Source organism: Croceicoccus estronivorus (assembly GCF_001625325.1).
GTDB classification, from domain to species: domain Bacteria; phylum Pseudomonadota; class Alphaproteobacteria; order Sphingomonadales; family Sphingomonadaceae; genus Caenibius; species Caenibius estronivorus.
Window position 1 is genome coordinate 1 of the sequence record NZ_JRQQ01000009.1, and the last position, 57,274, is coordinate 57,274.

General features: G+C 62.0%; 50 protein-coding genes and 2 tRNA genes. 37 read left to right on the forward strand and 15 right to left on the reverse strand.

The window, feature by feature from the left end; all coding sequences use genetic code 11:
* The first annotated feature begins 66 nt into the window (after positions 1–66).
* The 7 genes from MB02_RS13775 to fdhD are packed head-to-tail and all read left to right on the forward strand — an operon-like array spanning position 67 to position 7,096.
* Positions 67–444 (forward strand): VOC family protein, encoded by a 378-nt coding sequence (locus tag MB02_RS13775; RefSeq protein WP_067538791.1) that lies wholly within the window; start codon positions 67–69, stop codon positions 442–444.
* Positions 444–1,289: an S-formylglutathione hydrolase gene (gene fghA / locus MB02_RS13780; RefSeq protein ID WP_067539265.1), complete on the forward strand. Its 846-nt coding sequence runs from the start codon at positions 444–446 to the stop codon at positions 1,287–1,289. Before MB02_RS13775 ends, fghA begins: the two co-directional genes overlap by 1 nt.
* A 4-nt stretch (positions 1,290–1,293) precedes the next feature.
* Positions 1,294–1,719 carry an NAD(P)H-dependent oxidoreductase subunit E gene (locus MB02_RS13785; protein ID WP_067538793.1) on the forward strand — a complete coding sequence of 142 codons (426 nt, stop codon included), beginning with the start codon at positions 1,294–1,296 and terminating at the stop codon, positions 1,717–1,719.
* On the forward strand, positions 1,716–3,260 hold the full coding sequence (locus tag MB02_RS13790) for an NADH-ubiquinone oxidoreductase-F iron-sulfur binding region domain-containing protein (protein WP_067538796.1): 1,545 nt from the start codon (positions 1,716–1,718) through the stop codon (positions 3,258–3,260). The genes MB02_RS13785 and MB02_RS13790 overlap by 4 nt, the downstream gene beginning before the upstream one ends.
* Positions 3,250–6,105 carry a formate dehydrogenase subunit alpha gene (fdhF, locus tag MB02_RS13795; protein ID WP_067539268.1) on the forward strand — a complete coding sequence of 952 codons (2,856 nt, stop codon included), beginning with the start codon at positions 3,250–3,252 and terminating at the stop codon, positions 6,103–6,105. Before MB02_RS13790 ends, fdhF begins: the two co-directional genes overlap by 11 nt.
* A gap of 13 nt (positions 6,106–6,118) precedes the next feature.
* Positions 6,119–6,319 (forward strand): formate dehydrogenase subunit delta, encoded by a 201-nt coding sequence (locus tag MB02_RS13800; protein WP_235829527.1) that lies wholly within the window; start codon positions 6,119–6,121, stop codon positions 6,317–6,319.
* Between the two features lie 9 nt (positions 6,320–6,328).
* Complete coding sequence (fdhD, locus tag MB02_RS13805) at positions 6,329–7,096, forward strand: formate dehydrogenase accessory sulfurtransferase FdhD (RefSeq protein ID WP_067538798.1); 768 nt, start codon at positions 6,329–6,331, stop codon at positions 7,094–7,096.
* A gap of 10 nt (positions 7,097–7,106) precedes the next feature.
* On the opposite strand, the gene MB02_RS13810 is transcribed toward fdhD, so the two are convergent.
* A complete protein-coding gene (locus tag MB02_RS13810) occupies positions 7,107–7,547 on the reverse strand; it encodes a hypothetical protein (protein ID WP_082826202.1) in 441 nt (146 codons plus the stop codon).
* A gap of 184 nt (positions 7,548–7,731) precedes the next feature.
* Here MB02_RS13810 and MB02_RS13815 point away from each other — a divergent pair, with 184 nt between their 5' ends.
* Both MB02_RS13815 and MB02_RS13820 read left to right on the forward strand, forming a co-directional pair.
* Positions 7,732–9,786 (forward strand): 3-hydroxyacyl-CoA dehydrogenase NAD-binding domain-containing protein, encoded by a 2,055-nt coding sequence (locus MB02_RS13815; RefSeq protein ID WP_067539277.1) that lies wholly within the window; start codon positions 7,732–7,734, stop codon positions 9,784–9,786.
* A 109-nt stretch (positions 9,787–9,895) separates the two neighbouring features.
* A complete protein-coding gene (locus MB02_RS13820) occupies positions 9,896–12,028 on the forward strand; it encodes a TonB-dependent receptor (protein ID WP_067538802.1) in 2,133 nt (710 codons plus the stop codon).
* Between the two features lie 83 nt (positions 12,029–12,111).
* Here MB02_RS13820 and dcd read toward each other — a convergent pair whose 3' ends face one another.
* Both dcd and MB02_RS13830 read right to left on the reverse strand, forming a co-directional pair.
* Positions 12,112–12,666: a dCTP deaminase gene (dcd, locus tag MB02_RS13825; RefSeq protein WP_067538804.1), complete on the reverse strand. Its 555-nt coding sequence runs from the start codon at positions 12,664–12,666 to the stop codon at positions 12,112–12,114.
* A gap of 46 nt (positions 12,667–12,712) precedes the next feature.
* Entirely contained in the window at positions 12,713–13,711 is a 999-nt protein-coding gene (locus MB02_RS13830) for a GDP-mannose 4,6-dehydratase (RefSeq protein WP_067538806.1), read from the reverse strand.
* 154 nt (positions 13,712–13,865) lie between these two features.
* Here MB02_RS13830 and MB02_RS13835 point away from each other — a divergent pair, with 154 nt between their 5' ends.
* From MB02_RS13835 to MB02_RS13875, 9 genes are all read left to right on the forward strand, one after another.
* Positions 13,866–16,232, forward strand: coding sequence for a chemotaxis protein CheA (locus tag MB02_RS13835; RefSeq protein WP_067538809.1), 2,367 nt, complete (start codon positions 13,866–13,868; stop codon positions 16,230–16,232).
* Complete coding sequence (locus MB02_RS13840) at positions 16,229–16,675, forward strand: chemotaxis protein CheW (RefSeq protein ID WP_067538812.1); 447 nt, start codon at positions 16,229–16,231, stop codon at positions 16,673–16,675. The genes MB02_RS13835 and MB02_RS13840 overlap by 4 nt, the downstream gene beginning before the upstream one ends.
* Before the next feature lie 53 nt (positions 16,676–16,728).
* On the forward strand, positions 16,729–17,094 hold the full coding sequence (locus MB02_RS13845; RefSeq protein ID WP_067538820.1) for a response regulator: 366 nt from the start codon (positions 16,729–16,731) through the stop codon (positions 17,092–17,094).
* An 8-nt stretch (positions 17,095–17,102) separates the two neighbouring features.
* Positions 17,103–18,206, forward strand: coding sequence for a chemotaxis-specific protein-glutamate methyltransferase CheB (gene cheB, locus MB02_RS13850; protein WP_235829528.1), 1,104 nt, complete (start codon positions 17,103–17,105; stop codon positions 18,204–18,206).
* Positions 18,197–19,060: a CheR family methyltransferase gene (locus MB02_RS13855; protein ID WP_067538822.1), complete on the forward strand. Its 864-nt coding sequence runs from the start codon at positions 18,197–18,199 to the stop codon at positions 19,058–19,060. Before cheB ends, MB02_RS13855 begins: the two co-directional genes overlap by 10 nt.
* Before the next feature lie 137 nt (positions 19,061–19,197).
* Positions 19,198–20,607 (forward strand): methyl-accepting chemotaxis protein, encoded by a 1,410-nt coding sequence (locus MB02_RS13860; protein WP_067538823.1) that lies wholly within the window; start codon positions 19,198–19,200, stop codon positions 20,605–20,607.
* 132 nt (positions 20,608–20,739) lie between these two features.
* On the forward strand, positions 20,740–24,114 hold the full coding sequence (locus tag MB02_RS13865) for a transglutaminase family protein (protein ID WP_067538825.1): 3,375 nt from the start codon (positions 20,740–20,742) through the stop codon (positions 24,112–24,114).
* Positions 24,111–26,594 carry a circularly permuted type 2 ATP-grasp protein gene (locus MB02_RS13870; RefSeq protein WP_082826203.1) on the forward strand — a complete coding sequence of 828 codons (2,484 nt, stop codon included), beginning with the start codon at positions 24,111–24,113 and terminating at the stop codon, positions 26,592–26,594. Before MB02_RS13865 ends, MB02_RS13870 begins: the two co-directional genes overlap by 4 nt.
* Positions 26,591–27,475: a transglutaminase family protein gene (locus MB02_RS13875; RefSeq protein WP_067538829.1), complete on the forward strand. Its 885-nt coding sequence runs from the start codon at positions 26,591–26,593 to the stop codon at positions 27,473–27,475. Before MB02_RS13870 ends, MB02_RS13875 begins: the two co-directional genes overlap by 4 nt.
* Before the next feature lie 3 nt (positions 27,476–27,478).
* Here MB02_RS13875 and MB02_RS13880 read toward each other — a convergent pair whose 3' ends face one another.
* The 3 genes from MB02_RS13880 to MB02_RS13890 form a co-directional block, all read right to left on the reverse strand.
* Entirely contained in the window at positions 27,479–29,107 is a 1,629-nt protein-coding gene (locus MB02_RS13880) for an alpha-D-glucose phosphate-specific phosphoglucomutase (protein WP_067538831.1), read from the reverse strand.
* Between the two features lie 98 nt (positions 29,108–29,205).
* A tRNA-Leu gene (locus MB02_RS13885) sits at positions 29,206–29,292 on the reverse strand.
* A 153-nt stretch (positions 29,293–29,445) separates the two neighbouring features.
* The gene (locus MB02_RS13890) at positions 29,446–30,309 is read right to left on the reverse strand and encodes a zinc-ribbon domain-containing protein (RefSeq protein WP_067538833.1); all 864 of its coding nucleotides are present in this window, start codon (positions 30,307–30,309) and stop codon (positions 29,446–29,448) included.
* Between the two features lie 135 nt (positions 30,310–30,444).
* On the opposite strand from MB02_RS13890, the gene ftsE reads away from it, so the two are divergent.
* From ftsE to MB02_RS13910, 4 genes are read left to right on the forward strand one after another with little or no spacing between them, the layout of a single operon-like run.
* Entirely contained in the window at positions 30,445–31,170 is a 726-nt protein-coding gene (ftsE, locus tag MB02_RS13895; RefSeq protein ID WP_067538835.1) for a cell division ATP-binding protein FtsE, read from the forward strand.
* Entirely contained in the window at positions 31,167–32,084 is a 918-nt protein-coding gene (locus MB02_RS13900; protein WP_067538837.1) for a cell division protein FtsX, read from the forward strand. Before ftsE ends, MB02_RS13900 begins: the two co-directional genes overlap by 4 nt.
* Entirely contained in the window at positions 32,081–32,617 is a 537-nt protein-coding gene (locus tag MB02_RS13905; RefSeq protein WP_067538840.1) for a YdcF family protein, read from the forward strand. The genes MB02_RS13900 and MB02_RS13905 overlap by 4 nt, the downstream gene beginning before the upstream one ends.
* A complete protein-coding gene (locus MB02_RS13910; RefSeq protein WP_067538843.1) occupies positions 32,617–33,300 on the forward strand; it encodes a lysophospholipid acyltransferase family protein in 684 nt (227 codons plus the stop codon). Before MB02_RS13905 ends, MB02_RS13910 begins: the two co-directional genes overlap by 1 nt.
* 21 nt (positions 33,301–33,321) lie before the next feature.
* Here the strand turns inward: MB02_RS13910 and MB02_RS13915 are convergent, their stop codons facing one another.
* Complete coding sequence (locus tag MB02_RS13915) at positions 33,322–34,230, reverse strand: prephenate/arogenate dehydrogenase family protein (protein WP_067538845.1); 909 nt, start codon at positions 34,228–34,230, stop codon at positions 33,322–33,324.
* A complete protein-coding gene (hisC, locus tag MB02_RS13920) occupies positions 34,227–35,342 on the reverse strand; it encodes a histidinol-phosphate transaminase (RefSeq protein WP_067538847.1) in 1,116 nt (371 codons plus the stop codon). The genes MB02_RS13915 and hisC overlap by 4 nt, the downstream gene beginning before the upstream one ends.
* A 71-nt stretch (positions 35,343–35,413) precedes the next feature.
* Between hisC and metX the strand changes: the two genes are divergently transcribed.
* Positions 35,414–36,520, forward strand: a complete 1,107-nt coding sequence (gene metX, locus MB02_RS13925; protein ID WP_067538849.1) for a homoserine O-acetyltransferase MetX — start codon at positions 35,414–35,416, stop codon at positions 36,518–36,520.
* Positions 36,520–37,122 carry a methionine biosynthesis protein MetW gene (gene metW, locus MB02_RS13930; RefSeq protein ID WP_067538852.1) on the forward strand — a complete coding sequence of 201 codons (603 nt, stop codon included), beginning with the start codon at positions 36,520–36,522 and terminating at the stop codon, positions 37,120–37,122. The genes metX and metW overlap by 1 nt, the downstream gene beginning before the upstream one ends.
* Here the strand turns inward: metW and mobA are convergent.
* Positions 37,119–37,664, reverse strand: a complete 546-nt coding sequence (mobA, locus tag MB02_RS13935) for a molybdenum cofactor guanylyltransferase (RefSeq protein ID WP_067538855.1) — start codon at positions 37,662–37,664, stop codon at positions 37,119–37,121. The two genes, metW and mobA, sit on opposite strands and share 4 nt — an antisense overlap.
* Before the next feature lie 70 nt (positions 37,665–37,734).
* On the opposite strand from mobA, the gene MB02_RS13940 reads away from it, so the two are divergent.
* The 4 genes from MB02_RS13940 to MB02_RS13955 all read left to right on the forward strand — a co-directional run bounded on the left by MB02_RS13940 (position 37,735) and on the right by MB02_RS13955 (position 41,615).
* Positions 37,735–38,109, forward strand: a complete 375-nt coding sequence (locus MB02_RS13940; protein ID WP_067538857.1) for a hypothetical protein — start codon at positions 37,735–37,737, stop codon at positions 38,107–38,109.
* Between the two features lie 99 nt (positions 38,110–38,208).
* Entirely contained in the window at positions 38,209–38,880 is a 672-nt protein-coding gene (locus MB02_RS13945) for a glutathione S-transferase family protein (protein ID WP_067538860.1), read from the forward strand.
* A 67-nt stretch (positions 38,881–38,947) separates the two neighbouring features.
* Positions 38,948–39,346 carry a peptide-methionine (R)-S-oxide reductase MsrB gene (gene msrB, locus MB02_RS13950; RefSeq protein ID WP_067538863.1) on the forward strand — a complete coding sequence of 133 codons (399 nt, stop codon included), beginning with the start codon at positions 38,948–38,950 and terminating at the stop codon, positions 39,344–39,346.
* Between the two features lie 112 nt (positions 39,347–39,458).
* Complete coding sequence (locus MB02_RS13955) at positions 39,459–41,615, forward strand: transglycosylase domain-containing protein (RefSeq protein ID WP_082826204.1); 2,157 nt, start codon at positions 39,459–39,461, stop codon at positions 41,613–41,615.
* An 81-nt stretch (positions 41,616–41,696) separates the two neighbouring features.
* Here MB02_RS13955 and MB02_RS13960 read toward each other — a convergent pair whose 3' ends face one another.
* From MB02_RS13960 to hflK, 3 genes are all read right to left on the reverse strand, one after another.
* The gene (locus MB02_RS13960) at positions 41,697–43,202 is read right to left on the reverse strand and encodes a Do family serine endopeptidase (RefSeq protein ID WP_082826205.1); all 1,506 of its coding nucleotides are present in this window, start codon (positions 43,200–43,202) and stop codon (positions 41,697–41,699) included.
* 176 nt (positions 43,203–43,378) lie between these two features.
* Complete coding sequence (hflC, locus tag MB02_RS13965) at positions 43,379–44,224, reverse strand: protease modulator HflC (protein ID WP_067538866.1); 846 nt, start codon at positions 44,222–44,224, stop codon at positions 43,379–43,381.
* 3 nt (positions 44,225–44,227) lie between these two features.
* Positions 44,228–45,376 carry a protease modulator HflK gene (hflK, locus tag MB02_RS13970; protein WP_235829529.1) on the reverse strand — a complete coding sequence of 383 codons (1,149 nt, stop codon included), beginning with the start codon at positions 45,374–45,376 and terminating at the stop codon, positions 44,228–44,230.
* A 73-nt stretch (positions 45,377–45,449) separates the two neighbouring features.
* Between hflK and MB02_RS13975 the strand changes: the two genes are divergently transcribed.
* The 3 genes from MB02_RS13975 to hemH are packed head-to-tail and all read left to right on the forward strand — an operon-like array spanning position 45,450 to position 49,677.
* The gene (locus tag MB02_RS13975) at positions 45,450–46,415 is read left to right on the forward strand and encodes an Mrp/NBP35 family ATP-binding protein (protein ID WP_067538869.1); all 966 of its coding nucleotides are present in this window, start codon (positions 45,450–45,452) and stop codon (positions 46,413–46,415) included.
* A gap of 2 nt (positions 46,416–46,417) precedes the next feature.
* Positions 46,418–48,673: a xanthine dehydrogenase family protein molybdopterin-binding subunit gene (locus tag MB02_RS13980; protein ID WP_067538873.1), complete on the forward strand. Its 2,256-nt coding sequence runs from the start codon at positions 46,418–46,420 to the stop codon at positions 48,671–48,673.
* Positions 48,673–49,677, forward strand: coding sequence for a ferrochelatase (gene hemH, locus MB02_RS13985; RefSeq protein WP_067538876.1), 1,005 nt, complete (start codon positions 48,673–48,675; stop codon positions 49,675–49,677). The genes MB02_RS13980 and hemH overlap by 1 nt, the downstream gene beginning before the upstream one ends.
* A gap of 23 nt (positions 49,678–49,700) precedes the next feature.
* Here hemH and MB02_RS13990 read toward each other — a convergent pair whose 3' ends face one another.
* Positions 49,701–49,871 carry a DUF1674 domain-containing protein gene (locus MB02_RS13990; protein ID WP_067538879.1) on the reverse strand — a complete coding sequence of 57 codons (171 nt, stop codon included), beginning with the start codon at positions 49,869–49,871 and terminating at the stop codon, positions 49,701–49,703.
* A gap of 55 nt (positions 49,872–49,926) precedes the next feature.
* On the opposite strand from MB02_RS13990, the gene MB02_RS13995 reads away from it, so the two are divergent.
* On the forward strand, positions 49,927–51,159 hold the full coding sequence (locus MB02_RS13995) for an RsmB/NOP family class I SAM-dependent RNA methyltransferase (RefSeq protein WP_067538883.1): 1,233 nt from the start codon (positions 49,927–49,929) through the stop codon (positions 51,157–51,159).
* Positions 51,160–51,185: 26 nt separating this feature from the next.
* On the opposite strand, the gene msrA is transcribed toward MB02_RS13995, so the two are convergent.
* The gene (gene msrA / locus MB02_RS14000; RefSeq protein ID WP_067539291.1) at positions 51,186–51,722 is read right to left on the reverse strand and encodes a peptide-methionine (S)-S-oxide reductase MsrA; all 537 of its coding nucleotides are present in this window, start codon (positions 51,720–51,722) and stop codon (positions 51,186–51,188) included.
* 127 nt (positions 51,723–51,849) lie between these two features.
* On the opposite strand from msrA, the gene MB02_RS14005 reads away from it, so the two are divergent.
* The 4 genes from MB02_RS14005 to MB02_RS14020 all read left to right on the forward strand — a co-directional run bounded on the left by MB02_RS14005 (position 51,850) and on the right by MB02_RS14020 (position 54,128).
* On the forward strand, positions 51,850–52,689 hold the full coding sequence (locus MB02_RS14005) for a class I SAM-dependent methyltransferase (RefSeq protein WP_067538886.1): 840 nt from the start codon (positions 51,850–51,852) through the stop codon (positions 52,687–52,689).
* A gap of 12 nt (positions 52,690–52,701) precedes the next feature.
* Positions 52,702–53,553, forward strand: a complete 852-nt coding sequence (gene aguB, locus MB02_RS14010; protein WP_067538888.1) for an N-carbamoylputrescine amidase — start codon at positions 52,702–52,704, stop codon at positions 53,551–53,553.
* Positions 53,550–54,062 carry a 2-amino-4-hydroxy-6-hydroxymethyldihydropteridine diphosphokinase gene (gene folK / locus MB02_RS14015; protein ID WP_067538890.1) on the forward strand — a complete coding sequence of 171 codons (513 nt, stop codon included), beginning with the start codon at positions 53,550–53,552 and terminating at the stop codon, positions 54,060–54,062. Before aguB ends, folK begins: the two co-directional genes overlap by 4 nt.
* Positions 54,053–54,128 (forward strand) — tRNA-Lys (locus tag MB02_RS14020). The genes folK and MB02_RS14020 overlap by 10 nt, the downstream gene beginning before the upstream one ends.
* 421 nt (positions 54,129–54,549) lie before the next feature.
* Here the strand turns inward: MB02_RS14020 and MB02_RS14025 are convergent.
* On the reverse strand, positions 54,550–54,798 hold the full coding sequence (locus tag MB02_RS14025; RefSeq protein WP_067538892.1) for a hypothetical protein: 249 nt from the start codon (positions 54,796–54,798) through the stop codon (positions 54,550–54,552).
* Between the two features lie 203 nt (positions 54,799–55,001).
* Between MB02_RS14025 and MB02_RS14030 the strand changes: the two genes are divergently transcribed.
* The gene (locus tag MB02_RS14030) at positions 55,002–57,263 is read left to right on the forward strand and encodes a TonB-dependent receptor (protein WP_170304746.1); all 2,262 of its coding nucleotides are present in this window, start codon (positions 55,002–55,004) and stop codon (positions 57,261–57,263) included.
* Positions 57,264–57,274: the final 11 nt, after the last annotated feature.

Here is a 57,274-nt window from a genome sequence, read left to right on the forward strand (position 1 = left end):
AAGGCAAATCTATCCGAACCGTCGTCGTCTTTTAAAAAACAACAAGTTCACACGGAGATACAATTCATGTTCAGTCACGTGATGGTCGGTTCAAACGACATTGATCGTTCGAAGAAATTCTATGATGCGCTGTTTGCGGCGATGGGCGGCAACCCCGCCATTGTCGATCCCAAGGGACGGCTGATCTATATCCACAATGACGGGATGTTCCTGGTCAGCAAACCGATTGACGGGGAAGCGGCCTGTCACGCGAACGGCGGTACGATCGGCTTTAACGTCGACAATCCGGAACAGGCCGATGCCTGGCATGCGGCGGGCGTCGCCAACGGGGGCAAGTCGATCGAAGATCCGCCGGGTGCGCGTGAAGGCGGTCACGGCAAGCTCTACCTTGCCTACTTGCGCGATCCGGATGGCAACAAACTGTGCGCCACGTACCGAATGTGATCGCCTTGGATACCGTTTCCATCAACAAGGCGCACGGTGGCGTCCAGGGGGTGTACAGTCACCCCTCGGACGTTACCGGAACGCCGATGACCTTTTCGGTCTTCGTGCCGGACCATGCACCTGGGGCCAGCCTGCCGGTTCTGTGGTATCTGTCGGGCCTGACCTGCACCCATGCCAATGTCACGGAAAAGGGTGAGTATCGTGCGGCCTGCGCCGAGCACGGCATTATATTCGTTGCGCCTGATACGTCGCCGCGCGGTGATGAAGTGCCTGACGACGAAGCCTACGATTTCGGCAAGGGGGCGGGATTTTATGTCGATGCGACGCAGGAACCGTGGGCGGCGAACTTCCGCATGCGCAGCTATATCGAGCAGGAACTGCCCGCACTGATCGCCGGGAATTTCCCGGTCGATATGGCGAGACAGGGCATTACCGGCCATTCGATGGGCGGCCATGGCGCCCTGACGATTGCCTTGCGCAATCCCGACCGGTTTCGTTCGGTCAGCGCATTTTCGCCTATTGTCAGCCCGTTGAATTGCCCTTGGGGTGAGAAGGCCTTGACCGGCTATATCGGTGCCGACCGGGCGGCGTGGCGTGCATACGATGCCTGTGCGCTGATCGACGACGGCGCGCGTGTGCCCGCCTTGCTGGTGGATCAGGGCACGGCGGACAATTTCCTGCAGGAACAGCTCAAGACCCATCTGCTGCAAGAAGCGGTCGAGCGTGCGGGGATGCAGGCGACCATTCGGATGCAGGAAGGATACGATCATTCGTACTATTTCATCTCGACATTCATGGCAGGTCATGTTGCGTGGCATGCCGAAAGGCTGAACGCCGGAGAATGACGGGATGAACCGAGAGCAGGCCCTTGGAGAGATCATCGCGCGCCATGCGGGGCGCGAAGGCCCGTTGCTGCCGATCCTGCATGACGTGCAGCGCGAACTGGGTTGTGTGGACGATGCGGTGGAAGCGACGATTGCGGCAGAGCTCAATCTCAGCCGGGCGGAAGTGCATGGGGTGGTCAGCTTCTATCACGATTTCCATGCAGAAGCCGATGACCGGCCCGAAGTGCAGGTATGCCGTGCCGAGGCATGCAAGGCTCGTGGTGTGGAGGCCTTGATCGCCGGTGCCGAGGCTGCGGCCGGTACGCGGGTGCGGCTGTCGACAGTCTATTGCCTTGGCCTTTGCAGTGTCGGGCCCAATGCGCGCGTGGGAGATCGCCTTCATGCGCGGTTGGATACCGGTTCGCTCAAGCGGTTGATCGAATCCGTATGAGTGTGGTGCGTATCTCGGACGACGCGCTGGCGCGGGCTTGCGGAGCGGATGAGCTGGCGGCTGCCTTTACGCGCGCGGGTGCGGAAGTGGAGCGGGTATCGAGCTGGGGCATGCATTGGCTTGAACCGCTGGTCGAGGTGAGTGGGGTCGGCTATGGCCCGGCCACTATCGACGACGTTGCTGCCATTCTCGACGGCAGTAGCGACAAGGCAATCGGACGGATCGATCAGCACCCCTTTATCGTGAACCAGCAGCGCCTGACCTTCGCCCGGGCGGGCAGGACGCGTCCGTTGAGTCTGGAAGACTATGCGGCAACCGGGGGCTGGCAGGGGTTGGAACGTGCGAGAGCGATCGGCCCGGAAAAAACGATCGAGGAAGTGATTACTTCCGGCCTGCGGGGCCGGGGCGGGGCGGGCTTTCCCGCTGGTATAAAGTGGCAGACCGTCGCCAAAGCGGCGGCTGCGCGCAAATATGTCGTGTGCAACGCGGACGAGGGCGACAGCGGTACTTTTGCCGACCGGATGCTGATGGAAGGCGATCCGTTCGCCATCATCGAAGGCATGGCGATTGCTGCCCATGCAGTGGGCGCGCATCATGGCTACATCTATGTCCGCAGCGAATATCCCGACGCCATCGGCACGCTGGAAGCGGCCATTGCCCTGTCTGCAAGCAAGGTCGCGCCATTCGAACTGGAAGTGCGCGCGGGGGCGGGAGCTTATGTTTGCGGTGAGGAAACGTCGCTGCTCAACAGCCTTGAGGGCAAGCGGGGCGAGGTGCGTGCGAAACCGCCCCTGCCGGCCTTGAAAGGACTGTTCGGGTGTCCGACTGTCGTCAATAACGTCCTGACGCTGACTGCGATTCCCCATATCGTCGCGGAAGGGGGGGCAGAGGAATACGCGCGCCTGGGCATAGATCGTTCGCGCGGGACGAAGCCGATACAGATCGCCGGCAACGTCAGGCATGGCGGGCTCTATGAGACTGCATTCGGGATCACTCTGCGCGAGCTTGTCTACGACATTGGCGGCGGCACGGCCTCGGGCCGCCCGGTCAAGGCTGTGCAGGTCGGTGGGCCGCTGGGCGCGTATATTCATCCGGACCAGTTTGACCTGCCGTTCGACTATGAAGCCTATGCCGCGGCCGATGCGCTGATTGGGCATGGTGGCGTCGTGGTATTCGATGATACCGCGGACATGGCCGACATGGCGCGCTTCGCTCTCGAATTCTGTGCGGCCGAAAGTTGCGGCAAGTGTACGCCTTGCCGGATTGGCGCAGTCCGCGGGGTGGAGATCGTCGATCGTATTCGTGCCGGTGGGCGCGGCCGTGACCGGGTGGAAAGCCTGCCGCAAATGCACAATGCAGCGAAAGCAGGCCGGGGGCGAAGGGAACAGGTCGCCCTGCTGGAGGATTTGTGCGATACTATGAAATATGGTTCGCTCTGTGCCTTGGGTGGTTTCACACCTTATCCGGTGTTGAGCGCTCTCAGGCACTGGCCCGCTGATTTCGGCCATTCGGGCGAACCGGAGAATGCCGATGGGATATGAACCGCAACCGGATTTCGGAACGCCGGAAGTCCGTTCCGAGAAGACGGTAACACTGACTGTCGACGGGCGCGATGTGGCCGTGCCCGAAGGGACCAGCGTCATGCGCGCCGCGGCGTCATGCGGCGGCTCGATTCCCAAGCTGTGTGCGACCGACAGTCTGGAAAGTTTCGGCTCCTGCCGTCTGTGTCTGGTTGAGATCGACGGGATGCGCGGGACGCCTGCATCCTGCACTACCCCGGTTGCCGAAGGCATGGTGGTTCATACCCAGACGGAACGGCTGGCGAAGCTGCGACGCGGGGTGATGGAACTGTATATTTCCGACCACCCGCTCGATTGCCTGACGTGCAGCGCCAACAACGATTGCGAGTTGCAGGATATGGCCGCCGCTGTCGGCCTGCGTGATGTGCGATATGGCTACGACGGTGAAAACCACCTTGGACAAGCGGTCGATCTGTCCAATCCCTATTTCCTGTTCGCCCCTGTCAAATGCATTACCTGTTCGCGTTGCGTCCGGGCCTGTGACGAGGTGCAGGGGACGCTTGCCCTGACCGTCGAAGGGCGCGGTTTCGGTTCAGCGATCAGCGCAGGGCAGGCGGGTGACGATTTCCTTTCCAGCGAGTGTGTCAGTTGCGGGGCCTGCGTGCAGGCCTGCCCGACCAGCGCACTGATGGAAAAATCGGTCAAGCAACTGGGCAAGCCGGAACGCTCCGTCGTCACCACTTGCGCCTATTGCGGGGTGGGCTGCACTTTCCGTGCGGAAATGAAAGGCGAACAGCTCGTCCGCATGGTGCCGTGGAAGGATGGCAAGGCCAATCGCGGCCATAGCTGCGTCAAGGGCCGCTTTGCCTGGGGTTATGCCAACCATCAGGACCGGATCACCAAGCCGATGATCCGCGAGACGATCGATCAGCCGTGGCGAGAGGTCGATTGGGAAGAGGCGCTGGCGTTCACCGCCGGGCGGTTGAACGCGATCAAGGCGCAGCATGGCGCCCGCGCGCTGGGCGGGATCACTTCCAGCCGGTGTACGAATGAAGAGGCCTATCTCGTTCAGAAGCTGGTGCGTGGCGGGTTCGGTTCCAACAATGTCGATACCTGCGCACGGGTGTGCCACTCGCCAACCGGCTATGGATTGAAAACCACGTTCGGGACGAGCGCGGGCACGCAGGATTTCGATTCGGTGATGGATGCCGATGTGATCCTGGTGATCGGGGCCAATCCCACCGATGCGCATCCGGTCTTCGCGAGCCGGATGAAACGCCGTTTGCGTCAGGGGGCGAAGCTGATCGTGATCGATCCCCGCCGGATCGATCTGGTCCGTTCGCCGCATATCGCAGCGGCGCATCATCTACCGCTGCAGCCCGGCACCAATGTCGCCGTGCTGACTGCAATGGCACATGTCATCGTGACCGAAGGGCTGGCCGACGAAGCGTTCATTCGCGAACGTTGTGATTGGGACGAATACCGGGACTGGGCACAGTTCGTCGCGGACGAACGTCATAGCCCGGAATTTCTTGAACCGGTGACGAAAGTCCCGGCGGACGAATTGCGCGCGGCGGCACGGCTCTATGCCACTGGCGGCAATGGGGCGATCTATTACGGTCTCGGCGTGACGGAACATTCGCAAGGGTCATCCACCGTGATGGCAATTGCCAACCTTGCGATGGCGACCGGCAATATCGGGCGGCCCGGCGTTGGGGTAAATCCCTTGCGCGGGCAGAACAATGTGCAGGGCAGTTGCGACATGGGCAGCTTCCCGCATGAGCTGTCCGGCTATCGCCATATTTCGGATCAGGCGACGCGCGACCTGTTCGAACAGGACTGGGGCGTAACGCTCGATCCTGAACCGGGCTTGCGGATCAACAACATGCTCGATGCCGCGGTCGACGGCAGCTTCAAGGCGATCTACATTCAGGGGGAGGACATTCTGCAGTCCGATCCCAACACCCATCATGTCGCCGCAGGGCTGGCGGCGATGGAATGCGTGATCGTGCACGACCTGTTTCTGAACGAGACGGCCAATTACGCCCATGTCTTCCTGCCGGGCAGTACCTTCCTGGAAAAGGACGGAACATTCACCAATGCGGAACGGCGGATCCAGCCGGTGCGAAAGGTGATGGAACCGGCCAACGGCTATGCCGATTGGGAAGTGACGCAGGAATTGGCCAACGCGATGGGCCTAGGGTGGACTTATTCCCACCCGAAGGAAGTGCTGGCGGAAATAGCGCGCCTGACCCCGACTTTCGCAGGCGTTTCATGGGAAAGGCTGTGCGAGGAAGGTTCCCTGCAGTGGCCGGTGAACGAACAGTATCCCGATGGGGCGCCGGTGATGCATGTGGATGGGTTCGTTCGCGGCAAGGGCAAGTTCGTGGTGACCGAATATGTCCCAACCGATGAGAAAACCGGACCGCGGTTTCCGCTTCTGCTCACGACCGGACGCATTCTCAGCCAGTACAATGTCGGTGCGCAGACCCGGCGCACGGCGAATGTGGCTTGGCATGAGGAAGACCTGCTCGAAATACACCCGGCCGATGCAGATAACCGCGGTCTGGCCGATGGCGACTGGGCGCGTCTGGCCAGTCGGACCGGGGAAACCACTTTGCGTGTGAAAGTGACCGACCGGGTTGCGCCGGGCGTGGTCTATACCACGTTTCATCATCCGGCGACGCAGGCCAATGTCGTCACTACCGACTATTCCGACTGGGCGACAAACTGCCCGGAATACAAGGTAACGGCAGTGCAGGTCATGCCATCCAACGGGCCGAGCGAATGGCAGGAAGACTATGCCGCATTGTCCGCCCGTTCGCGCCGGATCTCGCACGATGGGCAGGTGGAGCCCGCCGAATGACAGGTGGCTGCTAATGGACGGGGCGAAGCTGCGCCGCATGGCGGACCAGATTGCCGCGAATTTCGTTGCCCTGGGCGAAGAGCAGGCGATCGCTCAGACGGCTGAACATATCCGATTGTTCTGGGATCCGCGTATGAAGGCGCAGATTCTGGCTGAGGATCCTGCCGGTTTGTCGCCCGTCGCCTGTGCCGCCGTGCGACAGCTTGCAGGTTGAATTGCAGGGATGGCCAAAGCCATCGAGATCGCCTGTGACGGCTCCCATAGGGAAATCGTACGCACGTGGGTTCCGGAAGCGCCCGTAGCACTGGAATTCAATGGGCTCGCCTATGCCGTGATGATGGCGACCCCTGTCGACCTTGAAGATTTTGCACTCGGCTTTGCCCTGACGGAGGGGTTGGCGCAGACGGTGGCGGATTGCACCGATATTGCCGTGGCGGAAGTCGAGAAGGGCTGGATTGTCCGTGCTTCCCTGCATGGGCTTGGCGTTACGCAATTGACCGATCGGGTGCGTACCAGAGTGGCGGAATCCTCCTGCGGTCTATGCGGCATCGAAAATCTGGAAGCGGTCGCGCGACCGTTGCCCAAGGTTGCAGAGCATGAGCTGATCACGCCCGCTGCCATATTTTGCGCGCGAATGGAATTGCCGGAGCATCAGCCCCTGGGGCGCGAAACGGGTTCCGCCCATGCGGCGGCTTTCGCCAACAGGGAGGGGCGCATCCTCCATGCACGGGAAGATGTCGGTCGGCACAATGCGTTGGACAAGCTGGTCGGTGCGCTGGCGCGTGCCGGGCAGGACCCGGCGGATGGCTTCATCCTTTCGAGTGCGCGCTGTTCCTACGAAATCGTCGAAAAGGCTGTGCGTGCGGGTGCGACATGCCTTGCCACCATCTCCCTGCCCACAACTCTTGCTGTGGAACGCGCGGCAGGCGCGGGGCTGTCGCTTTATTCCCTGGCGAGGGACGATAGCGTGTTGTCAGTCGTCGAGAACTGAAGGGCAACGTTCAGGACAGGGGCGCGGGGACGGAAGGCAACATGCCCGCCCGGTCGAGCGCTTCGCCCAGTTGCAGGACCGCATCGTGTAGCGGTTCACGGCACCCTTCCCCGGCAATGAGGAACAGCGTCGTTTCCAGGGTATCCGCTCGCGGTCCGCGAATTTGGGACAGGATGGCCAGCACCAGTGCTTCTCCTTCCGCCACGTCGGGGCAGCAAAAGGGAGCGAATGGCAGATCCTGCCTGGCATGAGTCGATAGCAGGCCCATCATGCGATGGAACGGCGCAAGAGCGGGGACCAGCCCCCGTTCCGCCAGTGCTCCGCCGAGCGCCGCCACCGGGCACATGCGGGCTTCCACTGCGGCAACCCATCTGCGCATCGCCCAGACAAGCACTTTTCCGCCTTCATCAAGGCTCGCGATCGGACGGTCGAGATAGGCATACATCGGCATCGGGCTCCGCGAATCGTCTTTCTTGCCATGTTAGGCATTAATGATAATTATTCGCAAGAGCGAATTGTGCGTCATGTGTGGATTGCCCTAGGCGGGGGCTTCTCCTCCTGTTCGCGGCGCGTCCCATCTGTTATTCCGCCGGCGTCCGGTCAGGGCATACGAGATGGATGTGGAAGGGATGATGATGAGCGAAGTGCTGACGACGCGCGTGGCGGGCAATATCGGGATTGTGGAGATTGCTTCGCCGCCGGTGAATGCGCTGTCCACTGCCGTTCGCGCGGCGGTGATTGAGGGATTGCGTGTCCATAATGCGGACGATGCCGTGGCCGCGATTGTCATCCTGTGCGCCGGGCGAACCTTTTTTGCCGGGGCCGATATTGCCGAATTCGATCACCTGCCGATCAAACAGCCCGATTTCGACGCCCTGATGACAACAGCGGAATCATCGCCCAAGCCGGTTGTGGCGGCAATTCATGGCACGGCGCTGGGTGGCGGGTTTGAGCTGGCGCTGGCCTGTAATTATCGTGTTGCCGTCCCCTCCGCCAAGGTGGGATTTCCGGAAGTGCATCTCGGTCTGTTGCCCGGTGCCGGGGGCACTCAGCGTTTGCCGCGTCTGATCGGGACGGGTGCTGCGCTCGACCTTATCTTGTCCGGCAAGCCGGTGCCCGCGGCCAAGGCGGCAGAAATGGGTGTGGTCGATCTGTTGGCGGAAGAGGGCAAGCTGGAAGAAACCGCGATTGCTTTCGCGCAGGATGTAGCGGCCAAGGGCGCGCCGTGGCCGAAAGTCCGCGACAGGGCCGTTGCCGGCGGGCTCGACGAGATTGAGGCGATCAAGGCAAAGCACAAACGGCAATTCAAGGGTTTCAAGGCGCCCGGGCATATCGTGCAGGCACTGGAAGCGGCAGTGACCTTGCCGTTCGAAGAGGGCCTGCGCCGCGAACAGGAACTGTTCGGTGAACTGCTCATCTCACGCGAAAGCGCGGCCCAGCGGCATGTCTTCTTCGCCCAGCGGCTTACGGCCAAGGTCCCTGATATCGGGAAGGACGTTCCGATTCTGCCGATCCGCAAGGTCGGCGTGATCGGCGCCGGGACAATGGGCGGCGGTATCACGATGAATTTCCTCCAGGCGGGAGTTCCGGTGACGCTGGTCGAAATGAAGCAGGAAGCGCTCGACCGTGGGATCGCCACGATCCGCAAGAACTACGAACGCACGGCCGCCAAGGGCCGGATGACCATGGAACAGGTCGACAAGCTCATGAGCCTCATCGATCCGGTGCTTTCGCTCGATGCACTGGCCGATGTGGATCTGGTTGTCGAAGCGGTGTTCGAAGAAATCTCGATCAAGAAGGACATTTTCGGGCAGCTCGACGGCATCTGCCGGGAAGGCGCGATTCTTGCCTCGAACACGTCCTTTCTCGATCTCGACGATATCGCATCTGCCACCAGTCGCCCGGAATGGGTTGTGGGAATGCATTTCTTCTCCCCCGCCAACGTGATGCCGCTGCTGGAGGTCGTGCGCGGTGCGAAGACCGGCAAGGAAGTGATCGCCACTGTTATGAAGCTGGCGGGCACGATCCGGAAGACGCCTGTGCTGGCGGGCGTCTGCCACGGCTTCATCGCCAATCGCATCATGGAACACCTGATCGTACAGTCTCAGCAAATGGTCCTTGAAGGCGTACCGCTGCGGACGATCGACAAGGTGATGAATGATTATGGCTTCGCTATGGGGCCGATCGCCATGCTCGATCTGATCGGGCTCGACGTGCTCGTGCATGGTGCGTCCGGACGCACATTGATGGGGGATTTCGTTGCCGCCGGGCGCCGTGGCCAAAAGACCGGCAAGGGCTTTTACGACTATGATGCCGATCGCAAGGCCACCCTCTCGGACGAAGCGGCGAAAATCATTGGCGACTTCGCAACCTATACCGGAATCGCCCCGGACCCGGGCCAGAGCGAAGAAAATATTCGCCAGCGGTTGCTTTATCCGGTGGTGAACGAGGGTGCGAAATGCCTCGAAGAAGGCATTGCCCTACGCGCGTCGGACATCGATGTCGCTGCAATCCTAGGGTACAACTGGCCTGTCTTTACTGGCGGCCCGATGTTCTGGGGCGATACGATAGGCGCTGCCACGCTGCTGCAAGGCCTGAAAGACCTGGAAGGCCGTTATGGTTCGGCATTCACGCCTGCCGCTCTGGTGCAAAAGCTGGCGACGGAGGGAGGGCGTTTCGTCAATCGCTGATCGGCGACACCCCGGTTCATCGCAGTTTCAAGCCTGATCGCCGCAGGACTATCCCTGCGGCGACAGAAAACGCTTGCCAAACCCCCTTCATGTAACGTTATATCATTCCATGATTCACGCCAAGCCGCATCGAGGGGTTCGCGGCCTTACCCTCTCTTCCGCCTGCCTTGCCATTCTTGCCGTTCCGCTTCCCGCGCTTGCGCAGGAGGCCTCCGACGGGAAATATCATGACAAGGCTTCTGACGAGATCATTGTGACGGCGGCGCTTCCGTCCCGCCGGGAAGACATGCTGTCCAGTGTCGCGGTGGTGCAGGGGCCGGAATTGACTCAGGCCCTGCGCGCCTCAATCGGGGAAACTCTGGACCGGACACCGGGTGTTTCGGCCACATCGTTCGGCCCCACCGCTTCGCGCCCGGTGTTGCGCGGCTTGCAGGGGGAGCGGGTGCGTCTGTTGACCGATGGGATCGGGTCGATCGACGTCTCCAATACGTCAGCCGATCACGCAGCCGCCGTGAACCCCCTGCTGGCCGAACGGATCGAGGTGCTGCGCGGGCCGCAGTCGCTTCTCTACGGATCGTCTGCAATCGGCGGGGTGGTCAATGTAATCGACAGCCGTATTCCCGTGGCGGTGCCGGACGAGCCGATTCATATCGGAGGCTTGGCCTCCTATGGCTCGGCCGCCAATGAGCGCTCGGTTGCCGGCACGGTCGATGTGCCGATCGGTGGGAACTGGGTCGCTCATGCCGATGGCAGCTATCTCAAGAGCGATAATATGCGCATCGGCGGCCATGCGCTGACGCCCGCGCTTCGCCAACAGGCGTTGGACTCTGCCGGGTTGCCGCCGGACTCTGATGAAGCGGAGCCTATCGATTTCGCAGCAAACGCCGCAGTGAAGGGCAAGCTGCCCAACTCCGCCAGCGAGACGTGGGCGGCCGGTGCCGGTCTTGCCTACATTGGCGATCAGGGCAATTTCGGCGTTTCCTATAGCCACTATGACAGCCTCTATGGAATACCGGTCCGCTTCGCGACGGAACCGGGGCAGGAGCAGGAAGCGCCGCGGCTCGACCTCGTCCAGAACCGCTTCGATGCGCGGGCCGAACTGGAGACGGGCGGAAACATACTCGACAAGATCAGCTTCCGTGGGGGGTATGCGAAATATCGCCACTATGAGCTGGAGGAAGACGGCGGCATCGGGACAGCATTCTACAACCGCGGGTTCGAAGGGCGTCTCGAGCTGACTCAGGCCGCGCATGGCGCGTGGCATGGCGTAACGGGGGCGCAGTATTCCCAGCGGCGGTTCAACGTCGTGGGCGACGAAGCCTTCCTGCCGCGCAATCAGAGCGACGAGCTTGGATTGTTCACCTTCCAGCAGCTCGATTACGGCGCGCTCAAGCTGGAAGGCGGGTTGCGTTACGAACGGAGTGTTCACGAAGGGAAACCCACTGCCGATCAGCCGCAGTTCTTTGCCGGAAAGCGCAGCTTCGACACTTTGTCGGGGTCATTGGGCGGCAGCTACGCTTTTGCTCAGGGGTGGCGGTTCGGGCTCAATCTATCGCGTACGTCACGTGCCCCTGCCGCTGAAGAACTGTTCGCCAATGGCCCCCATGCGGGAACCGAGGCCTACGAGATCGGTGATCCGGGCCTTTCCCCCGAACGCTCCTGGGGCGTGGAAGCGATCCTGCGTGGCAGTGGCGAGGGATACAGCTTCGAGGCATCGGCCTACCACAGCTGGTTTACAGGCTTCATCTATCAGACCCGCAATGGCGAATACGAGGATGGGCTCCCGGTCTACGAAACCAATCAGAGCGATGCCCGCTATTATGGATTCGAAGTGCAGGGCAGCCTGACGCTCGCCCATTTCGGTGAAACCACGCTGGTGGTCGACGCGCTGGCCGATTACGTACACGCCACGATCAAGAGCGAGGGCCCCGCCCCACGCATTCCTCCCTTGCGTATGCTCGGCGGGCTGGCCCTGAAGGCGAAAAGTATCGACGGCCGTCTGGAAGTCGAACGGGTCACGGGACAGGATCGCGTGGCACAGTTCGAAACATCCACTCCCGGCTTTACCTTGGTCAATGCGGAGCTGAATTGGCGGCCATGGGGTGATGAGCGCCCGCTAAGCTTCGCGCTTTCGGCCAATAATATCTTCGACGTGGTGGCGCGCCGCCATGCCTCGTTCCTGAAGGACTACGCCCCGCTTACCGGGCGCGATATCCGGATTACCGCGCGAGTGAGCCTCTAATCACAGGATGCAAATGCGGCGTGGAGGGATGCTGGGCGTCTCTCCACGTCGTTGGCGCAAAACATGTCGCATGTTCCGGCACGTCAAAGCTTGGGCAGAGTCACTCCGCGCTGGCCCATGTATTTGCCGGACCGTTCGGCATAGCTGGTCTCGCAAGGCTCGTTGCCTTTGAGGAACAGGAACTGGCATGCACCTTCGTTGGCGTAGATCTTGGCAGGCAATGGCGTCGTATTGGAAAATTCCAGTGTGACGTGGCCTTCCCATTCCGGTTCCAGCGGTGTGACGTTCACGATGATCCCACACCGCGCATACGTCGATTTGCCCAGGCAGATCACCAGCACGTCGCGCGGAATGCGGAAATATTCCACGGTGCGTGCGAGAACGAAACTGTTGGGCGGAATAACGCAGACGTCGGTCTTGCGATCGACGAAGCTGTTGGACGAAAAGTCCTTGGGATCGACCAGCGCATTGTCGACATTGGTGAAGATCTTGAACTCGTCCGCAACGCGCGCGTCGTAACCGTAGGACGACAGGCCGTAACTGATACAGCCTTCCCGTTTCTGCCCTTCCACGAAAGGCTCGATCATTCCACTGTGCCGGACTTCGTTCCGGATCCATCTGTCGCTGAGAATCGCCATATGCCTGTGATTCACCACTGACGCGCGCGGGGCAAGGCGGACTGGATCAAAGCCGGTGATATTCGCGGTACCAATCCACAAATTTCGGCACGCCCTGCTCGATGGAAGTGGTGGGCTCGTAACCGAGATCGCGCTGGATCGCCGCGATGTCGGCATATGTCTTGTGCACGTCGCCCGGCTGCATGGGCAACATTTCGAGCTGCGCCTTTGCGCCGCACGCCTCCTCCAGCAATCCGATGACTTTCATCAGCGGTTCGGAGCGATGATTGCCGATGTTGTAAAGAGCGTGGGGCTTCACGCTGCCGCCCGCTTTCTCCTGCCCGTCGTCGGCGGGCGGGTGATCGAGGCAGGCGATCACACCGGCGATGATGTCGTCGATGTAAGTGAAGTCGCGATACATATCGCCGTGGTTGAACACGGGGATCGGCTTCCCCGCGAGGATGTTGGCCGTGAACTTCCACATCATCATGTCCGGCCGCCCCCATGGCCCGTAGACGGTGAAGAAGCGTAGCCCGGTCAATGGGATGCGATAGAGATGGGCGTAGGTCTCGCTCATCAGCTCATCCGCTTTCTTGGTTGCGGCATACAGCGAAACGGGATGGTCCGCGCGATCTTCGACTGCGAACGGCAGCTTTGCGTTGCCGCCATAGACGGAACTGGAACTGGCATAGACCATGTGTTCCACCTCGCGATGGCGGGCAATTTCCATCAGGTTGACATGGCCGACGAGGTTGGAATGGACGTAGGCGTGGGGGTTTTCGATCGAATAGCGCACACCTGCCTGTGCCCCGAGATGGACGATCCTGTCGAAATCGAGCCCTTCCAATGCATGCCGGAGCGCCGCCATGTCTGCAAAGTCGAGCGGGAGGGAAGCGAACCGGTTGCCACCCGATTTCACCAACCGGTCACAGCGGGCCCGCTTCAGGGCAACATCGTAATAGGGATCGAGGCAGTCGATGCCGATCACCCGATCGCCGCGTGCAAGCAATGCCTCGCACAAGGCGGCGCCGATGAACCCGGCCGCTCCGGTTACGAGTACGCGCATGCCAATTTCTCCACTGCCCTGCCGGGTAGCGGGCTTATAGGCGGCCAACCCGAAAAAGCCATTCCCGCTGAGTGGCACCGGCGAACAGCCATGAGGCGTAACGGTCGATTAACCATCAGGGAGGGATAAGGCCCCCGATAAGGGGACCGGCCGGATGGAAGACCTGCTCGCCGAATTCGTGGCCGAGACACGGGAAATGCTGGACGCGCTTGCCGGTGAGATTGTCGCCTGGGAAGCCGATCCGGCCGATCGCGCGCGGCTGGATGCCATATTCCGCTTCGTCCATACGGTGAAAGGCAATTGCGGTTTCTTTGACTTTCCCCGGCTCGCGGCTCTGAGCCACGCTGCGGAAGATGCCTTGTCCGATGTTCGCGCCGGACGACGGGAAGCGGAGCCGGAACTGGTCAGCGCAGTGCTGGCGATTCTCGATCGCATTGGAGAGATTGCCATTGCTGCCGAAGCGGGTGAGGAATTGCCCGAGAGCGGAGATGAAGCGCTGATCGCGGCGCTGGCGCCGGATGCGACCGATGCACGGGAAAGGCGTCGTGAACCTGTGGCCGCAGTGGGTGGGATTGGCGGAGGCCGTCCTCGCCAGGCGGCTAATGGGACACGCACGATCCGCCTGTCAGTGGATCTGCTCGACCGTGTGATGGGCGGTGTGTCCGACATGGCCGTAGTCCGCAACCTTCTGGCGCGTCGTCTGCAGGAAACAGGAGACGCGGATCTCGAAGCGCAGTTCCGCCGCCTGTCGGCCTTGCTGGACGATGTGCGCGATGCCATTGCCCGGACGCGTATGCAGCGCATCGATACACTGTTTTCGGCCTTTCCCCGTCTGGTGCGGGATCTGTCGGCGGAGCTGGGCAAGCAGGTCGCGGTCGAAATCGAAAATGGCGCGGTGGAGATCGACCGCGAAATGATTGATCTGATCCGCGATCCGCTGGTCCATATTATCCGGAATGCGGTCGACCACGGGATCGAAAGCCCTGCGGAACGGCTGGCCGCAGGAAAGCCGGAGACGGGCATTCTGACTATTTCGGCACGTCAGACGGGCAATGTCATCCGTATCGCAATTGCCGACGATGGGCGGGGGATCGATGCGGACAAACTCACGCAGAAAGCTGTCGCGGCTGGTTTCATTGACGCTGAGGAAGTGGAAACCCTCTCACGCCAACAGCGTTTCGGCCTGATTTGCGAGCCGGGCCTGTCGACACGGGACAAGGCGACCGGGGTTTCCGGCCGTGGCGTCGGGATGGATGTCGTGCGGGCCAATATCGAACAGTTCGGTGGTTCGCTATTCATATTCAGCACGCCCGGCTCGGGAACGCATTTCGTTATCGACGTTCCGCTCACGCTCAGCATCGTTCCATCGCTTACTGTCGGTATCGCCGGGCAGACTTTTGCGATCACGCGTTCTTACGTGGAAGAAATCGTACGTGTGGATCAGGATGGTGTAGAACTGGCCGACCTGGGTGGGAAAAGCCATGTCACTGTGCGCAACCGGCGCGTGCCGTGCTTTTCCCTGCGCAAGGTCATGGGCCTCGATGAACGCGCAATAGGGCCGGGCCAGCTTCTGGTCGTGATGGCTCTGGTGGGGGGTGATCGCCTCGCACTCGCCGTCGACGATGTGTTGGATCATGTCGAACTGGTCGTCAAACCGATGGCGCCGCAAGTGATGGCCACCGGGCTGTATGCAGGGATGGCGCAGAGGGATGACGGCAGTCCGGTGCTGATGCTGGACGCGGCCGGCATCGCTCGCGCCGTCGGGGTGCTGAGCGGGATAGCAGACCGGACATCGGGCAACTGGCCGACTGTTGCTGCGGAACCGGAGCGGCCGCGTGCGCAAGTGCTCCTGTTCATTGGGCTCGATGGCCGCCGCCGTGCCGTGCCGATAGGTATCGTGCGGCGGGTGGAGGACGTGGCCGCCTCCGCCGCGCGGCTGGCAGATGGCATGGCCCAGATTGCAATAGAGGAAACGCTCTATCCGTTAGCTGGTGTGGACGACGCGGAGCTGCGGGATGATCGCATTTGCCTGTTTCTGCTCCACGATGGGCAGTCCGAACTGGCTTATGCTTTCCATCGGATGCTCGACATCGTCTCGGTCGACGAAAGCATTCTCGGAGCGGATGGGGCAGGGAGCATTCCCGGTGTCGCCCTGATCGAAGGGCAGCCGACCGAGCTGCTCGATTGCCATGGCCTGTTTGCGGCGCATGGCCATGCCGCAGCTTCGGAAAATCCGCCGGTCTGCCGCCTGCCGGCAAATGACCGCTGGTTTCAGGATTTCCTTCGCCCGCTCGTCGAAGCTGCGGGTTATCGGGTGGTGAGCGATACGGACGAGGCAAAGGCGGATATCGCCATCGCCGCCTGCGAGGAGGCCAGGACAGAACTGGAAGGCACCCGTGCGATCTTGCTTCGTGCGACGCCGGAAGAAGCGCCGGGTTCGACAGATAATACGATCTACCGATATGATCGGGAAGCTCTCATGGCGGCGCTAAAGGCAGCTGGTGAAAGGCGGCGCGCATGAGCGACCTCCTGCTTGTCGTGACTATCGGTGGCCATCGGGCGGCCATCCGGGCGGTCGAAGTGGGATCGGTGATCGCGCTGGATACGATTGCGCCGGTTCCTCGTGCACCATCCCATATCGCGGGCCTTTCCGTCTTGCGCAGCCGGGCCCTGACCGTGATCGATTGCGCCTGTTCGCTTGAGCTTCCACCCGGACCGCAAAGCAGGAAGAGCGGCACTTGCACAGTGGCGGCCATCGAGCATGACGGCCATCTGTATGGCCTGCTGGTCGATACGATAGACGAAGTCGTGGAGGCGGTAAGCGTATCCGCAGATCCGCAGATCAGCCCGCAAGCGGGCTGGAAACGCGCCACTCTTGGTATCGCGGACACTGCGCTCGGCCCGCTGCTCTTGCTGGATATTGCGGCGCTCATTGCGGGACCGCCACAGGAGAAGGCAGCTTAAGCGATTAGTTACCGTGCCCTGCCATAGTGGAATACAACTATGGGGAAGTGCGGATGAAGACGTGCCTTATCGTCGATGATTCGCGGGTGATCCGAAAGGTGTCGCGCAATATCATCGAATCTCTGGGCCTTGCCGCCGAAGAGGCGGGGGACGGGCGCGAAGCGCTTGAGCGTTGCGAAGAGGCGATGCCCGATGTGATCCTGCTGGATTGGAACATGCCGGTGATGGATGGCATTGAATTCATTACCGAACTACGAGGAAGGCCTCAGGGCGACCAGCCAAAGGTCGTGTTCTGTACGACCGAAAACGATGTCGCGCACATTCGCGAGGCGATCGAGGCAGGCGCCAACGAATATGTAATGAAGCCGTTCGACCAGGAAACATTGCAGATGAAGCTCCAGCTTGTCGGCGTTGCCTGAAGGCGGCCATGGGCTACGAACCGGCACTTGCCTCTTCGGGTCCGGCCCGGCGGGTTTCAAATACGATCAGACTGATGGTGGTCGATGATTCGATTATCGCACGCACGGTCTATTCCCGCATCATAGAGAACGAGAGAGACCTTGAACTGGTGGCCGTCGCCGGCACTGCGGAGCAGGCATTGGGGATGCTTGCCACTGTCAAAGTCGATGTGATCCTGCTCGACCTCGAAATGCCGGGAATGGGCGGTTTCGAGGCTTTGCCCCGCATGATCGAGATAGCGCAGGGCGCGCAGGTTCTGGTGGTATCGTCACTGACGCGCGATGGGGCGCATCATACGGTGCGCGCTCTTGCGCTTGGCGCGGCGGAAACCATGCCAAAGCCGCCGCCGGGAACGTTCGACCGGGACTATCGCGCAGGACTGGTGGCAAAGATCCGCGGCCTGGGGCGAACCGCGCGTTGGGGGCAGCGGCCCCCGCTCCTTGCCGGTCGTCCGCCGCCAGTGCTCCGCCGTGGCTCGGACAAGCAGGCCAGGGTCCTGGCAATCGGGGCTTCCACCGGTGGCATTCCTGCCCTTGACCGTCTTTTCGCCAGACTTCCTGAACGGCTTGGCGTTCCCATTCTCGTGACCCAGCATCTGCCGGCTTCGTTCATGGCCGTCCTCGCACGCCAGCTCGAAGCCGTTTCCGGTCGTCCTGCCCTGCTGGCTCAGGCTGGTCTGGAGCTTGCCCCAGACCAGATTGTGATCGCGTCGGGCGATGCGCACCTGACCGTGGTGGAGCGGGCCGGTCGCTATCTGGTCCGGCTCGACCGCAATCCGGTGCCGAGCGGTTGCTGCCCATCGCTCGATCCCATGTTCGCTTCGCTGGCGGAGGTGTTCGGCCCTCATTCGCTCGGTGTCGTATTGTCCGGCATGGGGAGGGACGGAACCGCGGGAGCGAAGGATATTGTCGAGGCGGGGGGAACCATTCTGGTGCAGGACGAGGCCAGTTGCGCGGTGTGGGGTATGCCCGGGGCAGTGGCGACGGCGGGCCTGGCGTCCGCGATCATGCCGCCGGAACAACTGGCAGGCCGGATCGTCGCCGGGACGGGAGGCCGTGCGCAGTGGAATTGAACGGTACGGCCGTCGATGCGGTTTCACGGCTGGTGGAATTGCATACGGGCCAGCAATTCGGCAGCAATCGCCGCTGGCGCATCCGTTCGGCTCTCGCGAGCCTGTTGCGTGATCGGGGCATCGTTTCGAGCGAGAATTTCGCCTTGCGCCTTACGCATGATGCGGAACTGGTGCGGGATGTGGTCGATGCGCTGCTGAACAACGAAACCTATTTCTTTCGCGATCGCATGGTGTTCGATCAACTCGCAGAGCAGGTTCTGCCGGCATTGGGCCGGCGAAACAGGCGCACTCGCCGCCTCTCGGTATGGTCGGCGGGATGCTCGACCGGGCAGGAGGTACTGTCTCTCGGCATGGTGCTTGCAGATCGCAAGGCCCATTGGTCGGGCTGGGCTGTCGACATCCTGGGGACCGACGTATCGGCCACGGCGGTCGCTGCCGCACGTGAGGGAATCTATTCGCAATTCGAGATTCAACGCGGACTGGGCATAGGCGAAATGCTGTCCTTCTTCGAGGAACGGACGGATGGCTGGCAAGCGTCGGATTCCCTGCGCGCCATGGCTCGCTACACCACGCACAACGTGCTGGATGGTCCCCCGGCAACGGAATGCTTCGACCTGATCCTGTGCCGCAATGTCCTGCTTTATTTCGACCAGGAAACGCGGTGCCGGGCATTGGCCAATCTCGCACGGGCACTGGCACCGGGCGGCTATCTGCTGCTGGGTAGCGGGGAAACCGTCATCGGGCAGACCGACCTGCTCGAAATTGACAGCGACAATCCCGGCTTTTTCCGACACGCGGCAGCGACTGTCGCAGAGGCACCCGCGCGTGGCCGTTCATTGGCGAGCCGATCCTGATCTGTCCTGTTACATTCGCCGCCGACAGGTTCCGCCAACTGCGAGAGATCAGGGTAAATGGACGATTAAACCTTGTTTAATCCGTTTCGGTTAATCCCCAGTCTGTTTCCGCAGGCCTTGGGGATTGGGGGTAGTCAGTGCAGGACGAACGCGAGAATCTCGCTCTGAGGGGCAGGCCCCGGCTGCTTCATCGCACCGTGTTCATGACCTCGCTTGCCGTTGGGCTGGTCGGATTGGCTTTCCTGCTGGCGTTCTGGGCCTACACCCGCCTTGGTGTGGTCCTCGACCGCAGGGGCGGGTTCGATGATCCGAAGGCGCTGCTGCACGATCTGAGCGGTGTGCAAACCCTGCTGGCCATGACTGTAGGGGTGATGCTGCTCGAACTGATCTACACGGTTTATGCGGCTATAGTCGTGAAACAGGCCAATGTCGTTCCGCTGCAGCAGTTAGCCGATGTGACCTCTCGTCTGGCGGATGGGGAACTGGATATTCATGTGCCCGGCGCAGAACGCAACGACGAGATCGGCGATATCGCCCGGGCGACAGTCAAGATCAAGAAAGCCGCCAATATCCTCGCCCGTATGCGCAGGGAGGCGGAAGAGGCTGCGGAAAAGGAACGCAGCCTGAAGGCGGAACTGATCACCCAGCGGGAGGAATCGCGGCAGAGGAAACTGGCGCTGCTGCGCGAGATGACCGGCAGCTTCGAACATTCGGTGGCCGAAGTCGCGATGGGCGTGGCCGATGCATCCAGCCAGCTGCAGGTGACCGCCAGTTCCATGGCCGATGCGGCCGATCAGGCATCCCGGCAGACGACCGAAGTCTCGCTGCGTCTTGGCGAGGCATCGTCCGGCGTCACTGCGGCAGCGGCGGCAAGCGACGAATTCGCCATGTCCATCGGCGAGATCAGCCGCCAGGCATCGACTTCGGCCGAACTGGCGCGCGAGGCGACGCATGCCGCATCGCAGGCCGATCAGACGATTTCGGCACTGTCGGCATCGGCCGTGCAAGTCGGCAAGATCGTGGAACTGATCTGGAGCATTGCCCAGCGGACCAACCTGCTGGCGCTCAACGCGTCAATCGAGGCGGCGCGTGGCGGTGAGGCAGGACGCGGCTTTGCCGTTGTCGCGGCGGAAGTGAAGGATCTCGCAACGCAAACCGGCAAGGCGACCGAGGATGTCGCGGAACAGATTCGCACGATTCAGGAAACAACCACGGCAAGCGTGGATACCCTGCGTGCGATTGCGGAACAGATCAGGCAGCTTGAAACGACGTCCGTCTCCATTGCGGCGGCAGTGGACCAGCAATCGATCGCCGGCCAGGATCTGGCGCGTAGCATCGATCTGGCGGCGCGCAGCACGGAGGAAGTGTCCGCCAACATCGTGAACGTTCGTGAAACATCGCTGGCGACCGGGTCCGCCGCATCGCAGGTATTGTCGTCTTCGACCGATCTGGAACGGCAGGCGACCGTGCTGCGGCAGACGATCGAGCAGTTCCGGGCCCATGCCGACTTGCTGGTGAAGGAAACAGAAGCTCGCGCGGCCGCATAAGCGTTTCCCGACGGTGGCGGGATTGGCTGGCAGCTCAAGCGCGGAGGCTGCGTTTTATCCGGCGCGTGAGGCACGGTATTCCGCGTGAAATCTCTTGTTGCAGTGCAGCAATTTTGAGCGTCTAATGCCGCGATGATCCGCGCCAGCCTGTATCATCTCACCCGATACCATTACGATCGCCCGGTGCAACTCGGGCCCCAGGTCGTGAGGTTGCGTCCCGCCCCGCATAGTAGGACGAAGGTCCCCAATTATGCGCTCAAGATCGAGCCGCCGGGGCATTTCCTCAACTGGCAGCAGGACCCGCACGGCAACTGGCTGGCGCGCATCGTGTTCCCCGAACGGGTGGATCGTTTCTCGATCGAAGTGGACCTGATCGCGGATCTCGACATCATCAATCCGTTCGACTTCTTCGTGGAAGAAGGGGCGGAAGAAGTTCCCTTCACATATGACGAGGTGCAGCGGGAAGACCTCGCCGCTTATTTCGAACCCGCGCCCAGCGGCCCGCTGGTCGATGCGCTGGTTGCGGAATTCGCGCAGTTTCGCGGGCGGACAATCGACTTCCTTGTGCATGTGAACCAGATGCTGGAACAGCGCATCGGCTATGTCGTGCGAATGGAGCCCGGTGTCCAGGCGCCAGAGGAAACGCTGGAACTCGGGACCGGGTCATGCCGCGACAGCGGCTGGCTGCTGGTCAATGTCTTGCGTCGGCTGGGATATGCGGCGCGCTTCGTTTCCGGCTATCTCATCCAGATGAAGGCCGACGTGGAGCCGGTGGATGGGCCTAAGGGGCCGGAAGCCGATTTCACCGACCTGCATGCCTGGGCCGAAGTCTATGTTCCCGGTGCGGGCTGGATCGGGCTTGACCCCACATCGGGTCTGTTCGCGGGCGAGGGACACATTCCGCTGGCCGCAACACCTCACTACCGTTCCGCCGCGCCGATTTCCGGTGTGGCCGAACCGGCGGAAGTGGATTTTCATTTCGAAATGAACGTGGCCCGCATGGCGGAGGCCGTGCGGATTACCAAGCCTTTCACCGATACCCGGTGGGAAGCGTTGCTGGCGCTGGGCGACAAGGTCGACGCCGATCTTGTGGCGCAGGACGTGCGGCTGACCATGGGCGGTGAGCCGACCTTCGTTGCCGCCGGCGATCCGGAAGCACCGGAATGGAACGGGGAAGCGGTCGGTCCGACCAAGGCGCTGTATGCCGACAAGCTGATCCGCAAGCTGGGCGATTGCTTTGCGCCCGGTGCCCTGCTGCATCATGGTCAGGGAAAGTGGTATCCGGGTGAAAGCCTGCCACGGTGGGGCTTCTCCTTGTACTGGCGGGCCGATGGCAAGCCCTTGTGGCGCGATCCGGCCCTGATTGCGTCCGATCAGCAGGAAGGCTGCGAGGAAGCCAAGGCGGAAGATCGTGTTCTCAGCGCCGAAGATGCCGGGTCTTTTCTGGCCGAGGCGGCACGGGGTCTCGGGCTCGAAGGCGACTTCGTAAAACCCGTTTTTGAAGATCCCGAAAAGTGGATCGAACGCGAAGGGGAATTGCCGGTCAACGTCACACCGGGCGATCCCAAAATCGACGATCCGGAAGAGCGGGCCCGGATCGTGCGCACCTTTGCGCGGGGGCTTTCGCAGCCGGTCGGTTTCGTCCTGCCGGTGCAGCGATGGAATGCAGCCCCGGCGAAAGCGTCGCGCTGGAAGAGCGAGCAGTGGTCCGTAAGAACCGGAGTATTGTTTGCGGTGCCGGGTGACAGCTCTCTCGGCTATCGCCTGCCGCTCGGATCGCTGCCTTACGTATCGAAGTCCGACTACCCCTATATCCACCCGCGCGTCACTACCGACCCGCAGGCGCCATTGGCCGATTATCGGGAACAACGCGTTGCTGCCGGGCGGGACGACCGCGAAGTGGAAACGCCCGCCGGCCAGCGGATGGAACGCGTGGCAACCGAAGGGGCGCAGCAGGAACGGGTCGAACAGGAAATAATCGAAGGTGCCGTGCGTACCGCGATTACGGTGGAATCGCGCGGATCGTACCTGTCGGTGTTCATCCCTCCGGTCGAGGCGCTGGAAGACTTTCTCGAACTGGTGGCCGAGATCGAGGCGACGGCGGAAAAGCTGGGCATGCCGGTCAGAGTGGAAGGTTATCCCCCGCCGCCCGATCCGCGTATCAATGTTCTGAAAGTCACGCCCGATCCCGGCGTGATCGAAGTGAACATCCACCCGGCGAAGGATTGGCCGCAACTGGTGGACATCACCACCCGGCTTTACGATGCAGCGCGCGAATGCGGGCTGACGGCGGACAAGTTCATGGTCGATGGCCGCTCCATCGGCACAGGCGGCGGCAATCACATCGTGCTGGGCGGGGCGAGCCTGACCGAAAGCCCGTTCGTCCGCCGCCCCGATCTGCTGAAGAGCTTCGTGCTCTATTGGCAACGCCATCCATCGCTCAGCTATCTCTTCTCCGGCCTGTTCATCGGCCCGACCAGCCAGGCGCCGCGGTTCGACGAGGCGCGGCATGACAGTCTCTATGAACTGGAAATCGCGCTCGATCAGGTACCGGGGCCGGACGAGCCGCCCAGATTCCCGTGGATCAGCGATCTGCTGTTCCGCAACTTGCTGGTCGATGTGACCGGCAACACCCATCGCAGCGAAATCTGCATCGACAAGCTCTATTCGCCCGACGGGCCGACAGGGCGGCTTGGCCTGGTCGAATTCCGCGGGTTCGAGATGCCGCCGGATGCGAAGATGAGCGTTGCCCAGCAATTGCTGTTGCGGGCGATGACGGCATGGTTCTGGCGCGAACCGCAATCGGGTGGTCTTGTCCGTTGGGGCACTTCGTTGCACGACCGCTTTCTCCTGCCGCATTTCGTATGGGCGGATTTTCTCGACGTGCTGGCCGACTTGCGCGAGGCGGGCTACGATTTCGATCCCCAGTGGTTCGAGGCGCAGCGCCAGTTCCGTTTTCCGGTCCATGGAGAGATCGAGGCAGGCGGGGTCTCGCTGGAGATATCTCATGCGCTGGAACCGTGGAACGTGCTGGGCGAAACAGGGGCCATCGGCGGTACGGTCCGGTATGTCGACAGTTCGACCGAGCGGCTTCAGGTCCGCGCGCGCGGGCTGGTTCCGGGGCGTCACATCGTTGCCTGCAACGGCCGCCGGGTACCATTGCATCCCACCGGCATGCAGGGCGAAGGCGTGGGCGGGGTCCGTTACAAGGCATGGTCGCCCGCCACTTGCCTGCATCCCTTGCTGGATGCCGATCCGCCGCTGACTTTCGATGTGCTGGACACTTGGAACGGCCGCTCGCTGGGGGGCTGCGTCTATCATGTGGCGCATCCGGGCGGGCGGGCCTATGATGATGTGCCCGTCAATGGCTACGAAGCGGAATCGCGGCGCAAGGCACGGTTCCAGAGCCACGGCCATACGCCGGGCAAGGTGGAAATGCCGCCGATCGAACAAGGGGGGGACTTTCCGATGACATTGGACCTGCGCCGCCCGGTCAGGCCTGGATGAACACGGACGGTGGGATTGCGGATGCGGACCTGTTCGGCATGGCTCCGAACGCGTCTCCGCTTGCCTTCTATGCACCGGATGGTTCGCGTGGGGACATCTACGCCGACGCCCCGCCCAATGTGGCGGCCAAGTGGGATATTTTCGCCAGCGCCATCGCAGGCAGCAAGGGGATCGAGGATTACCTGCGCCGCCATGTCGAGGATCTGGGCCTTGGCTATCTGCTGACCGGTGAGGAGCAGGAACGGCCATGGCCGCTCAATCCCATGCCGGTGATTATCGGTGCGCAGGAGTGGCAGCGGCTGGAAGATGGACTGGTCCAGCGCGCCGACCTGCTCGAACGGGTCATTGCCGACATCTATGGGCCGCAGCAATTGGTTGCCGATGGGCACTTGCCCGCCGCAGCCGTAACCGGCAGCCGCGATTTTACGCGCAAGATGGTCGGCGTGCCGCCGTCCTCCGGGCATTTCCTGCATGTCTATTGCGTGGATCTCGCGCGTGGCCCCACTGGCGAATGGCGGGTGCTGGCCGACCGTGTCCGCCTGCCTCTGGGTATCGGCTATGCGTTGGAAAACCGCATTGCGCTCAGTCGCGGCACGGGCAGCCTGCTTTCGGCCATCGGCGCGCGGCGGCTGGCTGATTTCTTCGACGCCATGCGCGGGGGGATCGCGGCGGCCTGTTCACGCGAAGATCCGCGTATCGCGCTGCTCACGCCGGGCCGTTTCAACCAGGCCTATCCCGAGCAGGCCCACCTTGCCCGCTATCTTGGTTTCGCTTTGGTCGAGGGGCGGGACCTGCTGGTGCAGGATTCGAAGCTGTTCGTCCGCACAATCGCCGGGCTGAAACGCGTCGATGCGCTCTGGCGCTGGATGAACGCGCGCAATCTCGATCCGCTGGCGTTCGATTCCCGTTCGGAAATCGGGGTGCCGGATTTGTTTTCCGCCTGGGCTGAAGGCGGGTTGATTACCGCCAACTGGCCCGGTGCCGGGGTGATAGAGGCCCGCGCCATGTCGGCATTTCTACCGCGTCTGGCCGAAGTGCTGTTCGGGGAACCTCTGAAACTGCCCAATCTGTCGACGTGGTGGTGCGGGCAGGACTGGGAACGGCAGCATGTCGCGGAAAATCTCGATACCTTGATGATCAGCCCGGCATTTCGCGGTGCGGTGACCGGGCTGGAGGATGGGCGGACCCGTCCGGGGGCGAGCTTTACCGGCCCGGCGCGAGAGGCTTTGCTGCAGGCGATGGAACGGCGTCCGATGGATTACACCGGGCAGGAAGTGATCCGCATCGGCACTACGCCATGCTGGGAAAAGGGGCACTTCGCGCCGCGCAGCTTCACGGTCAGGACTTTTCTCGCGCGTGACGAGAATGGGCATTGGTGCATGATGCCGGGTGGGCTGGTGCGTCTGTCGCAGGCAGGCGAACTGCGCACGCCGTTGATGAGCGAAGGCGATCTGTCGACGGATCTTTGCGTGGTCGACGATGCCCCCGGAGCGAAAGTCGCGACACCGCCGGCGCTCAGCCCGCCAGCCGTCCGCCGTGCGGCAAAGATCCTGCCCAGCCAGGCGGCGGATAACCTGTTCTGGCTCGGTCGCTACAGCGAACGGGTGCAAATGACCGCGCGAGTGGTGCGGGCCCTGCTCGCGGCGTCGAGCATGCAATCCGCCCAACAGGTCAGCGGCACGGTGCCGGACCGGCTGGCAGGGCTGCTGGCACGGTGGGGCGTGATAGAAACGACCGAAGGAACCGCAGAGGAGCTGGCTGCTGCCGCGCTGAGCGATGCGCAGCGCCCCGGTTCTGTTCCCGCGCTGATCGGCAATGTGCGGCAGATCGCCCGGTTGCTGCGCGACCGTCTGTTCATCGACAGCTGGCGGGTCATCAATCGGCCGATGCCGGGCTTCGTGCCGCTGGACAGCGATTCCATGGCGGATGCGGCGGAACGCCTGATGGAACGTTTCGCCACGCTTTCGGGCATGACGGCAGAAAGCATGAGCCGGACCCCGGCATGGAATTTCCTGGACATGGGAGTGCGGGTGGAGCGGGCTTCGCTGGCCTTGCAGGCGACGCTGGAAATGGTCCCCGGCCATGCCAGCGGCGATGATCTCACGGCCTTGCTCGATCTGTTCGACTGCCACTACCTCTATCGCAACCGCTACCTTGCCATTCCCTTCATTCCCCCAGTGCTGGACATGGTGCTGCTAGATCCGGACCAGCCGCGTGGCCTGGCGTTTCAGGTTCGGCAACTGGCCAGCCATATCGCTACCTTGCCGACCCTGCGGGCCGATGGAATGCCGGAGCCGCCGATGCGGGCCGTTCGCCGCATGGAGATGCGGATTGCCGCGCTCGATGCCGATGCGGTCGATCATGCTACGCTGGAAGAGCTGTTGCAGGAGGTGCTCGCCCTCTCCGACGCAATCACGCAGCGTTATTTCCTGCAACGGGAACCACAGGCGGGCAGGGCGGACAAGCCATCCATCCAATGATCTATCATGTCAGCCATACTTCGCGGGTGACGTATGGCGCGCCGGTTGATCTGGCGCGCTTTGCCATCCGTCTCAAGCCTGCGGCATGGCCGGGACAGGCCCTGCGGGATTACCGGATGGTCGTTTCGCCGCAGCCAGCGCGCCTGACGGAAGGGTTCGGCCCCTTTCACGTCAACAGCACGCTGGTTTCCTTCGATGCGCCACTGGAAGAGCTGGTGGTGACGAGCGAGTTTCGGATGGAAGTCTGGCCGCTGGCCATACCGGAGGATGACGGGACCACCCTTGCCCAAGTTCGCGCGGCTGCCTTGCAGGTGGGCGAACTTGGCGATTTCGCCCCGGCACAGTTTCTGTTCGGTTCGCGCATTGTCGTAATCGAGCCCGAAATCTGCGCATGGGCCGCGCCGATGTTGGCTGATGACCAGTCAGGCATCCTGGGTGCGATCAAGGCGCTCTGCGCGGAAATCTATCGCTCGTTCGCTTACACGCCGGGTGTGACGGCCAGCGATACTCCGCCGGTCGATGCGTTTCGTGCGCGGCATGGCGTATGTCAGGACTTCGCCCATGTCATGATCGCTGCCCTGCGCGCCTATGGCATCCCCGCAGCCTACGTCAGCGGCTATCTGAGGACGGAGCCTCCGCCCGGCCAGCCCCGGCTGGTTGGGGCGGATGCGATGCATGCGTGGGTCGATGTCTGGTGCGGTCCCTCGATCGGCTGGGTAGCGATCGATCCGACCAATGACCGGCCTGCCGGCGAAGATTACGTCACCATCGGCATGGGCCGCGACTATGCCGATGTCGCCCCGGTCGATGGCGTGTTCGTCGGATCTCCCGCGCATGAGATGACCACCGCCGTCGATGTCATCCCGGAAGGGGAAGTCTAGATTTCAGGTCACCACATCCGGCGCGGATCGCCCGGTGTGTCGTGCGATTCCCGCAATGCGATCTGCCGCGGCGATCAGATCCGCCAGCATCGCCGATGTTTCCTCGTCCAGGTCGCCATCCGCCGGTTCGAACCGTTCGAGATAGACGCGCAGGGTGGCGCCTTCGGTGCCTGTCCCCGAAAGGCGGAATACCACGCGTGATCCGCCTTCGAAGAGTATGCGGATGCCCTGGTTCGTGCTGACCGAACCATCGACCGGGTCGGTATAGGAAAAGCTGTCGGCAGTGGCCACGGTAAGCGGCCCGAAAGCAGCCCCGGGCAATGGGGCAAGGTTGGTCTTCAATTCGGCCATCAGGGCGTCTGCGCAGGCCGTTTCGATCCCTTCATAGTCGTGCCGAGCATAATAGTTGCGGCCGAAACGAGCCCAGTGTTCGCGCGCCAGCGTGTCCGCTGACACGCCCCGCACGGCCAGGATATTGAGCCACAACAAAACCGCCCACAGCCCGTCCTTCTCGCGAACATGGTCGGATCCGGTCCCGGCGCTTTCTTCCCCGCAGATCGTCGCCATCCCCGCATCGAGCAGGTTGCCGAAGAATTTCCATCCGGTCGGCGTTTCATGACAGGGGACGCCCATTGCGTCTGCCACCCGGTCTGCCGCCGCGCTGGTCGGCATGGAGCGGGCAATGCCTTTCAATCCACCCGCATAGCCCGGTGCGAGGTGGGCATTGGCTGCCAGCATGGCCAGCGAATCGGACGGGGTAATGAAGCGCCCTTTGCCGATAATGAGATTGCGGTCGCCGTCGCCGTCGGATGCCGCGCCGAAATCAGGGGCATCGGGGCCCATCATCAGGTCGAACAGGGCCTTGGCATGGACCATGTTGGGATCGGGGTGGTGACCGCCAAAATCCTCCAGCGGCACGCCGCTGCGCACCGTCCCCTTGGGGAAACCCAGCCGGTTCTCGAGAATTTCGATTGCGTAGGGTCCGGTGACCGCGCTCATCGCATCGAAGGCCATGGTGAATCCGTCGGCCACCGCCGCACGAATTGCGGCGAAATCGAACAGGCTTTCCATCAAGCTGGCATAATCGGCCACCGGATCGATCACTTTGACCGCCATGCCGCCGACTTCCACTGTGCCAAGGGTGTCGAGGTCGATGTCGGGTGTGTCCACCGTCATCCACCGGTTGATTTCCCGCGTGCGCGCATAGATCGCCTCGGTCACGGTTTCAGGCGCCGGGCCGCCATTGGCGATGTTGTATTTGATACCGAAATCCGCATCCGGGCCGCCGGGATTGTGGCTGGCAGAAAGGATCAGGCCGCCGGACGCGCCAAATTTGCGAATTACATGGCTCGCCGCCGGGGTGGACAGGATTCCGCCCTGGCCAACCAGGACTTCCCCATATCCGTTTGCCGCGGCCATGCGGATCGCCTGCTGAATAACCGTGCGATTATGGAAACGTCCGTCACCGCCGATCACCAGAGTGGAGCCTTTCGCGGCCTTGGCCACGTCGAACACCGACTGGATGAAGTTTTCCGAATAATTCGGCTGCCGGAAGACGGAAACTTTCTTCCGCAGGCCGGAAGTGCCGGGCTTCTGGCCATCGAACGGGCGTGTCGGAACGGTCTGGATCATATCCCCTTCATGGCAAGGCAGGGGGCCATGGCGCAAGGATTCTGTATGCTGCCGGGAATGTTTGCCCGAAGGCAAGGATCACTATGCCAGAAGGGTGATGGTGCGGTCGAGAAGACTCGAACTTCCACGGGCTTTCGCCCACAACGACCTCAACGTTGCGCGTCTACCAGTTCCGCCACGACCGCACAATCGACAAGGGCCCCGGATGGGGCCCCGCAGGGTAGGAGCGGGCCCTTAGCAAAGGGCTCTGCACCCTGCAAGCGCCCTCGTATCATCTGGCCAAGATTTCAGATTTATCGGGGCGCAACCAGTGGCATGGCCCCGCAAGCTATCGTGTGTCAGCTCGGTTTCCAGCCGATTTCCGCAAACTTGGCGGAACGGGGAACGTCAGTCACTGCTTCGTTCACGGTCACGCTTTCACCGGGCGCCAGCTTGGTTTTCGGAGGTGGGACCTCCCAACTGTACACAATGCGTTCGCGTGCATCGCGTAACACGATGAGAATCGGGGGAACATTGTGCACCGTGGTCCCCACATTGGTCACCGTGCCGCTGGCGCCAAAGAATTCAGTGCCGTTAGGCAGGGTTCTGCGGTCCTGCTTTTCAGGCGGAAATTCCAGCAGCAGGTCAGGTTCCGCCTGAGCGAAGACCGGGCGGGCGATCGGCACCCAGTCGGGCACGCCCCAATAGCTGACGGCGGCCACGATCCCGATCGCAATCGCTGCGAACAGGGCTGCTGCCGCCGTCCACAGTTTGAGCATGTTGCGCCGCCGCCGGAACGGAGGCTCATGTTCGAAATGGGAATAGTCGTCGTCTGCCTCTTCCGGGGCAGGCGGAATATCGTCGCGCAGCCCACTGCGTGCCGAGAATTCGGGCGGTGCAGGGACGGGTTCCTCTTCTTCTTCCGGTTCGGAAACCGTTTCGGCAGCGGGAGGTGGTGGTGCGGGCTCCGCCACCTGTTCGACCGCAGGAGGTTCCGCCACGGCATCATCGGCCATCATATCTGCCGGTGAAGGCGGCGGTGGCGCTGGAGGAGGTGGTGGTGGCGGGGGTGCCGCAGGCGGGTTTTCCCCGGTGTCGATTTCCGGCCCGTCCTGAAACCAGCTATGGCGGCATTTCGCACAACGTACGGTTCGCCCCTCCACGCCGATCGCGCTGTCGGGAACGACATAACGCGTACCGCAGGCAGGGCAGGATATAATCATTATGCCTGTAAAGCATGCGTATCGGCGTCCAACAAGTCTTGGACAATGAAGTCGGCGTTGCAGATGGCTTTTTTCCACATCGATTGGCAGCTATAGCCCGCGCGCTATGCATGCTTCGCTCTCTACCGATCCCCGATGAACACCGGGGGGGATGATATTGTCCAGTTCGACAATGTCGGGCTGCGCTATGGCACCGGGAAGGAAGTGTTGAGCGACGTGTCGTTCACACTCTATCCGGGCAGCTTTTATTTCCTGACCGGGGCCAGCGGGGCGGGCAAGACTTCTTTGTTGAAGCTGCTCTACCTCGCCCAGCGCCCCTCGCGCGGGATGATCCGCATGTTCGGCACTGATGTCATCACCTTGTCGCGAGAGCGTCTGCCGGCGTTCCGCAGGCGATTGGGCGTCGTGTTCCAGGACTTCAGACTCGTCCCTCACCTCTCTGCATACGACAATGTGGCGTTGCCCCTGCGGGTGGCCGGGGTGTCGGAACATGATCTCGCGAAGCCTGTAGCCGACATGCTCGAATGGGTCGGGCTGGCCGACCGGGCCGAAGCGCGTCCGGCCACGTTGTCAGGCGGGGAGCAGCAACGGGTTGCGATTGCGCGCGCTGTGATCGGCCGCCCTGATATGCTGGTTGCAGACGAACCGACCGGTAACGTCGATCCGGATATGGCGCTGAAGCTGTTGCGCCTGTTCGAGGCGCTTAACCGTCTGGGTACGACTGTGGTCGTCGCGACCCACGATCTGCATCTGCTCCGCAAAGTGCCGGAATCCCTTATCATGCGGCTGGACAAGGGGCGGCTTGCCGACCCGACCGGGGCGTTGCGCTATCCTCCGCGGCGTCAGGCTGCGACTTCATGAGAAAGGCGATCATGCGGGGGTTTTCCGGCTTGAAAGGGGCGGGCAGTGCGCAATTGCTGCCGCAGGCCCGGCTGGCTGGCCCGATGCCCTGGGTGATCGCAATCATGATCGCATTGACCACTGTCGCAGCGGCCGGTGCCCTGGCATTGAACAATCTGGCCAATGCATCCCGTGCGGAGCTGTCGGGCGGAGTGACTGTGCAGATTGTCGAAGCCGCGCCTGCGGAACGGGATCGCCAGGCGCAGGCGGCGCTGAAGCTGCTGCGGTCATCAACCGGTGTCGCCTCCGCCGCGCTGGTCCCGAAGGAGGATCTGGACCGTCTGATCGAACCCTGGCTGGGGGAAAGCGCGACAGGAGGAGAGACCATTCCCCTTCCCGCCCTGATCGACGTACGCCTCGATTCAGGGGCCAGTCGCAGCCGGATCGACGCCCTGCGCCGGCAATTGCTGGCAGTGGCCCCTGCCGCTCAGGTGGATGCGCAGGCGAGCTGGCTGCGCCCGGTCATTTCGGCAATCCGATCATTGCAATATCTTGCGCTGGCCCTGATCCTCCTGCTGGCCGCGGCGAGCACTGCAGCCGTATGGCTGGCAGCCAGGACTGCGCTGGGCAGCAATCGCGAAACGATCGATGTCGTTCATCATCTGGGTGGTACCGATGCGCAGATTGCACGTATATTCCAGCGCTCCGTCGCACGGGATGCGATGCTTGGCGGGGTTGCCGGACTGGCGGTGGGGCTGATCGGGATTTTTGCCATGGCACAGCGTTTCGCGGATCTCGATTCCGGCATGATGGCGGTCGGCGGACTGACGACGATTGATTGGCTCCTGCTCGCGCTGATTCCGGTGGCAGGGGTCGTGCTGGCCACGTTGACCGCGCGTTTCACTGTAACGGCTGCCTTGCGGAGGATGCTGTGATCCGTCGTATTCTGGCTGCGCTGTTCCTGCTCTGGGCATTCGGTTTCCTGTGGTTCGCAGTCGCGTTGCCCGCACCTGCCGGAATGCGGAAAACCGATGCGATCGTCGTCCCGACCGGCAGCCGGGGTCGGATCGACCGCGGGCTCACGCTCCTGCGGGCGAGGCAGGCGAAGAAAATGCTGGTGACGGGGGTCGATCCGGAAGTGAAGCCGCGGGAATTCGCCGCTGAATACAAGGTGGAGCAACGCCTGATGAATTGTTGCATCACATTGGGCAGCGATGCAGTGGATACGCGCGGTAATGCGCAGGAAACCGCGCAATGGGTTGCCAGGAACGGGGTGAAATCGGTGCGGCTGGTAACAGCGGACTGGCACATGCGCCGTGCCGCTGCCGAACTGGGGCAGGAATTACCGGAAAGTGTCGCTGTCCTGCGGGATGCAGTGCCTTCACAGCCGTCGATGCGCACTCTGTTCCTCGAATATAACAAGCTGCTCGCCAGTCAGGCAGTGCGCTTGTGGGATGTTTTCGCATAATGGCTGCTGCGGGCCGAAGCGTGGCGTTTTATCTCATGTTTTATGGCGGCAGCGTTCTGTTCGTGTTGCTGGCGCTGGCGACGCTGCCGTTCGGGGGCCGGGGCGTAGCAGGGATAACCCACGCATGGACGGGCTGGCATCGCCGTTGCGCGCGCGTGTTCCTCGGCATCACCATTCGTGAAGAAGGCCCGCGGCCCGACGGTCCGGCCCTCTATGCGATCAAGCACGAGAGCTTCTTCGAAGCACTGGATGCGCCCAACCTGTTTCTCCGGCCGGCGATTTTCGCCAAGGCCGAACTGTTCCGGATACCAGGCTGGGGCCGGGTCGCACTCGCCTATGGGTTGATACCGGTAGAGCGTGGGGAAGGTGCGCGCACATTGCGGCGGATGGTGGTCCTAGCGCGCAAGCGGATCGCGGATGGGCGCCAGCTGGTGATCTTTCCGGAAGGTACGCGTGTGCCGCATGGAGAGCGGGCCCCTCTGCGTTCGGGCTTTGCCGGGCTCTACAAGTTGCTGGGGCTGCAGGTCGTTCCGGTCGCTGTCGATAGCGGCCCGCTCTATCACCGCACGTGGAAGCGGAGCGGGACAATTACCTATCGCTTCGGAGAACCGATTCCCCCCGGCTTGCCGCGTGCGGAAATCGAGCAGCGGGTGCATGAAGCCATCAATGCGTTGAACGGGTAGGGTTCGCCCGCCCTGAAGGCATTAATCGTGATCGCCTCTGCCGAAGTCCGGCCGGGCATCATCCTGTCCTTCCTCGATGATCGACCGGCGAATGGCGCGCGTGCGGGCGAAGTGTTCGAACAGGGTATCGCCGTCGCCCACCCGGATGGCGCGCTGCAACGCGGTCAGATCCTCGGTGAAGCGCTGCAGCATAGTCAGCACGGCGTCCTTGTTGTTGAGGAACACGTCGCGCCACATGGTGGGATCGGAAGCTGCGATACGGGTAAAGTCGCGGAAACCGCCGGCCGAATATTTGATGACTTCGCTGCGTGTCACATCTTCCAGATCGGAAGCCGTGCCGACAATGGTATAGGCGATCAGATGCGGCACATGGCTGGTTACGGCCAGCACGAGATCGTGATGTTCCGGGCTCATCGTGTCGACCTTGGCGCCAAGTGCGCTCCAGAAATCGCAGAGCGTTTCCACCTGAGCCGGGTCGGCGTTTTCCGGTGGCGTCACGATGCACCAGCGGTGATGGAACAGGCTGGCAAAGCCCGCATCGGGGCCGCTGTGTTCGGTTCCGGCAACCGGGTGGGCCGGGATCACTGGTGCGCCGGGCAGGGCCGTGGTCAGCGCGTTGAGTACGCTCTGCTTTGATGAACCGACATCGCTGATGACGCAGCCGGGCTTGATGGAGCCGGCGATTTCGCGCGCAGCGGTTTCCATCGCCCCGACGGGTACGCAGAAAATGACAAGATCGGCATCGGTCGCGGCATCGGAAGCGCTTTCGCAGATCGTGCCGGCAAGGCCGCGCTCGGCTGCGCGTTTGCGCACGGCAGGATCGGCATCATAGCCTGTGGTAGCCACGCCGGGCAGATGCTCGGCCACAGCGAGACCGATCGATCCCCCCAACAGGCCCAGGCCGATGATTGCGACCTTGCCGTAGCTCATCGCGCGGCCTCTGCCATTTCACGCAGGGCAGCGACGATGTCGTCCATCTGTTCGCTCGTTCCGATCGTGATGCGCAGCCCTTGCGGCAGGCCCTGCCCCGGCAACCATCGCGTCGCATAGCCGCGCTCGGCCAGGCCGTCCTGGGCAACCTCTGCCGTCAATGCGCCTTCGAACAGGATCAGGATGAAATTGGCCTCGCTCGGCAGGGGACGCAGGCCATGGTTGGAAAGCCCCTCTATCGCGGCGGCAAACCGCGCGCGCTCCGAACGATTGTGATCGCGGGAATGAGTGACGAAGCCCTGATCGTCGAGAGCGGCCACGGCCATCGCCTGTCCGGTATTGCCGACATTGAACGGTAACCGGATGCGATTGATCATGGCGACGAGATGCGGTGCCCCCGTGGCCCACCCGATCCGTTGACCGGCAAGGCCGTAGATCTTGGAAAAGGTGCGGGTGACCAGCACGTTCTCGAACTTCGAGGCAAGCTGCAGCCCGCCGTCGTCGTCTTCCGGGTCCAGATATTCGGCATAGGCCTGATCCAGCACGAACAGCACATCATCCGGCAAGGAGGCATGCAGACGTGCAATCTCTCCGCGAGGAAGGAAGCTGCCGGTCGGATTGTTGGGATTGGCGATGAAGACGGCACGCGTCCGCTCGTTGACCAGCGCCAGCAAGGCATCGACGTCCGTGCCGTAATCCAGATCCGGTGCGACAACGGGGGTCGCCCCGCATCGGCGTGCAGCGATGTCGTAAACCGAAAAGCCATAGCGGACGTAGATGACCTCGTCCCCCGGCCCGGCGTAGGCCTGGGCGGCGAGGTTCAGCAATTCATCCGATCCTGCGCCGCAAACGATCCGGGCCGGATCGATTCCGTGCACTTCCCCGATTTTCTCGCGCAGGGCGATGGAATCGGGATCGGGATAGAGGCAGGTCGGCTTTGCGTCGGATATGGCGGCCAATGTCGCCGGGCTGGTGCCCAGCGGATTTTCGTTGGCCGAAAGCTTGATCAGCGGACGGCCATCCGCCGTCTTGCTCTTGCCGGGGACGTAAGCATGGATCGCCTCGATCCATGGCTTGGCTATGGGGCGCTTCTCAGTCACGGCCGGGCGCATAGCCTTGTTCCGCACCGATTGACAGAGTGTGATTGACAGTAGGGGGCGCGTACCCCAATTCGCGTGGCACTATGGCCAATGGCGCGACCGTTACCGCCAGCGATGTGCTGGAACTGTCCCAACCGCTGCCGCTTGATGGTGGGCAGCGGCTTGAGGGGGTACGTATTGCGTACGAGGCCTATGGCGAACTTGCACCGGCGAAGGACAACGTGGTGTTCGTTGCCCATGCGACGACTGGCGATCAGTACGTGGCCAGCCCGCATCCAATCACCGGCAAGCCCGGCTGGTGGGACCGGATGGTGGGGCCGGGCAAGCCGATCGATACCGATCGTTTCTATGTCCTGTCCGCCAATGTGATCGGCAGTTGCATGGGATCGACGGGCCCAGGCAGCCTTGCGCCCGATGGCAAGCCTTATGCCATGCGTTTCCCGGTCATCACCATTCGCGACATGGTGCGCGCCCATGTGGCCTTGTTCGATGCTCTTGGTATCGAACGGCTGCACGCTATTGTCGGCGGGTCGATGGGTGGCATGCAAGCGTTGAGCCTGGCCGCCAACTGGCCGCATATACCGGAACGGGTACTGGTGATTGCCAGCACTGCGGCGATGGCGGCACAGAACATCGCCTTTCAGGAAGTTGGGCGGCAGGCGATCATGGCCGATCCGGATTGGCAGGGGGGCAACTACTATGGCACGGGCAAATCGCCTGACGCCGGGCTGGCGGTTGCCCGCATGGCGGCGCACATCACGTATCTGTCGGAAGAAAGCCTGACCGGGAAGTTCGGCCGCCGCCTGCAGAATCGCGATGCGAAGAGCTTCGGCTTCGACGCCGATTTCCAGGTAGAAAGCTATCTGCGCCATCAGGGGTTGAGCTTTACCACCCGGTTCGACGCCAATTCCTATCTCTATATCACCCGCGCGATGAGCTATTTCGATCTGGAAGAGGAACAGGGCGGCAAGCTGGCGGAAGCATTCGCGAAAACGGATGCGCGCTTCTGCGTCATCAGTTTCGATACGGACTGGCTCTATCCCACGGAACAGTCGCGCAAGCTTGTGCATGCGCTGAACGCGGCTGGTGCGCCGGTCAGTTTCGTGGAACTGTCTGCGCCATATGGGCATGACAGTTTCCTGCTCGACGTTCCTGCGCTCGACAGCGTGGTGACGGGGTTTCTCGACTGATGGCCGAGACGAACACTCCCCTGCGGCCTGACCTTGCACTGATCGCCGATCATGTCGCACCGGGTTCGCGCGTACTGGACATCGGGTGCGGCGACGGCACGCTGATGGCGGCATTGCGCGACGGGAAGGGCGTCGATGCGCGCGGGATGGAAATCGACCCAGCCAAGGTCGCTCAGTGCGTCAGCAAGGGGCTGTCGGTGATTCAGGGGGATGCGAATACCGACCTTGCCTTCTATCCTGACGGCTCGTTCGATTACGCGATCCTCAGCCAGACCTTGCAGACGACTTTTCGGCCCGATGTCATGCTGGATGAACTGTTGCGCGTGGGGCGCAAGGCTTTCGTCAGTTTCCCGAACTTCGCCCACTGGCGGGTGCGCATGGCGTTGATGTGGCGGGGGAGAATGCCGGTCACGCGTCACCTGACCTACAGTTGGTACGATACGCCCAATATCCATCATTTGACGATTGCCGATTTCCGGGATTTGCTGGATCGGAAAGGCGTGAAGGTGGAGCGTTGCTGGTTCGTTGCCAACGGCCGGGAAGTGGGTGCCGCAGTGGCCAACTGGCGGGCACAGAACGCGGTGTTCCAGATCTCTCGCTAGGATTCGATGCCGCGCTGACGGATGCCCTGGCGCAAGGCGGCAAGGTCGTCCGGCGTGTTGATATTGATCGGCGGCCGGTCGAGCGGCACGGGCCGTGCGCCGATCCGTTCTGCGAAGGCACGCATCGAATGGCGGCCTTCGCCTGAAAGGATGGCTTCAACAGCATCGGCGGCAGATACGGGCCAGAGTCCGATTACAGGCTGGTCCGCGAGATAGGCAGGGGCAGGGTTGAGCATGTCCAGCAGGTTGCCGGGCAAACCGGTGGAATCGACTCCGCAGCTCAGGATCGCTTCGAAATCGGCATCCCGTGCGTGGTGCAATCCGGCTGCGATTCCGCCCAGCGGGCCCATGCCGGGGCGGGGCCAATCGGGAATGCATGGTGCGGGCCCCGCTTCGCGCCCTGCAATCACCACTTGTTCGCACCAGCCGGAAAGCATGTCGACCGCACGGGACAGAAGGCTGTGCCCGTCGAACTCGGCCAATGCCTTGTCGCTGCCGAAACGGGTGGAGAGCCCGCCGGACAGAACCACGCCAAGAATCATGAGGACAGGGCCAATACGGAGGGACGAAGTTGTCTGCTGCGGTTCATCATCCGCCTGTTATAAGGCGGGAATGAACTTCAGAACAACGCCGTTCGTTCCGGCCGTCCTGCTCGGCACTGCTCTCCTTGCCTGTTCGGTTGCGGCTGGCGCATCGGAACCTCTGACACCCGCACAACAGTTCAAACTGCGTTGTGCCGCCGCCTTTGCGCAAGTTGCGGCGGGGCAGGCACGGGGCGATGCCGCTCTGGCGGATTACCCGCCTTTGGCCGAACGTGGCCGTGAATATTTCGTCCGCGCCAGTGCGCAGGTGATGAATGCTGCCGGGATGACGCGGGAGGAACTGCAATCGGCGTTGCAGGAGCAAGCGGCTGCGCTTGCCGAGCCGGGCCGGCTGGATGCCATGATGCCGGCCTGTCTCGCATCGCTGGAGGCTTCCGGGCTTTAGATTGAGCAGGTTTCCAGCACCCGTACCACCCGTTTTACACTGATAATTTCACCTGCCCCCGGTGGACGGGCCGATGCGCTTGCGGCAAGAGTACGGCCCATGTGGCAGCTCTTTCAATTTCCGCTTTGTCCGTTCAGCCGCAAGGTTCGCCTGTTGATGAGCGAGAAGGGCGTAAGCTACGAATTGCAGCGCGAGAATCCCTGGGAAGCGCGGGACGAGTTCTTTCATCTCAATCCTGCGGGCCGCACGCCTGTTCTGGTCGAGGCGGACAAGCGCATCGTGCTGGTCGACAGCGGGGCGATCTGCGAATATTTCGAGGAAACGGTCGACAAAAACCCGATGATAAACGGTTCGGCCACGAACCGGGCTGAAATTCGCCGGCTGGTTGCGCTGTTCGACGAAAACTTCTTCGGCGATGTCACTGCGCCGTTGTTGCACGAACGGATGAAGAAGCGGCTGGTCTATCGCACCTCGCCGGATTCGCGCATGCTGCGCGAGGCGATGAAGCTGGCGCACGAACATCTCGACTATATGGATTACCTGATCGACAATCGCCCGTGGCTGGCGGGTGCGCAGATGAGCCTGGCTGACCTTGCCGCCGCCGCGCAGATTTCGGTAGCGGACTATCTGGGCGGAATCGACTGGAGCGGGCACGAGCAATCGAAAGGCTGGTATGCCCTGTTCAAGAGCAGGCCCAGCTTTCGCCCCCTGCTGGCGGAGCGGATGGACGTGATCCAACCGCCCAGCCATTATGCGGACCCCAACGCGTAAGGCGCATATTTGCCCTTGCGGCTGGCGCGCCGCGGGCCATATTTCGAGCAATTGAAGGAGATCCGGTATGTCTGAAAAGCTCGAACTGAGCGAGGAACAGTGGCGCGAACGATTGACGCCCGAACAGTATCACATCCTGCGCGAAGCGGGGACGGAACGGGCCTTTACGGGCGCCTATGAAAAGAACAAGGCGGTCGGGGAATATCGTTGCGCCGGTTGCGGTGCCCCGCTGTTCACCTCCGGTACCAAGTATGACAGCGGCTCCGGCTGGCCCAGTTTTTACCAGCCGCTCGAACAGGATGCCGTGGAAGAACATCGCGACATGTCGCATGGTATGGTTCGCGTCGAAGTGCGCTGCGCCAAGTGTGAAGGGCATCTCGGCCACGTCTTCCCCGATGGACCGGATCCCACGGGCATGCGGTATTGTATCAACAGTGCATCGCTTGATTTCAAGCCGGAGGAATAGGGTGCGGGACCCGGCGCGTGTTTCTCCGTTAACGCTGGGTTACAAATTCCCCGTGCAGGGTCGATTGCCGGTGCGGGCGGGTTCCCGCGATGAATTGAGGTTAGCGCGCTAAATGGCAAGACGGGACGTGCGCCGCGCCCCCGGCAAACCGGAAAAACCGCAGCCACGGCCCAAACGCCGTTGGCTGCGCAAGCTGTTCGCCTGGGGCGTTGCGCTTGCGCTGCTGGTGGCGATGGGGCTGGGCGTTGCGGTATTGATGGCCGAGCGCTCCTTGCCTGGCTTTTCCGAACTCAAGGATACAGCTGCCGGCCAAACTATAGTCGTGCGCGCGCGCGATGGGTCCGAAATCCTCACCCTTGGTCCCAGCCCGGGGCAATGGCTGACGTCCGACGAAATCCCCCAGGTGATGAAGGATGCGATGGTTTCGGTCGAGGACCGGCGCTTTTATTCGCACTTCGGCATCGATCCGATCGGTCTCACCCGCGCCTTGTGGGTCGCTGCCACTGGTGACAGGCGGATCGGTGCGACTTCCACCATCACTCAGCAGTTGGCGCGGAATATCTTCCTCAACAACAACCGGACGATGGGTCGCAAGGCACGCGAAGCGGTGCTGGCCATGGCGCTGGAAGCGAAGTTTTCGAAAGAGCAGATTCTCGAACTCTATCTTAACAAAGTCTATTTCGGCGGCGGTGCCTACGGCATTGATGCGGCCAGCCGGAAGTTCTTCAGCCATTCGGCGAAGGATCTCAATATCGGGGAAGCGGCGATTATCGCCGGGCTGGTCAAGGCACCGTCACGCTATTCCCCGACTGCTGACGTGCAGGCCGCTGTCAAGCGTGCGAACGTGGTGTTGCAGCTGATGAAGCAGGAAGGCGCGATCGGCGCGGCCCAGGCTGACGCAGTCGATGTCTCCGCCGTCAAACTCCGGCCCGAGGCGGGGCAGAATTCGATCCGCTATTTCACCGACTGGGTCTTGCCCCAGCTCGATCTGCTGTTGCCGGAAACGCAGGAGCCGCTTGAAATCTGGACCACTCTGGATGTCGGGATGCAGAAGGCTGCGACCGATGCGATAAAGGCCAATGCCCCCAAGGGTGCCCAAGGCGCGCTGGTAAGTCTGGACCGGGACGGCGCCGTGCTGGCGATGGTCGGCGGCACCGATTACGTGTCCAGCAACTACAACCGTGCGATCAAGTCCGTGCGCCAGCCCGGTTCCGCGTGGAAGCTGTTCGTTTACATGGCCGCTCTGGAAGCGGGCTATCTGCCGGACGATCGGGTGGTGGATGAACCGGTGACGATCGACGGGTGGAGCCCGCGCAATGCCGGCGGTTCCTATGCTGGCCCGATCGACGTCCGCGCCGCCTTCGCCTATTCCAAGAATACCGTCGCTGCCCAGCTCGGCAACGATGTCGGTTTCGGGACGGTCGCGTCGATGGCGCGGCGCTTCGGCATCACGACACCGATCTCGACATATCCTTCGATGGTGCTGGGTACGTCGGACGTACGACTGCTGGATATGACGCGCGCCTTTGCGTCTGTTTCGGCACATGGCAATTCGGTGGAGCCGTATGGCATCGTCAAGGTCGCGACGGCCAAGGGCGAAGTCCTCTACCAGCACGAGTCCCCGCGCCCGCAACAGCTGGTGCCGGATTACGTCGCAGCCGGAATTACCGACCTCCTGCAGACTGCGGTCAACGTAGGGACGGGCAAGGCCGCCCAGATCGGACGGCCTGTGGCAGGCAAGACCGGGACCACCAGTTCGAACAAGGATGGCTGGTTTCTCGGCTTTTCCAGCGGCGTAACGACCGGGGTGTGGATGGGGCGCGACGACGCGAAGGCGGTCCGTGGTCTTGCCGGCGGCGCTGCGCCTGCACGGGCCTTTGCCGCGTATATGCGTCAGGCGGTGGCCAAGCGGCCGGTTGAACAGTTCGACACCGATCTCAAGCTGCCCGAATGGCAGCTCGAGCCGGATGACGAATACCTCTACGGCGATCCCAACGACTATTACTATATCGACGATCAGGGCAATCTGATCGATCAGAACCGGCGGACCGATTGGCGCGACGATCCGTATCCCCCGCCGGACCAGCAGCCTGGCGGCAACAACGCTGCGGCTCCGCCCCCGGCTGCCAGTCCCGATTTCCTCGAACGGGCGACGGGTGGTGCAGCCGATCCGAAAGAGCCGGACAGCCGCAATTCGGTAAACGTCAACCGGGGGAACCGCTCTCCGGCAGTGGCGGCCCCGGCGCCTCCTTCCGTCCCTCAGCCCTGAGCTTTCCTGCCATGCAAAAAGGGGGTGCGGTTTTTGGCCGCACCCCCTTTTTTGGGTCTCAGTGGTGTTGGCGCGTTGCGCTTAACGCAGCCGGATCGGCACGTAAGTGGCAGGACGGCCGCGGCGCTGAATCCTGAGGAGAACGGCTTCGCGTCCTGCCCGTTTTGCGCTGCTGACGGTCGCTTCCAATTCGTCTGGCGTGCTGATCGCCTTGTAATTGGCGGTCAGCACGATGTCGCCGCGTTGCAGCCCCTTGACCGCTGCGTCGGAAGCAGGATCCACCCCGGCAATGACAACGCCCTGGGTGTCGTCCGAGGCGCCAAGCTGGCGGGCGATCTGCGGAGTCAGCGGGATTACCTGAACGCCGAGAGATTCCTCGATCAGGCCGCCATTGTCGCCGTTGTCGTTATCCAGCGAATTGGCATCGGGATCGAACATCTGCTGCTGGGCCAGTTCTTCCTCGCTCGGCCGTTTGCTGACCGTGGCGCTGACCGTGCGCGGCTTGCCGTCGCGGACGAGATCGATTGTCACGCGGCTGCCGGGCGCAATGTTCGCCACCAGGTACGATAGCGTCTGATCAGGGGTAACGTCCTGCCCGTTGACTTTCAGAATGACGTCGCCGGCCTGAAGGCCAGCCTTGTCCGCTGCGCCGCCCGGCTCGACCGCCTGAACGAATTCGCCCCGGTTGTGGGCAATGCCAAGTGAATCCGCGAGATCTTCATTGAGCTGCTGGATGCGCACGCCGAGATAGCCGCGTTCGATCGACTGGCCCTTCATCAGCTTCTGGACGATGGGCGCGGCGGTTTCCGCGGGAATGGCGAAGCCGATGCCGACACTGCCGCCGGAGGGGGAGAAGATGGCGTTGTTGATGCCGATCACCTGCCCGCGCATGTCGAACATCGGCCCGCCGGAATTACCACGGTTGATGCTGGCATCGGTTTGCAGATAGCGGTCATAGGCGCCGCCAGAGCCGGTGTTGCGGTACACTGCGGAAATGATGCCGGACGTCACCGTCCCGCCCAGACCGAACGGATTGCCGATGGCAATGACCCAGTCACCGACACGGGCCTGTGACGAATCGCCGAATTCCACGAACGGAAACGGCTTCGAACGGGAGATCTTGAGCACGGCCAGATCGGATGCCGCATCGCGTCCGACCATTTCCGCCGGATACTCGGTGCCGTCGGGCATGGTCACGGTGATCGATTCGACGTCGCCTTTCCCTTCAGCGGTGATGACGTGATTGTTGGTCACCACGTAGCCGTCCGCCGAAATGATGAAGCCTGAACCGAGTGACTGTGCCTCTCTCGTCTGAGGCTGTCCGGGCATGCCGAACAATTGGGCCAGTGGATTGTTCTGGACCTTGAGGCGTTGGCGGGTCGAAATGTTGACCACGGCCGGAGCCAGTTGTTCGGTCAGGTCTGCGAAGCTCGCCGGGGCACCCGTCGGAGGTGCGACAGTGCGCATCTGGTTCGCATCATTTTGCGCGACTTGCGCGCCTGCGGGGACCCCGGTGGCCAGGGATACCATCGCACCGCCGACCAGCAGTGCACTTGTTACTGCATAAGCATAACGCACGGGTTTCATGTCCTCTCGTTAATCTGGCCGCCTGAGCGGCGCGATCGGCACTCACCTCTCTGCTTCAGGACTTTTGCCCTTAACGGAGATTGAATGGCGAGATCAGACAACACGAAGCCGTTCCATGTTTTCCGTTCTCGCCCTCTGTTCGACTGTCGCGGGAAGCCGGCGTTCCCGTCATCCTCTTAGCGCTGGCCGCGGAACTGCTTGAGATATTCGTTGTCGGGCGAGAGGATGATCGAGCTTTCGCCCTCGCCGTTTTCGAATGTCGTCACATAGCTCTGCATCGCGCGATAGAAGTCGTAGAATTTCGGGTCCTTGCCGAATGCGGCCGCGTATGTCTTGGCTGCTTCGGCTTCGGCATCAGCCCGGATGATCTGCGCGCTCTTGCGTCCCTGCGCCCGGATCGTCGCCGCTTCGCGCTGGCGATCGGTTTCCATCCGGGTGTAGGCGGATTCCAGAGGCGTCCCTTCCGGCAGGTCAGTTCGCTTGATCCTCACGTCAATGATTTGCGCGCCGTATTTGCGGGCCTGCGTATCGAGATTGTTGCGGATGTTCGACATCGCCGATCCGCGTTCCGCCGTAAGCATCGATGCGAACGTACGTCGGCCAAGCTCCTGCCGCAGCACCGAGATCAGGATCGGTTCGAGCTGGGCCCGGACATTTTCGGTCGTACCGGCCTGCTGGACCATCAGCACCGGATCGATGATGCGAAACCGCGCGAAGGCATCGACCTGCAAGCGCTGCTGGTCGCTTGAAAGGACCTGTTGCCGCTGCATGTCGAGATCGAGCACGCGTTTGTCGATCCGCTGAACCCGTTCAAGAAACGGAATGCGCAGCACCATGCCGGCGCCAGTCTTGCCGTAATCGGTATTCGGTTTGAAGCGGTTGATGACGCGCACCGGCTCACCCGTGCGGATCACGACCGCCTGCTGGGTTTCCGGCACCACGACAATGCTGGACATCAACGCGATCACCAGAACCACGGCGGCGATGATCGACAGCTTGTGATTTTCCCAGATGCGTTCCATCGCCTATTTCCCCTCCTTTGCCCGTCGCTGGATTTCCGGCAACGGCAGGTAGGGCGTGACGCCCGGTGCCTCGATCACAGTCTTGTCAGTCTTGCTGAGCACGCGTTCCATCGTTTCATAATACATGCGCTGGCGCGTGACTTCGGGAGCCAGGCGATATTCCGCATAGACCTTGTCGAATGCCGCTGCCTCGCCCTGCGCTGCTGCGAGGACCTGCTGGGCCCAAGCGCGCGCGCGGTTTCGTTCGGCGTCGGCATCCTGTTCCGCTGCCGAGACGTCCTTGAAAGCTTCAACCACGCGCTCGGGCGGATCGGTCTTGTCGATTTCCACGCCCTGCACGGCAATGCCCGAACGATAGGCATCGAGAATGGTCTGCATCCGGGTCCGGACGCGTTCCTCGATCTCGGCACGGCCAGCGCCCGAGAACGTGGCGTCCAAAGTCTGTTCGGCCACCGAAGCGCGCATGGCTGCTTCGGCCACCTGGCTGACCGTTTCTTCGGGCATGGCCAGCTGGAACTTGTACTGTTTCAGATCCTTGATGTTCCAGCGCACGAGATAGGACAGATCGACCAGATTCTGGTCGCCGGTCAGAATCAGCTTTTCCGCCTTTCCTTCCGGAATTCGCACCAGACGGACTTCGCTGACGTTTTCGACTTCGACATTCTGGATGGGCCACGGGAGGGTGAAATTCAGGCCGGGGCCCAGCGTGGTGGAATATTTCCCGAACGTCGTGACGATACCCTGCTGTTTCGGGCCGACCTGATGGATCACGCTGATCAGCAGCGCGAGCAAGATGATCCCGCCGAACAACCAGGGGAACAGATTTCTGCCGCCCGGGCCCGGCGGCAAACGGAATTTCGGGCCGCCCGGACGCCGCCGGGGCCCTTCCGGACCGCGTGAACGAAACAGATCTTCGATGCTGGCGGAGCGGCGCGGACCATTATTTTCGCCGCCATCGCCACCGCCCGGAATCCAAGGATTGCGCGGCCCGCGTGGAGGGGAACCGTCCCCGCCGCCTGCGCTGCCGCCTTGGGGCGGACCGTCTCCGCCGCCATCGCCGTCATCCCCGCCGCCGGAGCTTCCGCCCCAGGGGCTGCGCCTGCCAGCCATGGCCAGCGCGATCTGGTCAAATAACCCGCCCATTCGTTTCATGACCCCCTTTATAGGTATCGGGCGCGACAAAAACAGTGCCTCGCGCGGGATTTTCGCTAGTTAGGCGAACGTGATGAATGAAGCAGAACTCAAAGCCAAGCTCCCGCCCGCCGTGGCGGGGCGTCTCCAATCCCTCCGTCTGATTGACGATACGGCCACTTTGGTGCTCGATGCCTCGGGTCTGGATCGCGCCGATGCGGCGGCGCTCGAAGAATCGGCGCGCCAGGCCGTGACCGGGTCCGGCGGTCCGCGTGAGGTGCGCATCGCGATGATGGCGGACAAGGTGAAGCGACGGATCATCGCTGTTGCGTCGGGCAAGGGAGGCGTCGGCAAGTCGACCCTGACCACCAACCTTGCCGTCGCGCTGGCGCGACTGGGACACAAGGTCGGGCTGGTCGATGCGGATATCTACGGTCCGTCGCAGCCGCGCCTGCTGGCCAACGAAGGAGAGCGGCCCGAAGCGGTGGACAAGAAGTTGATCCCCGTACCCAGCGCCTGCGGTGTGCCGGTGCTGTCCATGGGCCATCTGGCGAAGCCGGGCCAGGCGATCGCCTGGCGGGGCCCGATGGCAAGCAATGCCTTGGGCCAGTTGATCGACGCGGATTGGGGCGCGGTGGAAACGCTCCTCGTCGACATGCCGCCCGGCACTGGGGACATCCAGCTCACCATGATGCAGCGTTATCGCCCCGATGGCGTTGTAATCGTATCCACTCCGCAGGATCTCGCCCTTATCGATGCGACGCGCGCCATCCACTTGTTCGAACAAGTGGATGTGCCCGTGATCGGGCTGGTTGAAAACATGGCGGGCTATCTCTGCCCCCATTGCGGCAAGGGCAGCGATCCATTCGGCCATGGCGGCGCCGAACAGGCAGCGGCGGAAATGGGACTGCCTTTCCTTGGCCGTGTGCCGCTGGCGCTGGAGATTCGCGAAGCGAGCGATGCGGGTACGCCCCCTGCCGCGGGCGACGGACCGCAGGCGGAAAGCTTTGTGGCGATTGCCGGGAAACTGGCGGCATGGCTGGCGGGCCAGGATAACTAGCGATGGAAGTGACCCGGCGCGGATTGCTGATCGGCGCCGCCGTCGGTGGCGGACTGCTGATCGCGTGGGGGCTGGGCGGCCGCCACTATTCCGCACCGCTGGCCCCGGGCGAGGGTGAGTTCGCTTTCGATGCCTGGCTCAAGATCGCAAAGGACGGGGTGGTTACGGTTGCCGTTCCCCAACTCGAAATGGGGCAGGGCATCACGACTTTGCTCCCGCAGATCGTGGCAGTGGAACTGGGGGCCGACTGGCGGCAGGTAGGTGTTGAACCGGCGCCGATCAGTGGCGCTTATCCCAATGCCCCGCTCGCTGCCCGCTGGGCCCCCTTGTGGATGCCGTTGACCCCCTCGCTGGCCGATCAGCCCGACGACTGGCTGGCTCGTCGTTTCGCGGAAGGAGAGCGGTTCGCCGCCACTGCCGAAGGGCTGTCGCTGGCGGCTTACGAGGCTCCGGCAAGAGCTGCCGCCGCCAGCGCGCGGGCGATGCTGGCCAAGGCCGCGGCCGCCCGCTGGGATGTGGCGTGGGAGGAATGCGAAACGTCCGGCGGCTTCGTTCGCCATGGCCGTAATGCCTTGCGGTTCGGGGAACTGGTGGAAGACGCGATGGACTACGCGCCACCCGACCCTGCGCCGCTGCGGTCCGAACCGGCAGAGGAAAAGCCGCTCGATCCGGCAATGGATGCACCACTGGCTTTCCCCAGGCTCGACTTGCCGGCGAAAGTGGATGGCAGCTACCTTTTCGCTGGCGACATCAGGTTGCCGGACATGGTCTATGCGGCAATTCGCCATGGGCCGTTGCCTCAGGCCCGGCTGGCCCGGTTCGACAAGGATGCGGAGAAAGGCACGCGCGGATTGTTGAACGTGGTGCGTGGCAAACGGTGGCTGGCTGCGGTCGCGACCAATTGGTGGGCGGCGGAACGGGCGCTCGCCGCAATGCACCCGCAGTTCGAAGTGCCCGGCTTGCTCGACAGTACCAGGATGGAGGAGGCGCTCGACCGGGGTGTGCGCCACGGTGAAATCGAGCGGATAGTGGAGATTGGAGACGGTGATGCCGGGCTCGACAAGCCGAGCCTTGCCTTGCGCTATGATGTCGCGCCTGCCACCCATGCGATGCTGGAGACGGCGAGCGCCACGGCGCGGCTGCGCGATGGCAAGCTGGAACTGTGGATGGCCAGCCAGGCACCGGAACATGCGCGGCGTGCCGCCGCCAGGGCGGTGGGGATGTCCGAAGGGGATGTGGTGCTGTACCCCATGCCCGCAGGGGGCAGCTTCGACCGGCGGCTGGAAAACGACCATGCCATCGAAGTGGCGCTGATCGCGCGTGAAGTGGGCCGTCCGGTCCAGCTCGTCTGGTCGCGTTGGCAGGAACTGGTCGCTGGGCGGCCGCGTACGCCGGTGGCCGCGATTCTGGCAGCGAAGACGGATGATACGGGCACGATCGGCACATTCCGCGCCCGGTTGGCTCTGCCCGCGACGGCGCGTGAATTCGGCAGCAGGCTGTTCGATAATGCGACCAGCTGGGCCGCAACAGACGCTGCATCCGGGAAAGCCGATCCAATGGCGGTGGAAGGGGCCGCGCCGCCCTATGCGATTCCCAATATGGCGGTGGATCATGTCCCGGTCACGCTTTCGCTGCCGACGGGGCGCATGCGTGGCAATGCCCATGGCTACACCGCATTTTTTGTCGAGAGCTTCATCGACGAACTGGCGCGGCGGCATGGGCGAGAGCCGTTGTCGTATCGCATTTCCATGCTCGAAAGCGATCTGCGCATGGCGGCGGCCCTGCAGAAGGTCGCGAAGCTTGCCGAGTGGGACGGGGGCAACGACCAGAGCGGCCAGGGCCTTGCCTGTCATCGGATCGGGGGCGGTTGCATTGCGGTCATTGCCAGCGCCACAAGAGGTGCGGGCGGGGCACGAGTGGAACGGCTGACGGCGGTCGCGGATCTGGGGCGGATCGTCAATCTGGACATTGCCCGCCAACAGATCGAAGGCGGGCTGATGTTCGGCATGGGTCTCGCACTCGGTTCTGCTCTGTCCTACGACCGGGGTATTCCGCTCACTGCCAGACTGGCTGGGCTCGATCTGCCGTTCCTGGCCGACTGCCCGGAAATCGTGGTCGATTTCCTTGATAGTACTGCCGATCCGGTCGATCCGGGGGAACTGGGCGTGGTAGCGGTTGCGCCAGCCATCGCCAATGCGCTCTATTCCGCCACCGGCTTGCGGTTTCGCCGGTTGCCCCTGTTGTCGGAAGGATTGTGATGTTGCCGCTCGACCACCCGCCTGTCAGTACTGGCCGGATTGGCGTGCTGCTGGTCAATCTCGGGACGCCCGATGCTCCCACGTCTTCTGCAGTGAAGCGTTATCTGGCGGAATTTCTGTCCGATCCTCGGGTGGTCGAAATTCCGCAGATCCTCTGGCAACCGATTCTGCGTGGGATAATTCTCAACGTCCGCCCGAAGAAGTCGGCCCATGCCTATGCGCAGGTCTGGACGGAAAAGGGTTCTCCACTTGCAGCGATAACGGCAGCGCAGGCGGAGGCCTTGCAGGTGCGGCTGGGGCAAGCGGTGCGGGTCGACTGGGCTATGCGCTATGGCAATCCGGCCATTGCCAGCGGCATTGCCGGGTTGAAGGAGCAGGGGTGCGACCGCATCCTGCTCGCGCCGCTCTATCCGCAATATTCTGCTGCCACCACTGCGACCGCGGTTGACGCGGCGGGCGATGCGCTGAAGGCGATGCGCTGGCAGCCTGCATTGCGCGTCATGCCGCCTTATCATGACGATCCCGCCTATATCACCGCGCTGGCCCGGGATATCGGGGGGCAACTCGATGCTCTGGATTTCGTGCCACAGGTCTTGCTGTTGAGCTTCCACGGAATGCCGCAACGCACGTTGGACCTGGGCGATCCCTATCATTGCCAATGCCGAAAGACTGCCCGGTTGCTGGAAGAAGCACTGGCCCGCCCGGATCTCAGGATCGAAACGACGTTTCAATCGCGTTTCGGTCGTGCGAAATGGCTGGAACCGGCGACCGACGCCGTGCTTACGGAAGAAGCCCGCAAGGGAACGAGCCGCATCGCGATTGCCGCGCCCGGTTTTTCCGCCGATTGCCTCGAAACGCTGGAAGAACTTGCGATCCGGGGGCGTGAACAGTTTACCGCTGCGGGCGGAGATCGGTTCGCCGCGCTTGCCTGTCTCAACGCGGGCGAACCGGGGATGGACATGCTGGAAGCGCTCGTGCGCCGCGAACTGGCAGGGTGGCTGTAACAGCCGAACGAGCGCGCGGATCATCAGAAGTCGATTGCGATCCCGTCCTTGACCCAATCGCCATAACGCGTGGGGGAAAGGCCATCCGGGTCTTGCTGGCTTTCCTTCGCCGCCTCCGGCTTGGGCGCGGGCATATCGCTCCAGTGGGCCGGTTTCTGGAAATTGCCGGGGCGTTGAGTGGCGCGTTTCGTCATCCTGCCAATTTGGGGCCTCTGGCCTCGTAATGCAATCGGGGATAGTGGGCGTGCCATGAACGATATTCCCGGCCTTCCCGCGCGCCGCGCTGCGCTGAAAATGTGTGATGCCGTGCTGCGACGGGGCGATACACTCGATCAGGCGGCAGGCGCGGCGATGCAGCATTTGCGTGGTCAGGCCGATCGCGCGCTGGCTCGTGCGCTGGCTGCCGAAGTATTGCGCTGGCTGGTCGATCTTGACGCCCTGATCGACAGTGCGACGCGCCAGCGTTTGCCCGATGATGCGAAACCGCGTGCGGTCTTGCGCCTTATGCTGGCCGGGTGGCTGCGGCTTGAAACCCCACCTCATGCCGTGATTGCGACCGGATTGCCTTTGCTGGCAGGCGGTCCGCGCAGGCTGGCTCATGGCGTATTTTCCACTCTGGTGAAGCGTGGGGTTCGCCTGCCCGAGACGCCGACCTTGCCCGATACCGTCGCCATGCGTTGGGAAGGGCGTGCGGATGCGATTGCACGCGGTCTGGCCATGCCTCCCCCGCTCGATCTCACCTTGCGTGATCCTGCGGCGACTGAGGAATGGGCTGAAAAGTTGGGCGGTCTCTCTCTGTCGGCCGGCCATGTCCGGCTTCCGCGCGGCAGCGCGGTGGAGGAACTGCCCGGTTACAAGGAAGGGGCCTGGTGGGTGCAGGACCTCGCGGCCAGTCTACCCGCCCGCCTGCTTGGCAAAGGGGATGGCCGGTACGTGCTGGATCTTTGCGCTGCGCCGGGGGGCAAGGCCCTGCAACTGGCAGCTGCGGGCTGGCAGGTCATGGCACTCGATATCAGCGCGAAACGGCTTGAACGGTTGAAGGACAACTGTGCCCGAACGGGATTGGCCGTGGATGTCGTCGTGGCGGATGCGTTGGGCTGGCAGCCTGATATGGCATTCGATGCGATCATGCTCGATGCGCCCTGCACGGCGACAGGAACGTGCCGCCGGCATCCCGATGTGCTGCATCGCATCGGGCCGCGTCAGATCGCCGAGATGGCGGACCTGCAGGCGAAACTGCTGGACCGTGCGGTTTCCTGGCTCAAGCCCGGTGGGCAACTGGTCTATGCCGTTTGTTCGCTGGAGCCTGAGGAAGGGGAACGGCAGGCGGCTGAGGTGGCGCTGGAAACCTTCCGAATTGAGGCAAGTGACTTGCCGGCCGGGGTTGTGCCCACACAAGAGGGCTGGCTACGGACGGACCCAGGTCAGTTGACCGACGCAGGGGGCATGGACGGCTTCTTTATCGCACGGTTCCGCAAATAACGGATTCCAGCCTGCCGCCAGGAAGTTCAGCTCTGCTCCTGCCGCACTTTCGCGGCAAAGCTCTTGCGCAATTTTGCCAGCTTGGGCGGAATTACTGCAAGGCAATAGGGGTTCCGCTGTCCGTCGCTCTCCCAGTATTCCTGATGGTAGTCCTCCGCCGGGTACCAGGTTGCCGGCCCCTCAATGGTGGTGACCACTTTTCCATCATGTTCCTGATTGGCACGGGCAATTGCGGCTTCTGCTTCCCCACGCTGGGCATCGTCCAGCGGGAAAATGGCGGACCGGTATTGCGTGCCGACATCGTTGCCCTGACGGTTTAGCTGCGTCGGATCGTGTGTCCCCAAGAACACGTCCAGCACTTCTGCATAGGAAATCACATCGGGATCGAAATCGACCTTGATTGCCTCCGCATGGCCGGTGAGACCCGAGCAGACCTCCCGATAGGTGGGATCAGGGACCTGGCCGCCGATATAGCCGCTTTCGACCCCGCTAACGCCGATAACGTCCCGGAACACCGCTTCGGTGCACCAGAAGCACCCGCCTGCCACAATTGCCGTTTCCATGCCGTTCATCAGCCTCCTGCCATCTCGTTTCCGGCAAGATAGGTGTAGATGCCTCACTTGTCATGGCCCACTTGCCGTCGGTCATGCAGCGCCTAAATTGGTGGCACCCTGCCGGGAGAGGAAGAAGATGCGTCGTATCCTTGTCGTCATAGCTGCCGCATTCGGTTTCGTTGCTCCCCCATTGGCTGCGGAAGAGGTGCCGGTGGAACCGGCCATTTGCAAAGCGTGCGAGGCCGCGCTGGAACTGGCATTGGCCGATCCTCGCCGTGCGGAAGACCGGGCGCGCGACATCTATCGCCATCCGGCTGGGACATTGGCTTTCTTCCGTGTCGAACCGGGCATGACTGTGGTGGACTATATGCCGTCTGGCGGCTGGTACACGCGCATTCTCCTGCCCTACCTCGGCAAGGGCGGGCACTACATCGGCCTCAATCCTGACGTCAGTGGAGCAAGCGAGAAGCAGCAGGCCTATTTCGGCGAGTTGTCGGATAGTTTTCCAGGTAAGGCAGCGGCATGGACCGGCATGCCCGCGAATTGCATCGGCGCCTACAACACGGACGGTTTGCCTTCCGTGCTGGATGGCAAGGTGGACCGGGTGCTGATTTTTCGGGAAATGCACAATCTGCTGCGCATGGGCTGGCTGGACAGCGAGCTTGGCGCGATGCGGCGCTTGTTGAAGGATGAAGGATTGCTCGGCATCGTCCAGCATCGGGCCAATCCGGATGCGCCGGACAGTTATGTTGACGGTAGCAAAGGGTATCTGCGCCAGGCCGATGTCATCCGGCTGGTCGAGGCTCAGGGTTTCGAACTTGTGGGGACCAGCGAAATCAACGCGAATTCCGCCGATCCTGCCGATCATCCACAGGGCGTCTGGATGCTTCCTCCCGTCTTGAGCGGGGGGCATGATGAATTGAAAACCATCGGCGAAAGCGATCGGATGACGCTTCTGTTCCGCAAGCGGAACTGATAGGGGCGGCCGATGGCCGAATTGACTGTCGCCGCATTGCAGCTCGCCCTTGGCTCGGATGACGAGCAGGCCAATATCGCTGCCGTTTCCGCCTTGGTGGAGGAGGCTGCGGCACAAGGCGCGCAGGTGATTCTGCCGCCTGAGCTTTTTTCAGGCCCCTATTTTTGCAAGGTCGAAGACGAGGCGTTGTTTGCGCTTGCCCGGCCTGTGCGGGAACACCCCTCTGTCATTGCAATGCAGGCGCTGGCAGCAAAGCTGAAAGTTGCGATTCCGACCAGCTTTTTCGAACGCGATGGGCATCACTACTACAACACGCTGGCGATGATCGGGCCGGACGGTGGGCTGATGGGTACGTACCGCAAGAGCCATATTCCCGATGGGCCGGGATATGAGGAAAAATACTATTTCCGGCCCGGGAATGACGGCTTCAAAGTCTGGGATGTCTTCGGTACGCGGATCGGCGTGGGGATATGCTGGGACCAATGGTATCCGGAATGTGCCCGTGTCATGGCGTTGATGGGGGCGGAACTGCTCTTCTATCCCACTGCAATCGGTTCGGAACCCTACGACGCCGATCTCGATACCAGCAGGATGTGGCGCCGGGCCATGCTCGGCCACGCGGTGTCGAACTGCATGCCGGTGATCGCCGCCAACCGGATCGGGACGGAAGAGGGGCAGCGCTTCTACGGGCACAGTTTCATCACTGACGAATGGGGCGATTTCCTTGCCGAGTTCGGTGCCACGGAAACCGGAGCACTGGTTGCGTCCATAGACTTGGCGCAAGCAAGTCGGCATCGTGCGGGGATGGGTTTCTTCCGAGACCGCCGCCCGCAATTGTATGGGCGAATCTGCGAAGACAGATGAGTCTCTATCTGATCGCGCTTGGTTCGAACCTCCCGCATCATCGCTATGGTTCCCCGCGGATGATCCTTGCGGCAGCGCTCGATATACTTGTCGAGCGCGGCTGCAGGCTGGTGAAAGTCGCTCGCCCCGTATCGAGCGCACCACTCGGTCCGTCCCGACGAACCTATGCCAATAGCGTTGCGATTGTGGAATGCGCGCTGGCACCTGAGCCGTTGCTCGATCTGCTGCAGGCCATCGAGCGGGATTTCGGGCGCAAACGTGTCGGTCGACGCTGGCGCGCACGAGTTCTCGACCTGGATGTGATACTGTGGAGCGGTGGCTTTCACGCCTCGCCCCGGCTCACTATTCCGCATCCTCAATTCCGTTTGCGCCGCTTTGTACTTGGCCCGGCAACGACAATTGCGCCCGGCTGGCGCGATCCTGTGACCGGCCTTACTGTGCGACAGCTTTTTGGACGCTTGACCCGGAACCGTCCGTTGCCTAGGGCCCCCGCGTGGTCGGGCCCTTAGCTCAGTCGGTAGAGCAACTGACTTTTAATCAGTAGGTCGCTGGTTCGAACCCAGCAGGGCTCACCACCTTTTTAACGACTTAGACGTGAGAGTGGAGGTGTGGGGCATCGCCAGCATCCGCTGGGGCACCAATGGGGCATCAGAGTACGAACCAGTATCTTGCGGGTCTTTGTGATCAGGCAGGCACGGACCTGCCCCCCTTTTGCATTCGGTTAGAATGCCTCCATCAATTTTCGCTCGCGTTTCAGTCGTAAGTCATTTGCTGGGTTAGACTTTAAGCTGAGACGCGGATTGCCCGGCATCGGCTGATTCCCAATCAACTTTTAATATTGATTCACGTTGCAGGTGAGGTTTCCCCTTCACTTCCTATCGTGGCTGACTTTGCGATCAGCGCGCCGAAGCCGGAAGAATTTGGGACGATCGGTGTATATTGGAATGCAACAGGTTGGTTGTTGCCCGTCGAATGGCTCAACGCGACAATTGCCATTCAACCGAAGGATCTACTGGATAGGTTGGCGTCGCTGCTGCCGGCTACCCATTCCCCAATCCAGGCGAATACGGGGGGAAAGGGAACAAGAAAGCTGATCTTGCCGATGCCGACAAGCTGGGCATGCATGTCGTTCAGCGTCCGCCAGCTCGACCGCTGCGCGAGGACAGCCGAGCCTATCTTCACCATCACCGCACCAACATCTTTATCGCATAAGCTAGGCGCCAGCTCATCGACGCCAGATGCCAAGCCGCCCTTACGCCGCCATAGGCGCGGGTGTCCAAACAACCCGTTTCATTGACCCGATGAAGTGAGTTCGTGTGGTTTGGTGCGCTGTGGACACGGCTTTCTGAAGGCAAAATGAGCACCTTACGAGCTGCCCACTCCCCCCATGCTGGTTATGCGTAAGAAAAATGGCGCGAAAAAGCAGAGCGCCAATCCGGGAGTGGATCATGAAATCGTTCAAGAGTCTTATCTGTTGTTCGGCTGCTATTGCCGCGCCGATGGCGCTGGCGGCGCCTGCGCATGCCCAGGTCGAGGAAATCATCGTAACGGCTGAGCGACGCTCGGAAAGCCTGCAGGACGTCCCGATATCGCTCAGCGCATTCAGCGAACAAAGTCTTGAGAAGCTGAATCTGAATGAACTGGAGGATTTCGACGCCAGTGTCCCGAATGTCTCGATTACAGACTATTTTGGACAGGCGACCACTTTTCGCGCATTCATTCGTGGCATTGGGGCGGCAACCGTCGAGGTCACGCAGGATCCGGCCGTCGCGCTATATGTTGATGGAGTGTACGTCGGTTCTTCGTCCGGTGGGTCGTTTGAGGCCAGCGATCTGGAGCGGGTCGAAGTTCTACGCGGGCCGCAGGGCACCCTGTACGGCCGAAATGCAACGGGCGGTGCGATCAACCTGATCAGCAAGAAGCCGAAGCTTGGTGAATGGGGTTTCGGACAGTCCGTCACGTTGGGCAATTTCGACAAGTTCCAGTCGGCGACCAATATCAACATTCCAATCGGAGACCGGCTTGCGCTTCGTGCCTCGGGTGTAATCTCCAAGCGCGACGGAACTGTTGAGAATCTTGGTCCAGGCAAGGACTTTGGGGCCGAAAATCGTCTCGTTGGCCGTCTTGCATTGCGGTATGAGCCCACCGATACGCTGACATTTGATGTTGCCGCAGACTACTCCGAGATCAAGGACACCACCCGCTACCAACAGGTTATTGAGGGCCCTGCAGCAGCAGTGGCAGGAACGGGAAATCCGTTAATCATACCTTTGGGGCCGGTAATAGCGAACGTCTATTATCCCGACCCGGTAAGCTCAAAACGCCTCAATAAGGCGATGCCGTTCTTCCCCGTCGAGGCGGATAACAACAAGATTTTCGGTACATCGCTGACGGCTACGTGGGATGTAACGGACAGGCTGCAGATCAAATCGATTACAGCGTACAGAGACGTCAATGCCGACTGGTTCGCAATGACGGGAGGCTCCGCATACAACGAACTTGAGGTGCCTGGGGCCGGCATTGTCGGAACTTTTCCGACCCTCAGCACTGGACGTGCCTACAACAAATTTAACCAGTTCACACAGGAATTGCAGTTCCTCGGTGACATCGACACATCGATCGGCAACTTCGAATATGTCACCGGCCTGTTCTATTATCGGGATGAAGCCGATAGCGGGACATCGGCGGCGACCCTGACCTCCTTCCCGTTGACCAGCTATACTCTGACGAAAAATCGCAGTTTCGCGATCTATAACCAGACCACTTACAGGCCAGCCGGGACAGGATTGGAGCTGACGCTGGGGCTTCGCTACACCTGGGACAGCAGGCAAGCGTTGCGCTTCGATCCGAATGCTACGCCAGTCATTGATGGTCTTTCTTACGATCGGGATTTCAAGAAATTCAATCCGTCATTCACGGCGGCCTATAAATTCTCCGATGACCTGAACATCTACGCCAAAGTAGTGACTGGGTATCGTGCCGGTGGCACATCGATTTATTCGCAGGATCCGGCGCTTTTCCAACGCGGTGCGGAGCCCGAGACGATCACTGCCTATGAAGGTGGGTTCAAAAGCCAGTTCTTCGATCGCAGGGTTCGCCTGAATGCGGCTGCCTTTATCATGGACTACAAGAATTATCAGGCGAGCGTTCAGACCGGCGCCACACCGGCGGTGCGTGACATCATCAGTATTGGTGATGGCAAGATAAAGGGCTTCGAGGCCGACCTTCAGGCGGCTGTTACCGACGAACTGACCTTCAACGCCAGTGTTGGCTATCTGCATACCCGTTTCGACAACAGGTCGATTGATCCGGGCGGGGGGGCACCGATTGTGTTGGTGACCAGAGAGTTCCCGTTTGCACCGAAATTCAGTTATACGCTTGGTCTCGATTACACGCGCGTGCTGGCAAACGATTGGGAGCTGGGCGCCTATGTCAATTTCTCGCATCAGGATCAGTCCATTTCCTCGGCCCTTGCAGTCAGATCGAGTGCGACGAATTCTTCGAAATCCTTGCTGGATGCGGGCATCTCGATTGGCAAAATTCCCTTGGGCGGCGGCGATCTGAAAGTCCGCATCTGGGGAAAGAACCTGACCAATCAGGATTATTATGACGCGGCCTATGCCTCCGCCACGTTTGCCGGTGCGACGGTTGTTTCCGCATTCGGTGACCCGCGCACTTACGGCATCACGCTCAGCTACAATTACAATTGAAGCGCCGGATC

Bases quoted from the DNA above. Each gene is read 5' to 3' on its own strand.
- MB02_RS13775 (WP_067538791.1), top strand. From the start codon at position 67: ATGTTCAGTCACGTGATGGTCGGTTCAAACGACATTGATCGTTCGAAG.
- MB02_RS13785 (WP_067538793.1), top strand. From the start codon at position 1,294: ATGAACCGAGAGCAGGCCCTTGGAGAGATCATCGCGCGCCATGCGGGG.
- MB02_RS13790 (WP_067538796.1), top strand. From the start codon at position 1,716: ATGAGTGTGGTGCGTATCTCGGACGACGCGCTGGCGCGGGCTTGCGGA.
- fdhF (WP_067539268.1), top strand. From the start codon at position 3,250: ATGGGATATGAACCGCAACCGGATTTCGGAACGCCGGAAGTCCGTTCC.
- MB02_RS13800 (WP_235829527.1), top strand. From the start codon at position 6,119: ATGGACGGGGCGAAGCTGCGCCGCATGGCGGACCAGATTGCCGCGAAT.
- fdhD (WP_067538798.1), top strand. From the start codon at position 6,329: ATGGCCAAAGCCATCGAGATCGCCTGTGACGGCTCCCATAGGGAAATC.
- MB02_RS13810 (WP_082826202.1), bottom strand. From the start codon at position 7,547: ATGCCGATGTATGCCTATCTCGACCGTCCGATCGCGAGCCTTGATGAA.
- MB02_RS13815 (WP_067539277.1), top strand. From the start codon at position 7,732: ATGAGCGAAGTGCTGACGACGCGCGTGGCGGGCAATATCGGGATTGTG.
- MB02_RS13820 (WP_067538802.1), top strand. From the start codon at position 9,896: ATGATTCACGCCAAGCCGCATCGAGGGGTTCGCGGCCTTACCCTCTCT.
- dcd (WP_067538804.1), bottom strand. From the start codon at position 12,666: ATGGCGATTCTCAGCGACAGATGGATCCGGAACGAAGTCCGGCACAGT.
- MB02_RS13830 (WP_067538806.1), bottom strand. From the start codon at position 13,711: ATGCGCGTACTCGTAACCGGAGCGGCCGGGTTCATCGGCGCCGCCTTG.
- MB02_RS13835 (WP_067538809.1), top strand. From the start codon at position 13,866: ATGGAAGACCTGCTCGCCGAATTCGTGGCCGAGACACGGGAAATGCTG.
- MB02_RS13840 (WP_067538812.1), top strand. From the start codon at position 16,229: ATGAGCGACCTCCTGCTTGTCGTGACTATCGGTGGCCATCGGGCGGCC.
- MB02_RS13845 (WP_067538820.1), top strand. From the start codon at position 16,729: ATGAAGACGTGCCTTATCGTCGATGATTCGCGGGTGATCCGAAAGGTG.
- cheB (WP_235829528.1), top strand. From the start codon at position 17,103: ATGGGCTACGAACCGGCACTTGCCTCTTCGGGTCCGGCCCGGCGGGTT.
- MB02_RS13865 (WP_067538825.1), top strand. From the start codon at position 20,740: ATGATCCGCGCCAGCCTGTATCATCTCACCCGATACCATTACGATCGC.
- MB02_RS13870 (WP_082826203.1), top strand. From the start codon at position 24,111: ATGAACACGGACGGTGGGATTGCGGATGCGGACCTGTTCGGCATGGCT.
- MB02_RS13875 (WP_067538829.1), top strand. From the start codon at position 26,591: ATGATCTATCATGTCAGCCATACTTCGCGGGTGACGTATGGCGCGCCG.
- MB02_RS13880 (WP_067538831.1), bottom strand. From the start codon at position 29,107: ATGATCCAGACCGTTCCGACACGCCCGTTCGATGGCCAGAAGCCCGGC.
- MB02_RS13890 (WP_067538833.1), bottom strand. From the start codon at position 30,309: ATGATTATATCCTGCCCTGCCTGCGGTACGCGTTATGTCGTTCCCGAC.
- ftsE (WP_067538835.1), top strand. From the start codon at position 30,445: ATGAACACCGGGGGGGATGATATTGTCCAGTTCGACAATGTCGGGCTG.
- MB02_RS13900 (WP_067538837.1), top strand. From the start codon at position 31,167: ATGAGAAAGGCGATCATGCGGGGGTTTTCCGGCTTGAAAGGGGCGGGC.
- MB02_RS13910 (WP_067538843.1), top strand. From the start codon at position 32,617: ATGGCTGCTGCGGGCCGAAGCGTGGCGTTTTATCTCATGTTTTATGGC.
- MB02_RS13915 (WP_067538845.1), bottom strand. From the start codon at position 34,230: ATGAGCTACGGCAAGGTCGCAATCATCGGCCTGGGCCTGTTGGGGGGA.
- hisC (WP_067538847.1), bottom strand. From the start codon at position 35,342: ATGCGCCCGGCCGTGACTGAGAAGCGCCCCATAGCCAAGCCATGGATC.
- metX (WP_067538849.1), top strand. From the start codon at position 35,414: ATGGCCAATGGCGCGACCGTTACCGCCAGCGATGTGCTGGAACTGTCC.
- metW (WP_067538852.1), top strand. From the start codon at position 36,520: ATGGCCGAGACGAACACTCCCCTGCGGCCTGACCTTGCACTGATCGCC.
- mobA (WP_067538855.1), bottom strand. From the start codon at position 37,664: ATGATTCTTGGCGTGGTTCTGTCCGGCGGGCTCTCCACCCGTTTCGGC.
- MB02_RS13940 (WP_067538857.1), top strand. From the start codon at position 37,735: ATGAACTTCAGAACAACGCCGTTCGTTCCGGCCGTCCTGCTCGGCACT.
- MB02_RS13945 (WP_067538860.1), top strand. From the start codon at position 38,209: ATGTGGCAGCTCTTTCAATTTCCGCTTTGTCCGTTCAGCCGCAAGGTT.
- msrB (WP_067538863.1), top strand. From the start codon at position 38,948: ATGTCTGAAAAGCTCGAACTGAGCGAGGAACAGTGGCGCGAACGATTG.
- MB02_RS13955 (WP_082826204.1), top strand. From the start codon at position 39,459: ATGGCAAGACGGGACGTGCGCCGCGCCCCCGGCAAACCGGAAAAACCG.
- MB02_RS13960 (WP_082826205.1), bottom strand. From the start codon at position 43,202: ATGAAACCCGTGCGTTATGCTTATGCAGTAACAAGTGCACTGCTGGTC.
- hflC (WP_067538866.1), bottom strand. From the start codon at position 44,224: ATGGAACGCATCTGGGAAAATCACAAGCTGTCGATCATCGCCGCCGTG.
- hflK (WP_235829529.1), bottom strand. From the start codon at position 45,376: ATGAAACGAATGGGCGGGTTATTTGACCAGATCGCGCTGGCCATGGCT.
- MB02_RS13975 (WP_067538869.1), top strand. From the start codon at position 45,450: ATGAATGAAGCAGAACTCAAAGCCAAGCTCCCGCCCGCCGTGGCGGGG.
- MB02_RS13980 (WP_067538873.1), top strand. From the start codon at position 46,418: ATGGAAGTGACCCGGCGCGGATTGCTGATCGGCGCCGCCGTCGGTGGC.
- hemH (WP_067538876.1), top strand. From the start codon at position 48,673: ATGTTGCCGCTCGACCACCCGCCTGTCAGTACTGGCCGGATTGGCGTG.
- MB02_RS13990 (WP_067538879.1), bottom strand. From the start codon at position 49,871: ATGACGAAACGCGCCACTCAACGCCCCGGCAATTTCCAGAAACCGGCC.
- MB02_RS13995 (WP_067538883.1), top strand. From the start codon at position 49,927: ATGAACGATATTCCCGGCCTTCCCGCGCGCCGCGCTGCGCTGAAAATG.
- msrA (WP_067539291.1), bottom strand. From the start codon at position 51,722: ATGGAAACGGCAATTGTGGCAGGCGGGTGCTTCTGGTGCACCGAAGCG.
- MB02_RS14005 (WP_067538886.1), top strand. From the start codon at position 51,850: ATGCGTCGTATCCTTGTCGTCATAGCTGCCGCATTCGGTTTCGTTGCT.
- aguB (WP_067538888.1), top strand. From the start codon at position 52,702: ATGGCCGAATTGACTGTCGCCGCATTGCAGCTCGCCCTTGGCTCGGAT.
- folK (WP_067538890.1), top strand. From the start codon at position 53,550: ATGAGTCTCTATCTGATCGCGCTTGGTTCGAACCTCCCGCATCATCGC.
- MB02_RS14030 (WP_170304746.1), top strand. From the start codon at position 55,002: ATGAAATCGTTCAAGAGTCTTATCTGTTGTTCGGCTGCTATTGCCGCG.